Raw genomic sequence first — 57,671 nt, 5'->3', positions numbered from 1 at the left:
AGGTCGCAGCACCTGCGGCGACCAGCGACGGCGGCACGGCGGGGCTTGTTACCGACGGCGCGGAGAAGATTATCCTGCAGCACTTCGTCGACGTTCCGGACGAAGATGCCCTGGACATCGACACGGACTGGGAGTCCCTGCTGCGCACGTTGACCGGCAATCCCATCGACGGCCAGGCACTCGGCGACCCGCTGGCGGAGGCCATCCTCGGTGCCGACCGCGTCTGCCGCAAGCCGCTGTCCGCAGTCATCCGCGCCGATCGCGTCGGCGACGTGCACCAGACGCTGGCAAGCATCGATCTTGCCGCCCGCATCACGGACAATGGTTCGCTTATCGACGAAGCCACTGCGACACAGCGGTACCGCGAACTCGTGGCCTTCTACGAGGAGACTAAGGCAGCGCGTAGCGCCGTGCTCGTGGCCATCTCCTAAGAACTAGCAGCGCAACTGCTAAGCCGATAACTCCGGCGATGAGGCCGCCGATAACATCGGTGAGCCAGTGCGCCCCGACCCACACGCGCGACAGTGCCACAGCGCCGATAAGCGCGATGATGGCCAGGTCGAGCAGCTTGCGGGCTGTGCGGCGCAATACGGGGATGGCAAGCTGCATCGCGGCCATGCCACTGGAGGTAACCGCTGCCACATGTGCAGAAGGAAACGCCGCATCGTGCAGGTTGACCAGTGAGAACTCCTCTCCCGGTCGGTCGCGGTCCAAAAACCACTTCATGGCATAAGTCACCGCAATTGACGAACCGAATGACGCCGGCAATAGCAACGCCCACGCACGGAAGCGGAACCACAGGAGTGCCGCAGCAACAAGCGTGACCGGCGCGACGTAAATCGGCCGGATAATCTCGCTCAAAGCCAGCATCACACTATCGACGCGGCCATCCCGCGCCCCATGCAGGTCACTGACCCAACCCGCAAACGACTGATCCATACTCCCCGCCAGCTGCGTCTGAGTGAACCACGCCAGCGCCCCAAGGACAGCTAGCCAACCAATGACGTGCCGAGGTCGCGCAATTCGAACACGTGCCACTAGCAGTTCTCCTCGGTTACTTCCCCAATGACTCCCTGGATTATTTCCCGGTCACGGGCGCTGAGGTCGACGTCGGCAAGCAAATCGGGACGACGTTCGGCCGTGCGGATGAGCGATTGGTCGCGCCGCCAACGGTCCACCAGCGCGTGATTGCCGCTAAGGAGAACGTCCGGCACTGTCAGTCCACGCCACTCGCGCGGCTTGGTGTAGGACGGCCCTTCGAGCAGACCGTCAGAGAAAGAGTCCTCCTCGTGGCTTTTGCGATTGCCCAACACACCCGGGATCAACCGCACGACGGACTCCGCAATCACCAGCACCGCCACTTCCCCGCCGATCAGCACATAGTCCCCAATAGAGACCTCACGCACGCGGTAACGATTAGCGGCATCATCAATAACTCGCTGGTCAATGCCCTCGTAGCGCCCGCACGCGAACACAATGTGCTCCTCGTGTGAGAACTCCTGCGCCATCTGCTGCGTAAACGGCTCGCCCGCCGGGGTCGGGACGATCAGCAGGGGCTTCGCTGAATCTTCTTCGCTTAACGACGGCACTTCCGCTGCAGCATAGGAAGATTCCTCGGCCAAACCCAATTTCTGATCATGGCGGACATTGTCCAAATGTGGCACCGCGGACGTGAGCGACTGCTCCGCTTTCAGCGCCGCTACCTCGTCGAGGGCGGGACCCCAGACATCCGGCTTCATAACCATGCCGGGGCCACCGCCGTAGGGCGAGTCATCCACGGCCTGGTGTACACCTGGCGCCCAGTCGCGCAGGTTGTGTACGCCGACACTCAAAATGCCCTGCTCAATTGCCTTGCCCAGCAACGCATGACGCAGTGGCTCGAGGTACTCCGGGAAGATTGTGACTACATCGAGACGTAAGCTCACAGCTCCAACAGTCCTTCCGGCGGGGTGATGGTGACAGTAGAATTCTTAAGGTCAACTTCCGGAACGATTTCCTCTACCAGAGGGATGAGTACCTCCCGGGCCCCGTCGTCAAGCGTGACTTCAAGGAGACGATGAGCGGGCGCGCGGACGATAGAAGTGACCTCGCCTATATCGGTGCCGTTATGGACTACGCGCAGGCCTTCAAGTTCAAAGTCATAAAAGTCCTCGTCTTCGAAGACGGGCTCGGCATAAAACTTCATACCCCGATGACGCTCGGCCTCATTGCGGCCCGGAATCTCCTCGAAGCGAATCAGCAAACGCCCCTGGTGCGGGCGTGCCGTTTTCACAGTCAGCTGTTCCTCACGGCCGGCCTGTACACCCAACAGCGTGGCCCCGACTGCGAAACGCCCTTCCGGGTCATCCGTTGTCGCATCGACGACGACTTCCCCGCGCACACCGTGGGGCTTGATCACTCGGCCAATAAGCACCATGTCAGCTACCGACACGCGCACACTCCCTCTCTTATAAAGGCTCTGTAAAACACCCCGCGTAAAGCAAAAAGGCGCCACCCAACACTTCGTCTTGAAGTATAAGGTAGCGCCCGGATTAGCTAAGCGGCGTACTCAGCGTCCTTATTACTCGGCGTCCTCGGAAGCCTCGGACTCAGCAGCCTCAGCCTCGGCAGCCTTTGCGGCCTCCTCAGCTTCCTTAGCAGCCTTAGCTGCTTCCTTGGCCTCGCGGCGCTTAGCGGTGATGGCCTCAGCGGACGGGCCATTGTTGGCCTCTTCCAGAGCCTTGTTGAACAGCTCGAGCTTGGTCGGCTTCGGCTCAGCAACCTTCAGAGTGCCCTCTGCACCCTCGAGGCCCTTGAACTTCTGCCAGTCGCCGGTGACCTTCAGCAGAGCCAGAACCGGCTCGGTCGGCTGTGCACCGACACCCAGCCAGTACTGAACGCGCTCGGAGTCAATCTTGATGATCGACGGCTCTTCCTTCGGCTGGTAGATGCCCAGGTTCTCAATGACCGCACCGTTGCGACGGGTACGAGCATCAGCAACGACAACGCGGTACTGAGCGGTACGAATCTTACCCAGGCGCTGCAGCTTAATCTTGACTGCCATGAGGAGTTCCTCTTTCTTCTATGTCACTGGACAATACTTATGCATCCGAGCTCACGAGTAATTACTAACGAAGTGCTTCGGACCGGTTTTGCCCTTGGGATATTTACACTGCGCGTGACCACCGGGCGGCCGTGGCCGGATCCGATGAATTCGCAGTCGTGCCTCAGCTGAGGATTCTCATTGAGACAACTCGAGGTATGTTACCAGCAGTTTTTGGAAATTAACAAAACTGCGCACTCGAAACGCTGCATACCCACTAAGGCTGAACGTCGTTGACAGTGCGGTAACGTAACATTCTATGCAAACCACCGGCACCCAATATAGGTATGACTTGGACGGACTACGGGGCATTTCGATTGCCCTCGTAGTCCTTTTCCACGTTTACGTCGGCCGCGTTTCCGGTGGTGTGGACGTATTCCTCTTGCTCTCCGGGTTTTTCTTCTTCGGCGCGCAGTACCGCAATGCCATCAACCCCAGGCAGTCAATCAATCCATGGTGGAGTATCTGGCGCACGCTGCGTCGCCTAATCCCGACACTGGTGCTGGTCCTCTTCGCGACAACCCTGTTTGTCATTTACTTCATTCCATCGCTTCGCACCATCGACATTGCCCAGCAACTCCGCGCCAGCCTGCTCTACTACCAAAATTATGAACTGGCACTCCAGGGCTCGGACTACGCTGCCGCAGAGAGCGAAACTTCCCCACTGCAGCACCTGTGGTCAATGTCGGTGCAGGGCCAGTTTTATCTCGGCTCCATTTTGCTCATCTCCCTACTCGCCTGGATGACGCGCTCACCCCAGATTGTCGGCGCGGTCACCTCACCGGTGGAGGCGAAGCGCACCGACGCTACTGGCGGTAAGCTCCGCCGAATCCTCACCCCTTTGCTGGCAGTTATCACTCTCGGCTCGCTTGTCTATGCCTTCTATATGCACTCCGAAAACCAGGGGTGGAACTACTACTCCACTGTCGGCCGCCTCTGGGAGCTCTGCCTCGGCGCACTACTCGGACTGATTCTTGGCCGGGGCTCCGTCCCCATGCCCAAGCCTCTTCGAGTGCTGTTAGCCAGCATCGGCCTCGCACTGGTAGTCTCCACCGGTTTCATCTTCGATGGCGCCGCGCAGTTCCCAGGCCCTTGGACCCTATGGCCCCTCGGTGGTGCTGCGCTGATTATTATCGCCGGCCCTGAGGCGGGCTGGATCTCCAAGTTCCTGGCCAGCCGCCCAATGCGCGAAGTAGGCCAGAGCGCCTACGCGCTCTACCTGTGGCACTGGCCTCTTCTCATCCTGGCCATAAACTACCTCAACCGCGATACTCCGGGGCTGAAGCTTGGCACCGCAGTGATCGTCGTTTCCTTTATTTTGGCCAAAGTCACCAACAAGTATGTCGAGCTGCCGCTGGCTCAATCGACTCGCCGACCGACCCGGACTCAGCCCGTCGTCGGCGATGCAATCCACGCAATGAAGCATCGTCGCCCGGCTCGTCGTCTAGCGGTAGTCGGCACTATTGTCGTCATTGCGTTGGTCGGCATGTCCAGCCTTGTCAACGTGCAACAGGTGCGCGTCAATCGCGCCTCCGCCACCAGCCTAGATCCAGAGGTCTATCCAGGTGCACTCGCGCTTACCGACGGGTACGAGGTCCCCAAGGCAGCCACAAAGCCGAATACCGATTTCATCACGGACCTTTGGCCGGAACCTGCCCTCGATGGCTGCCTTGCGACAGGCGGTGAGGACGTCGGATACTTCCCGCCGAATCGCCGTTGGCGCGATGAGACCCAGCCGTGTGTCTACGGTGATCCAGATGCTAGTGAATCGATTGTCATCGTCGGCGGCTCGCACATGGAACATTGGTTTGCCCCGATTGATGCCTACGGCAAAAACAACGGGTACCGAGTGGTGGTTCTTCTCCGACAAGGCTGTCCAGCGACCTTAGAACCGATCCACGGAGTCGGCGATATCTGCGTGGCCTGGACTTTCGAGGCTCTGCACAAAATTGACGAGATTCAGCCAGAGATGGTTTTCACCACTTCGACCAGACCCTTGTTCCAGGCGGACCCACCGCAGCCGGGCGACTACACACCGGATGGCTATGTCTCGTTTTTCGCTGCTCTACAAGAACGCGGAATTGATTTCTTCGCTATCCGCGATAACCCATGGGCGCTACGGGAGGACTTGGACCAATTCTCCCCCAGCGTATGCGAAGAAGCGGAAGAAGACTGCGCTATCCACCGCAAAACTGCCCTAAATGCAGAAAATCCCGCTGAGGAGATTCTTGCGAACTTCCCCAACGGGCACAGTCTAGATTTCTCCGACATCTTCTGCGGTCCGACCACCTGCCGTAAAGTTATTGGCAATATCTACGTCTACCGCGACAGCAATCACATCACCGATGAACTAGCGGCCACTTTCAGTCCTGAAATGGACCGCCAGATTCAGAAGGCTCTGCGGGACTAGCTACTTCTAGTCCCCGCTACTTCTTGCCCTGTCCGAAGTCGAGATTGTTGAGGTCAAAGTCCTCCATACCTTCTGGCAGCTGATTACCCATCTGCTTCTGCAGCTTCTGCAGTTCAGCCATGCTAGGCATACCCGGCATGCCCTGCATACCTGGCATTCCAGGCATACCGGGCATTCCACCACCGCGCATTGCCTTCGGTGGCGTTGGACCACGGTTAGCGCCCTTGCGCTTATTCTTGCCCTTGCCCTTTCGACCACGCTTCGCCTTGCGGTTCGATGGGCGACCACCGCCCATACCAAATCGGCCGGCCATCTGCGCCATCATCTTCCGCGCCTCATTGAAACGCTCGATGAGCTGGTTAACCTCTGAAACGGACACACCGGAACCGTTGGCGATACGACGACGTCGTGAAGCATTCAGAATCTTCGGATTCTCGCGCTCTTCCGGAGTCATACCGCGGATAATCGCCTCGATGCGGTCAAGCTGCTTTTCGTCGACCATTTCCGCGGCCTTGGACATTTCCGCGCCGCCGGGGAGCATCTTGAGGATGTTGCCGATTGGGCCCATCTTGCGGACCATCATCATCTGCTCGAGGAAGTCCTCGAGAGTCAGCTCGCCGGAACCAATCTTCTGGGCGGACTTGGCAGCCTGCTCATGATCGATTTCCTTGGAAGCGACCTCAACCAACGTCTTCAGGTCACCCATGCCCAGGATGCGGCTGGCCATACGGTCTGGGTGGAAGACGTCAAAGTCCTCCAACTTCTCGCCCGTGGAGGCGAACAGAATCGGCTTACCGGTGACCTCACGGATAGACAGTGCAGCGCCACCGCGCGCGTCGCCATCGAGCTTGGTCAGTACAACGCCGGTGAAGTCAACGCCGTCTCGGAAGGCCTTGGCGGTCTCTACCGCATCCTGACCAATCATGGAGTCGATGACAAACAGAACTTCATGCGGGTTGATGGCATCGCGAATGTCGCGAGCCTGCTTCATCAGAACCTCATCGATACCCAGGCGACCTGCGGTATCGATAATCACCACATCGTGGCGATGCTGGCGAGCATAAGCGAGGCCACGGAACGCGGCGTCAACTGGGTTGTCCTCGCTGGTGCCCATTTCATGGGTGGAATCGAGGCTGGTGCCCGGGAACGGTGCGAAGCACGGCACGCCTGCACGCTCAGCGACAATTTCCAGCTGCTGCACCGCACCTGGACGCTGCAGGTCACAGGCGACGAGGACCGGGGTGTGCCCCTGATCCGTGAGGTACCTGGCCAATTTACCGGCCAAGGTGGTCTTACCAGCGCCCTGCAGACCGGCCAGCATGATAACTGTTGGTGGCTGCTTCGACATATTCAGCCGTCGAGTCTCGCCACCGAGGATGTTAATCAGTTCCTCATTGACGACCTCAATAATCTGGTTTGCCGGGTTGACAGTCTGGCTGCCAATAATTTCGTTAGCGCGTTCCTTGATGCGCTTGATGAAGGTACGGACAACCTCGAGGGAGACATCGGCTTCCAGAAGAGCCAGCCGAATCTCGCGGGCGGTGGCGTTAATATCCGCCTCAGTCAGGCGGCCCTTCCCGCCCAGCCCCCGCAGGGCACCCGTCAAACGATCGGAAAGAGACTCAAACAAGTTTCCAGCTCCCCTTTTGCCTTGTTTTTTCTTAACTGTTCTACCGTACCCGCTGGATACTCCATTTGGCACATATCTACAGCTTCGCCTATCGACAACGATTGCAGCCCACCCACCCTAAATGCCCCGATTCGGGTGTAACCAATAGGAAGTAAAAAATAGCAATAGGACGAAGCTCTTTTATTCTCAAGGACGTTAGATTACTGTTCGTTATTTTAACGTGACAATTAAACGAGCCTCCAGATATGAATGCCCTACTGCATAAAGAACGTTTATCCAACCCAGTTACCACCAGCTAGGTAACAGAAAGATAACGCCAGTGGCTAGCTTTTGCTAAGGCCACCCTTAGTAAGAACCTCCCCCGGAATGGTGTAAGCCAAATAGCAAACCGGCGGCATTGCAGCAGGTCAAAGCACGCCACTGCGCACCTGATGTTATTCCTATAACTACCTCCAATACCATTCATATATCAACCAGTTTATGGTTAATCATGAACCTAGTTAACCGCAGTTGGCCTGGTTTTATTTTCCGCCGTGCACGATGAGGGATGAACGGCGAAATCATATTCATTGGTCTCTGACCGTTTGACTCCTTGAGAGGTTTTCATGAAGAAGTTCACCACGGCTATCGCCGCCGCTGCCTTCTCCGCCAGCATGATTGCAAGCGCAGGCACCGCTACTGCACAGATTCCGGACTCAATGCCGACCGAGTGCCCCGCCGGCCAGCACTTTGAGAACGTCGGAGGCACCTTCCAGTGCGTCGCAGACCAGCCTGAGCAGGATTCCACTGACGGAATTCCGGCCCCAATGCCGGACAAGTGCCCAGACGGCCAGCACTTTGAGAACGTCGGCGGAACCTTCCAGTGCGTCGCGGACCAGGAAGCTCCTAAGCCCGAAACACCGGGCGACAATGAGTCCCAGCCGGGCGACCTGGGAAACCCAGGCATTTCTGATAAGCAGTGCCCGGAGGGCGAGCACTTCGACATGAGCAAGCCAGTCCCAGGCAACCCGAACGTCTTCGGTGTCTGCGTCAAGGACGAGGCGAAGCCGGACACTGACAAACCAGGCACGGACAAGCCGGACGCTGACAAGCCAGGCAAGGACGACGAGAAGCCGGGTAAGCCGGGTAAGGACGGCAAGGACGGTAAGCCAGGTAAGGACGGCAAGGACGGTAAGCCAGGCAAGGACGGCAAGGATGTCAAGGTAAACGTTGGCATCAAGATCTCTGCTGAGTGCAAGAACGAAAACAAGTGCACGAAGGAAGAGAAGAAGGCCAAGGAAAAGGCTGAGAAGAAGGCTTCCGAGTCCAAGAAGACGACCTCTTCCGAGAATGTAAAGAAGGTTTCGGACTCCAAGAAGTCTGAACACAATACCTCGGAGTCCAAGAAGGCTTCTTCGACTCAGAGCACTGGCCTGGCAGCCACTGGCGTTGACGCCACCACCCTGGGTGGAGCCGCTCTGGTTCTCCTGGTCGGCGGTGTCGCCGCTACCCGCATCGCCCGCAAGAACCGCTAAGAAGCTTAGGGTTCTACCCCGCTAACGAAACATAAAATGCTCCTGATGCCAATTCAGCATCGGGAGCATTTTTGTGCGTCACACCTCCGAAAAGTCATAACGTCTAGAGCTCGAAGCATAAAACCCACAGGTACCGATTTTTTACCAAACCTCTACGCTCCCACCCGCCTCTCGCCACCCCGACACGATCAGATGCCAAGCTTCGCTAGCGAAGACAGAAAAGCCTCCCCGCCGAGTGAACAGTGACGAGTTCTAAAGATGCTCCAACCACAACGGGTGTACACACTCAGCGTTGTAAATATAAGTTCCCGCTTTCCCTTACTGGGACTTGGACGAGTCAACAATTTCGATTTACCCCCTCCCCAAGCTCACGTCACCAAAGACTGTAATTAGTTATTAGCATCAAAAGCGTGAACAGTGTTCCCCCACTTAAGCCCGTTGATTACAGGGCTTTCCTATAGACATTGTGAGGTTTCCAAATGAAGAAGCTCTCTTCGACCATGGTGGCCGCTGCCGCTTCAGCCGGCATGCTCATCGGCGTTGGCGCTGCCACCGCACAGATTCCTGACCCCGCCCCGTCGGAATGCCCCGCCGGTCAACATTTTGAAAATGTTGGCGGTACTTTCCAGTGTGTAGATGACGCTGCAAACCCGGATCCAGGAGGTTCATCTAACGATGGCATCCCACCGGGCGTTGAGGACACCCAGACCTGTCCCGACGGTTCCCCGCGTGACATGAGCAAGATTGACCCGGCAACCGGGGCTTACGGTGCTTGTGGCACTTCAGATGATTCCGGCCCAACTCCGGAGCCTGATGAAGATGCCCCAGAAAATGACGGAATTCCGCCGGGAGTCGATGACACCGCAACGTGCCCCGACGGTTCCCCGCGTGATATGAGCAAGATCGACCCGGCAACCGGAGTCTACGGCTACTGTCCGACCTCCGATGACGAAACTCCGGGCGACGATGAGAACCCAGGCGATGACGCTCCGGGCGACGATGAAAACCCAGGTGACGAACAGCCCGGGGAGGACGAGAATCCTGGGGAGGAAAATCCAGGCGACAAGCCCGACACCCCTAAGAATGACGGTAAGCAAACCGGGACCAAGAACACTGGGCTAGCAGTCACTGGTGTTCAGGCGACTGCCCTCGGCGGTGCCGCTCTTGCACTCTTGGTCGGTGGCGTGGCAGCTACCCGCCTCGCACGCAAGAATTCTAAGGATTCCTAGCACAACTCTCCGCTAGATTCCTAGCACCTCAACATTAAAGGCCCCGGAGCCCCGCGTATCCTCTACAGAAATCTACGCGGTGGCTCCGAGGCCTTTATTTTTGCCGGGGGCAACGGGCGACGCTGTACTCACCAATCGATGGAAAATTCACTCATCGATGTTAGTTACTATTTGCGGCCGCCGAGCAGTGCGTCTACGAAGCTCTCCGGCTCAAACGGCGCCAGGTGGTCAGCACCTTCACCAAGGCCAACCAACTTCACCGGCACACCGAGCTCGTTTTGCACCTGGAATACAATGCCGCCCTTCGCGGTACCGTCCAGCTTGGTCAGGGCAACGCCGGTGATGTCTACTACATCCCGGAACGTACGAGCTTGCAGTAGACCATTTTGGCCAACCGTCGCGTCCAAAACCAGGATGACTTCGTCAACCTGAGCCTTCTTCTCCACCACGCGCTTAATCTTGTCCAGTTGGTCCATCAGACCGACCTTGGTGTGCAGGCGGCCGGCGGTGTCGATGAGCACCACATCAGCGCCGGACTCGATACCGTGAGCAACTGCCTCAAATGCAATAGAAGCAGGATCGGCGCCTTCAGCGCCGCGAACGGTCTCCGCGCCAACGCGTCGCCCCCAGGTCTCCAGCTGGTCGGCTGCAGCAGCACGGAAGGTATCCGCTGCGCCGAGAACAACACGGTGGCCACCGGCGACCAGTACACGAGCCAGCTTGCCCGTCGTCGTGGTCTTACCTGTGCCGTTGACACCGACTACCAGAATCACTGCGGGCTTGCCCTCGTGCGGAAGTGCGCGGATGGAGCGGTCCATCTCAGGCTTGCACTCCTCAATCAACACCTCACGCAGCAGGGCGCGCACTTGCTCTTCCGTGCTCACCTTCTGGCTGGCAATACGCTCGCGCAGCTTATCGACGACACGCTGCGTCGCAGCCGCACCGAGGTCAGCCATAACCAGGATGTCTTCAACCTCTTCCCACGCGTCCTCATCAAGGTCACCCGCGCCCAAGATGCCGAGCACAGACTGGCCAATTGCATTCTGCGACCGTGACAGACGACCGCGCAGGCGGCCCAGACGTCCCTCAGCCGGGTCGATGGAGTCAATCTGCTGTTCTGCTTCTGGCTCTGGCGTCGGCTCCGGCGCAGCTTCCGGCTCCGGTTCGGGAGTCGGCTCCGGCTCCAGCTCCGGTTCAGGAGCAGGAACTACCTCTACCTCAGGCTCTGCTTCGGGCTCTGGTTGTGGTTCCGGCTCGAGCTCTGATTCCTCTTCCCCGGCCGTTGGCAAATCGATTGGGATTTCCCGCATTACGCGGTCATAATCCCCCTCCATTTCGGTGGGGTTATCCGGAATAACCAGTCGACCTTCTGGTTTCAGCAGTGAACCGTCCGGCTGATCGGCAGGTATATCAGCCTGCTTTTCCTCTGGCTCCGGGGCCTGCTTTTCAATCGGCTTTTCCGCCGGTTTCGGCATCGGTTTTTCAACCGGCTGCTTCTCGCGGGTATCAGTCCCACCACCGGCCGGAGCGAAGTTAAAACCACTAGTGGCCTGGTAATTTCCAGACTTCTCCTGCTGGGTGAGTTCCTTAGTATCTTCCTTCGCAAAGGAAATGCGCTGGTTCTTCCTGCGGACATAGCCCACAACAAAGAGCAGCGCGATAATAACGACAATCGCGACGACAAGGAGTATCCACTGAGTTGGAGTCATAACTCTCATTATGCAGTATCAACGACTCTTCCTCACTTACTCCGCGCTTACTCCGCTCCTGTCGACGGAGTTGCGGATGCCGGTGACATTCGCTGCGAGATTACTCGAGTCACACCATCGCCCCGCATGGTCACGCCGTAGAGCACATTCGCAACGTCCATTGTTGGCTTCTGGTGCGTAATGACAATCAGCTGACTGGTCGCGCGGAGTTCCTCGAGCAGCGCAATAAGGCGACGCAGGTTAACGTCGTCAAGCGCGGCTTCCACCTCGTCGAGTACGTAAAAGGGACTCGGGCGCGCACGGAAAATAGCGACGAGCATTGCCAGCGCCGTCAGCGACTTCTCGCCGCCGGAGAGCAACGACAGCCGCTTAACCTTTTTGCCCGGCGGGCGGGCTTCAACCTCGATACCTGTCGTGAGCAGGTTGTCCGGCTCGGTGAGAACCAGTCGTCCGTCGCCGCCCGGGAAAAGCGTTTGAAAGACCGCGGGGAATTCTGCCTCGACATCGTTCCACGCGTCTGTGAAGAGCTGCAGGATCGTGGCATCGACTTCCTCGACAACATCGGTGAGGTCCTGGCGGGCCTTGAGGACATCATCGAGCTGCGTGGATAGGAAAGAGTAGCGCTCCTCCATCGCCTTATACTCCTCCAGCGCCAACGGGTTGACGCGGCCGAGCACACGCAGATCCTTCTCCGCCTGTTTGAGCTGCTTCGTCACGGCTGCGCGGTCGAAGTTCTCATCAGGAGCAAAGTCCGCGAGCAGGTCATCGACAGACAGCCCCAACTGGTCGACGATGCGCTCTGCAGCCTCGGTCACGCGGACCTGCGCCTGCGCACGGGCGATGTCGCCCTGGTGCGCGGAATCCGTTAGCTGTGCCAGCTCACGTTGCGCCGTATTCGCCTCCGTCCGGGCCGCTGATAGTGCCTGCGACACCGTCTTCTTCTGCGCCTCGGCATCGTCGCGATCGGCCTCTGCCCTCGCCAACGACACGTTGACCTTCGCGTGCAAGTCCTCAGCCAGCTCCGCGACAACTTCTGCCAATTCGCGCTGGGCAACTTTCGCCATCTGCGCCTGCTCATGGCGAGCCTTCGCTACGCGCTCCGATGCAGCCTGGCGACGGAGCCGCTCGGCCTTGCCTCGTACACTCGACAGTCGCTCCTCTGCCGTACGCAGCGACAGACGCGCCTCTGTTTCCATGGCGCGCACAGCCGTCAGCGCCTCCGAGGCACGGTCACGTTCGCTTGTCGACGGTTCCCCCTCCTCGGGGTCACGGTCAACGCGAGCTAAGCGGTCTGCGACCTCCGCCAACTCCTTCTGGAGCTTAGTTACTCGGTCCGCGGCTTCGGCTCCGCGCTGCTCAGCGCGTTCGGCATCATGCACCACGCCGGACAGCTGCGCTGTGGCCCGAGTTCGGGCATCCGTGAGGACCTTCATACGACTCTGATGCTCACGCAACGCAGCACGGGCGGCCGCCGCGTCCGTGCGGCGGTCCTCTTCTTCGGCCTGTGCACCGGAGAGCACACCACCGAGGTCACTCAACCGCGCCTGTGCTTCCGCCAGTTCCTCGCGAGCCTTGGCAATATCCGCAGCGATTTCCACACCTGAGGCAGTGCCGCCAGCACCGCCAGCTACCCAACCCGAACCACGCAACACACCATCGCGGTCAACAACGCGCAGTCGAGTATCCTGGGTCACCAGCTCACGGGCGACGTGTTCGTCCTCGCAGGCCACGACGTCAACGAGCAGAGAGGTCAACGAACCTGAAAGCTCCGCGGGCACTGTCACATGATCGAGCAGCCAGGATGCCTGTGCGGGCAGAGTGATGTCCAAGCGCCAAGAGTCGGATGCATCCGCAGAATTGATAACAACGGCACTGCCCTTGCCCGTGGCCACCAGCTCGTCGATAAGCGAATCTCCACTGCCCTCGCTGACCAGTGCTTCGGCGGCCGCGCCGAGGGCGGCAGTGAGCGCTTTTTCCCAGCCAGCGTCGACATCGATGACTTCAGAGAGAACGCCGAGCTCGTGCTTTTCACGTAGCCACGCGGTGCCGTCGTTGGCAGCGGCGGTGCGGGCGGTCTCCAGAGCTTCGATGCGGGCGGAAAGACCTGAGACGCTGCGCTCGAGGTCGCGCTCGTCAGCGCGGAGTTCTTTCAACCGTGTAGAGGCCAGCTCTGCTTCCCGGTTGGCCTGTTCATAAGCACTCTGCAGCTCGGGACCTTCGAATTCTGCCTCGGCTAGCTCCTGCGCGGCGTTTTCCACAGCTTCGGTGGCATCGGCACGGCGTTCGTCGGCCTCATTGGTTTGCTCGGCAAGGCGTGCAGCTTCGGCCTCGGCGGCTTCCAAGCGGGTGCGCAGAGATTCTTCTGCGGAAATGAGACGAACCACGCCTTCGCGACGGTCGGCGATTGCGCGAACGGCCGCGAGGTGCTCCGCTTCGGCTTCGCGGAAAGTCTCCTCGGCATCGAAGAGCGTTTCGCGGATTTCCTCCAGTTTTTCGCGGGCCTCTGCCTCAGCCTCAGCGAGCGTGGCTTCTTCGGTGGCGGCGTCGTCGGCACGCTGCTCCAGGAAGTCCGGGTCTGGGCCTACCCACGGAGCGACGGAGTGGTCGGCCGCGCGATCGGCGGCGATGCGGGCCGTCGCTTGAATACGCTCACCGAGTGCGGAGAGACGGAACCAAAGGTCACGGGCAGCATCGGCAGCTGGAGTGATGTCCTCCAGTTCGGCTTCGAGTTCTGCAGTGCGCTCAGCGGCAATCTCGGCTCGCTCCGTGGCGGCCTCCACCTTTTCCTCAATGAGCTTGGCTTGACCAGCAATGTCATTGAGGCTGTCCTGCAAATCCACGAAGTCCGCGGCAGCCAAACGCAACTTGGCGTCGCGCAGGTCTGCCTGCACAGTCTGGGCGCGAGAGGCGGCCTCAGCCTGACGCTTCAGCGGTTTGAGCTGACGGGAAAGCTCACCTGTCAGATCCTGCAGACGGTCGAGGTTAGCCTGCATCGACTGGAGTTTGCGCTGCGCTTTCTCCTTGCGGCGGCGGTGTTTGAGCACGCCTGCAGCTTCTTCGATAAACGCACGACGCTCCTCTGGCCGTGACTCCAGAATCTGCGAAAGCCGGCCCTGGCCTACGATGATGTGCATCTCGCGGCCAATGCCGGTGTCGCTGAGGAGTTCTTGCACGTCCATTAGACGGACGCGAGAACCGTTGATTTCGTACTCACTTGCGCCGTCGCGGTACATGCGACGCGTGACAGAGACTTCCTTATATTGAATGGGAAGTGCCCCATCGGAATTGTCGATGGTAAGAGTTACCTCTGCGCGCCCCAAGGGCTTTCGCCCGGAAGTTCCCGCGAAGATGACATCTTCCATTTTGCCGCCACGGAGGGTCTTGGCGGAGTGCTCGCCCATAACCCACGCGAGGGCATCGACGACATTCGACTTACCAGATCCATTCGGGCCGACAACTGCGCAGATGCCGGGCTCGAATTTCATCGTCGTCGCCGAAGCGAAGGATTTAAAGCCCTTCAGAGTCAGCGATTTCAAATACATGGGGCAATATCTTACCCGTAGTTACGGTTTGGAGCTGAATTACCCCAAGCACGCCCCCTGTTACACAAGATCGTTTACACAGCCTTGTTTACACAGCCGCCTGCTTGGCTGACGTGTAGGCCGACTCACCATGCTGAGCGACGTCGATACCAGAATGTTCCTGCTCGCCGTGGATACGCCAACCGACGGTTGCCTTCAGGACTCGGGCAATGATGTACGTCAGCACGCCCGAGAACACAGCTGCGACGACAGCAATAATGACCTGGATGGCAAACAACTTCAGGCCGTCGATGCCACCGCCGGTAAGCAGTCCTCGGTCGTTGGCCAGCAGACCGACACCAATCGTTCCCCACATAGCTGCAACCAGGTGCAGACCAACCACATCCAGGGTGTCATCGAAGTTGAACCTGTACTTTAAGCCAATGCCCCAGCAAGCCAGCGCACCGCCGATATAGCCCAGAATGATTGACGTCACTGGGTTCATATCTCCTGCGGCCGGAGTAATAGTCACAAGCCCTGCGATGACACCCGAAGCGGCGCCCAGCGAGGTGGGATGTCCATCACGAATACGCTCGAGTGAAATCCAGCCGAGCATCCCCACGCACGCTGCCACCGTCGTATTCAGCCATGCCAGACCAGCGACACCGTCGGCAGCAAATGCCGAACCGCCGTTGAAGCCAAACCAGCCGAACCACAGCAGTGCAGCACCCAGCATGACGAGTGGCAGGTTGTGCGGGCGATGCTGGCTGCCATCGATAGACTTGCGCTTGCCGACGATAATCGCCAGCACCAAAGCGGCAGTACCAGCAGCAATGTGCACAACCGTACCGCCAGCAAAGTCAATCGGAGCGATCAATGCTTCACCGTCAGCGGTACCGAACAGCTTCGCCGACAGCCCCTCTGCCGAGTGGCTCAGCAGGCCGCCGCCCCAAACCATGAAGGCCATTGGGAAGTACACCAACGTCGTCCAGAAACCGACGAAGATTAACCAGGTGGAGAACTTCACGCGTTCGGCCAGCGCTCCAGAGATCAGTGCCACGGAGATAGAGCAGAACGTGAGCTGGAATCCAATATCAATGATGTTCGGGTAACCATTTGCACCCGCGATGTAGTTGCCGTCGCCATCCGTAATCGAGTTGCGCAGACCGAAGAACTCGAACGGGTTGGCAAACACACCGCCAATCGACTGCGATCCGTAGGACATCGACCAGCCCCACAACACGTAAATGGCACCGACAACGCCGACCGCACCAAAGCTCATCATCATCATGTTGAGCACCGACTTTTGTCGCGACATGCCGCCGTAGAACAGCGCGAGCGCCGGTGTCATGAGCAAGACCAACGAAGCCGAGATTAGCATCCACGCTGAGTTTCCCGACTGTGCAATTACTTCTTCAGGCGCCATTTGTGCCTCCCCTGTCTGTCAGTAGGTAGTTATTAACTTAAATCACTTTTCCTCCGTATTTGCGTATTCTTTTTCTCACTTGCGTAGTTGTTCAGCGCTCTAAGACCTCTTCAGCGTCCCAATCGACTACCTCAAGACACGAAAAAATCCCCCGCTAACTGCGTAAAAACAATGACGCAGAGCGAGGGATAGAATGTTTTCGAATTTTTCGGTTTCCTACACCGACATGGGGGGGGAGGAAGGCAGTTGGCACACGCTTAACGACGGTCAAACGTGCTCAATGCACCCTTCGGTTCCTGCCATAACGGCACCACTGCCGTCACATCGCCCGGAGTATTCGGCCCCTCAAGCCAAGCGAGCAAACTCTCACAGTCTGCCCGTGGCCCTTCAGCAACAACTAACACCCGACCATCCGGATAGTTCTGGGCATAACCAACCAACCCCAACTCCAGAGCCGTCGCGCGGGTGTACCAGCGAAAACCGACACCTTGAACACGACCGTGTACCCACGCGGTGAGGCGGACGTCGTTAAGCGACATCGGACTCACGCACTGTCATCGGGTCGGAACCGTCCCAGCACTCGATCTTGTCGTGGCCGCGGAGGTTTGGCAGATCATCGCGGTGGAATACCGGATTGAGCCCCTTGGACTTCTGCTCGGAGTAGTTCTTCAGCAGGGCGACAGCGACGCCACCCAGCGGGAGAATGGCAATGATGTTAATGGTGGCCATGAGGGCGGAGAAAGTATCTGCAAGCGACCAGACGAGCGGCACGGAACCGACAGCTCCGCCAATAACGCACAGGATGACCAGGACGCGCACGGTATTCAGGACAGCCTTGCTCTTAGACAGGAACGGGATATTTGCTTCGGCGTAGTAGTAGTTGCCCACCAGCGAGGAGAACGCAAGGAAGAAAATGATAACCGTAACCGCGTGGATAGCCCACGTACCCACCTGCGCTGACAGCGCGGTCTGAGTCAGCGCGGTGCCCTCTACATCGCCGCCGAAAGTCGGGTCGGACAGCAGGATGATAACCGCGGTGATGGTACAGACGACCCAGGTATCGAAGTAGACGCCCATGGTCTGAATGAGGCCCTGCTTGACCGGGTGCGACACCGATGCCGTCGCCGCCGCATTCGGAGTGGAACCCATACCGGCTTCATTGGAGAACAGACCGCGGCGAATACCCTGCATCATGGCAGTACCGACGGCAGCACCAGCAATCTCACGGATACCGAAGGCGTGCTCAAAAATCAGCTTGATCATGCCCGGCACCTCGGTGATGTTGAGAGCCAAGACAATCAGGCCGAGGATAATGTAGGCCACGGCCATAATCGGCACGACAATCTGCGTCACCGCCGAAATACGCTGCACACCACCGAAGATGATGACACCAGCCAAGATTGCCAGCACGATACCGACACAGAACTTAAAGATCGGTGTCTCCTGCCCGGTCGACTGAGCCACAGCCGCCGTAATCGAGTTGGACTGCACCGCGTTGAACACGAAACCGTAGGTCACCGTGATAGCGATGACGAACAGCGAGGCCATCCAGCGCCAGTTCTCCCCTAGCCCCTTGGTGATGTAGTAGGCCGGGCCGCCTCGGTAAGAGTCCTTATCCCGCACCTTGTACAGCTGTGCCAGCGTAGACTCCACGAAGCTGGTTGCGCCACCAATCGCGGCGAGCAGCCACATCCAAAACACCGCGCCAGGGCCACCGGTGGTGATCGCCACCGCCACACCTGCGACGTTTCCGGTACCCACGCGTGAGGCTGCCGAAATTGTAAAGGCCTTAAAGGCCGAGATGCCCTTGACGCCCTCAGAAATATCAGAGGGCTTTTCAGTGATGGCCCTGAACATCTCCGGGATGTACCGAATCTGCACCATGATGGTCCGCCAACAGAAGTACAAACCTGTACCAATCAGCAGAACAATCATGAGCAGCCAGTACTTGTCATTCCAAGCATTTACCCAGTCGGTTGCTTGCTCCATGAAACTCATAAGGAAATTCTAGCGCTGACAGGTGGGACACAGATAACTCGATCTATTCCCAAATGGCAGACGGACAATTGCGCGCCCACACCTCGGGCACGGCTCCCCCGCTTGTCCATAGGCGTTCAAGCTCCGCTCAAAATAGCCGCTTTCGCCGTTGACATGCACATATAACGCATCGAAGCTGGTGCCGCCGGCCGCTAGCGCCCGCTCGAGTACCGATTGCCCCTCGCGCAAAAGTTTCGCTAAACGACGGACCGAAAGGTCACACGCCGGCACGCGACCATCGACCTTCGCCGCCCACAGCATTTCGTCGGCATAGATGTTGCCGATACCCGACACAATGTTCTGGTTGAGCAATACGGCCTTGATCGGTGAACGCGACTTCATCATGCGGCGTGCAAGGGCAACCACATCGACGGTGGGCTCCAATAGATCGGGCGCGATCTTGGCTGCGGGTTCCGGAACTAAGCATCCATGGGATTCGACCAGTTCACAGGCCCAGACCCAACCAAAGGTGCGCTGATCGTTGAAGTTGATTAGGTGCCGAGCGCCGTCCGGAAGGGCGATGTCGAAAGCGGCTCGGGTGTGACGGCCAAGCAGCGTATCGGGAGTGTACGGAGCTTCCACGCGCAATTGGCCGCTCATGCCCAGGTGGATGGCAACCGCGGAGTCGTCGTCAAGCGTGAGCCACATGAACTTACCGCGGCGATCCGTAGCGACAACCGTGCGCCCGCGCGTACGACCGATAAACTCCGCGGCGCCACCGGGTTGGCGCCGCACGGCACGAGCGTTGTAGACGAAGGAATCGTCGATGCGGCCACCGACGACGTAAGTGTCGAGACCGCGGCGTACGGACTCGACTTCAGGAAGCTCGGGCATTAGGCCAGTGCGGTATGCGCCTGATGCGCGGCGTGCATTTCGGCTTCCTTCTTCGTGGCGCCGGTACCGCTGCCCTTAACCACGCCGTCAACCAGCACGTCGACGTAGAAAGTTAGGTCATGGTCGGGGCCGGTGGTGCGCACGGTGTACTCAGCAGCCGGTAGTTGCTTGGCCGCCAGGCGTTCCTGCAGCAGCGTCTTCCAGTCTCGGCCGCGGGACTCAGTCGGGGCATCGTCAATCATCTGGTTGAACAGGCGAAGCACGGTCTCGCGGGCAACCTCGAAGCCATGCTGCAGGTAAATAGCACCCAGCAGCGCCTCGGTGGTGTCAGCGAGAATCGAGTGCTTATCCGCGCCACCGGTGGCCTTCTCACCGCGGCCGAGGAGAATGTGCTCTCCCAACCCGATACTGCGGGCCAGGTCAGCCAGCGCGTACATGTTCACGACACCTGCGCGCATCTTGGAAATATCCTGCTCAGCGCGGTCCGGGAAGCGACGGTAGAGTTCTTCAGCAACGCACATGCCCAGCACGGCGTCGCCCAGGAACTCTAGACGCTCGTTATTGGTCAGCATGCCATTTTCATTCGCGAAACTGCGGTGGGTCAAAGCGAGCTTCAGGGACTCCTCTGGTAGCTCAACACCGAGTTTTTCCAGCAGCGGGGCGTGATCGACGGCCTCGAAGGCCGCCTTCCTAGCCGCCTCACCGGTTAGCCGACGCTTGCGGCTCATCCGTTATATCTCCTTTAAATTCTTCGTCTAAGTCGTCGTCGATTACTTATCGTCGCCGAGCGAGCCAAACTTTTCCGCCAGGCCAGCCCAACGCGGATCAATACGCTCCTCTTCACCCGAGATGCCGTCTGGTTCGGGCACTTCCGAGTCCGACTCAGCACAGCTGGAATCGAAATCCAGACAGGTCGGATTGAAGGGCAGGTTCAAGCCCGCCTCATCGATGACGGCTTGAGTGATATCCACCGTATTGTCGACGATCTGGCCAACTTCGTCTTCGAGGTCTTCTTCCTCGGCATCGTCGCCTGTGATGAAGTCCTCGTTGTTGGAAAACACAGCCGAAATGTGGAAGCTGAGCTCCGGATTCAGCGGGGCTAGGCAGCGCACGCACTCGCCGGTGGCCTTGGCAGTCACAGTCGCGTCAACCATGACACCGCTGCCGAGGTTCGTGACAATGCCGTCAACGACAACCTCCTCGCCAGCGGCGATGCCAATCATCTCGACACCAACGCGGACAGGGCTATCGCCTACCTTGCGGAACTGCTCGGGCATGCCGCCCTGCAGACATGTCGAAACGTCCAGAACAAATGGGGATGAGTCAGTCATGATAGACCTCAGTCTACCCCGAAGATGCGCTAACGCTCGTACCGGCGGCGTTCCTGCCCCTCGGAGAAGGAAGACGGCGCGCTCTGTGCCCCTGCACCACCGCCGACGGCACCGGCCCCCGAACGCAGTACCGAGCGATTGCGACCGACATTACGCAGGGTCTCCTGGAGAGTCTGTTCAAACTCGGCGAGCTTGGAATCGACGTAGCGGTCACACTCTTCACGGAGGCGAGAGGAATCCGCGTGTGCGTCGGAAAGCAGACGATTCGCCTCGTCATTGGCTTCGCGGACGACCGTCGACTCAGCGACCAGGCGAGCCTGCTCCTCGCGGCCTTCCGCAACGGAACGCTCGTAGGATTCGTTACCAGCGTGAATCAGGCGATCGGACTCGGCAGACGCACGATCCACAATGCTGTCGTACTCGTGCTGAGCATCCTCGCGGAGACGACGGGCGTCGTCCTCAGCGGCCGCGACGGTGCCAGCTGCGTGGGCATTGGCATCCTCGACGGTGTGGTTAGCGCGGGCCTCGGCCTCGTCGACAATGCGATGGGCTTCTTCATCCGCAGTCGAAATGGTGTTGTTCGCCCGGGCTTCAGCATCGTTGATAATCTCATCCCGCTGGTCCAAGACGTCCTGCGCGTCATCGAGCTCAGCCGGGAAAGCATCCCTTAGCTCATCGAGCAACTCGAGAACACGCTGACGTGGAACCATACAATTGGCCGACAGTGGCACGCCGTGTGCCTCTTCTAGGATCTGGACCAGTTCATCAAGAGATTCGAAGACACGAAACATGACTTACATGCTACTTCAGTCGGCGCTGCAGGGCGTGCAAGACAGGCTCAGGAACTAGCCCTTCCACCGAACCGCCGTAGCGAACAACTTCCTTCATCAGTGTCGACGACACATGACCGTACTTCGGATCAGCTTCCACAAAGAGAGTCTCAATGCCCGTCATGCGCCGATTCATCTGCGCCATGGGAGCCTCGTACTCGTAGTCTGCTGCCGAGCGCAGCCCCTTGACCAGGCAGGTGATGCCCTGCGCGGAGGTGTAGTCAACCAACAGCTTCGACCAGGAGTCCACCTGCACATTGTCCAAGTGCTGCGTGCACTGCCGAATGAGGTCCATGCGCTCTTCGACATTGAACATGCCCTGCTTATTCGGGTTGTGGGTAACCAGCACGGTCACCTGATCGAATTGGCGCGCGGCACGCTCAATCACATCGAGGTGACCAGAGGTCATGGGGTCGTAGGAACCGGGGCAGCATGCGTGAGTCATAGAGGTCAAACCACCTTTGGCCGTCGTAAAGCGTAAAGAAGAACGTTAAGCGTTGTAGATAGCGGTGTCGAAGCGCGCCAAACCGTGAATGCGACGCTTCAGCTTCTGCTGGAGCTGCTCGTAGCCCTCGGGCCACTGCGTCTCCTCGTCATCGCGGTGACGCTCCACAGTCACGACCGCGCCCGGCGCGAGGAAGCTGCGCAGCGCCTCGAGCATCTCTGTAACGGCCTCCCCCGCCAGCTCATAGGGAGGATCCGCAATGACGCGGTCAAAAGGCTCGCCCGGCGCGCCCGCAAGGTACGACGACACTTTCATCGGAGACACGGCCACATCGGGATGCCCCACGGTGCGAATGTTCTTTTCAATAGCGGCAATGGCGTTCGGATCGTTTTCCACCAACACGACGGAACGCGCGCCGCGCGAAGCCGCTTCCAAACCGAGCGCACCCGAGCCAGCGAACAGGTCGAGAACGCGAGTTCCCTCTAGCCCAAAGCGTGTGGACCAGGAAGAAAAGATGGCTTCCTTCGCGCGGTCGCTAGTTGGCCGCGTGGTCTCTCCCTTGGGCGCGACTAGCCTACGGCCGCGTGCCTCACCTGCAATAATGCGGGTCATCTACTTCCCTTCGTGCGATGTGTTCTCGTTGCCGTTGTGCTGTGCCGTGGTGCTGTGAGTTGCTGGCGTGATTCGTGCCAGCAGCTGACCACCTTCGACATCCACAAATTGATCTGCCGCCACCTCCGCGACCGTGCCCGGGCAGGGCGCTAAAACCGGCGCTTCTAGCTTGACGGCCTCCACGACCGCAATGACCTGACCGGTCGTCACCGAGTCTTTCTCGGCGACCTCCCAGCGGACTACTCCTGCAAAAGGTGCACAGACATCTACCATGCCCAACAGTCTACTTTGGTCTTACTAGGAGCGGTCCAAGTAGTTCGACTGCTCTTCATCGATATCGGAGATGAGCTCTCCCACAAGCCTCTCATCAACATCGAGGAGAACCATGGCATCGTGTCGGGTGCGCTCGATGATCTCGCCGTCGGTGGTGAGGTCCACCAGGCCGAGGCCAGTCGCCAGCCCCGATTGGTCATCGCCGAGCAGATCGCCGAAACTACGCGTGGCCAGATCCAACTCCGCCAGTTGAATGCCGTCGGTGGTGGCGGCAATGCGTTCCAGCCGGGTGCGCTCGGGTGTCTGCGAATGCGTGTGTGTACACAGGAAGCACAGGCCACCACGGTCACCACGGCCGACACGACCGCGCAGCTGGTGAATCTGCGAGATGCCGTAGCTCTCGGCGCGGCGAATCATCATAATCGTGGCCTCTGGTACATCCACGCCGACTTCGATAACTGTGGTGGACACCAGCACATCCAGCTGTCCTGTGGCAAAGGCCTGCATCACGCGGTCTTTGTCCTCCGGTGTCATGTTGCCGTGCAACTGACTGATACGTACACCGGGAAGTTTCTTCCTCGCTCGGTCGAACACCGCCTCCACGGACTCGTCGAGGAACTGTTCCTCGTCGCGGGTAATGCGGGGACAGACAATGAAGGCGCGGTTGCCCTTGGCCACTTCTTCCCCAATCCGCTCCCAGGTTCGTGCCTCCCAGCGCGGCTTTTCCAGCGTCGGTACGACAAAAGATTGGATCTCCTGACGTCCCCGTGGCAATTCCGTCAACTGCGAAACTGCGAGGTCGCCAAAAATGGTCATCGCTACCGTGCGCGGAATGGGGGTTGCCGACATCACCAACAGATGCGGTGTCATTCCACCCCGTCCCCTGCTGCGCAGCTGATCGCGCTGGCGCACACCAAAGCGGTGCTGCTCATCGACGACCACCAGCCCGAGATCGAAGAACTCCACGCCCTCACTGAGCAGGGCATGCGTGCCGACGACAATGTCAGCCTCCCCGTTGACTGCCTCCAACAGGGTTGCCCGGCGCTCCTTCGTCGACATCGATCCCGTCAACAGTCGTACAGTCACTGCTACTCCGGCTTGCTCCAGCATCGCTGTCAGCGATCGGTAGTGCTGTTGGGCCAGGACTTCCGTCGGCGCCAGCATCGCGCACTGCCTGCTGGAATCGACTGCTTGCAGCATTCCCAGTAGGGCCACCACGGTCTTACCCGAGCCGACTTCACCTGCTAGCAGGCGGTTCATTGGGCTGGGCTGCGACATATCGTCCGCAATATCGGCTGCGACCGCGACCTGACCGTCGGTAAGCGAAAACGGCAACCCTCGGCGTAGCTCGTCGCGAAGTCCCCCGGCGACTTCCGTGCAGGCCGGAGCGGTGAGACTCGCTTGAGTACGCTTGCGTGCACCAACGGCGAGCTGGAGCTCAAGCGCTTCGTCGTACTTCAGTCGGGCAAGCGCGATGTCGGGGCCCGCGATGGAGGGAAAGTGTGCGCCACGCAGTGCGGAGTCGAAATCGGTAAGTCCCTCCGGCGTGGCGGGCAATGGGTCTGGCTGCAGCGGTAACCATTCGAGGATGCGCTGCATGTACAGAGCCAGGTGAATACCCGCTACTCCTTTGCGGCCACGGTAAATGGGCAGATAGGGGCGCGTGAGCAGCCGCTGCATCTCCGCAATCCCCTTGGCTGTCTTCGTCAGTGTGGCCAGCTTGCCAGTGGCTGCGCCTACCGAACCATCGGCTTTAAGCACCATGCAATCAACATTTTTCAGCTGTAGCTCATTGCGGAACTCGCTGAGCGTGCCAACAATGAGCAGACGCACACCGGGGTGCAGCATATTGCGCAGCCATTCGGCACCGAAAATCGCGGCCGGAAGAATGCGCACTCCGTCGCTGACATAGATTTTCAGTGGCTTGCGTCGGTCGGCGAAGGCGGGCGCTGGCGAAATGCTGTGCACCTCCACGACTGTGGTGATGGTGTCGCCAATGTCGGAAAATGACACATCTAAGCTCTTACCCTGCGCCACGTAGCGCTTCGGGAAATTCGTCAGCGCATCCGAGACGGTCTCCATACCAAAAGCCGTATGCAGCTTCTTTGCAATCTTTGGCCCCACCACGATATTCAGGGGCGTGCGCGCATAATCCGAGCCGAGCCATCCGAGCATCGCGCTACTCGATTCCTACCTGCACCAGCTCATCGATGCCGGTCGCATCATAGGCTACGACCTCCACAGGCTTGTCCAGCCGCGCCCGCACTTGCGCTATGTCCACGCCCTCAGCCCCGTGCCCGAGTAGCAGAGTCACTAGTTCCCCGCCGCCAGCCAACAGGTCTGAGATGGTCTCTGTGAGCGCGTCAGCCAGGGGCTTATCGACGTCCGCAGCGACTACAGCCGTTCGCGTGCCATTGGCAGCCTCTCCCATCGCATACGCAGCAACCGCCAGTGGCAGCTCAGCCGAATGCACGGCCAAGGCAGCAAGGCCAGCCGGAATGGAGTCTGTGGACACTACCGCGAGCGTCGGATTAGCCGCGGCAGCAGCGAATTCGATATCCGCCAATTCCTGGTCGCTAACCAGCCCATTTGGCAGCAGGATTACCTCATCCGCACCCCGCATGGCAGTCAGCGCCTTGGTGACCACATTGTCAGCGAACTCCTGGTCGGCGATGGCTGCGCGATCTGTGGGAGTGGATGTGGGAGTCGGAGCGGGGGTCGGGCTGATAGCAATCGCCCCAGAGGAGGTGATGAGATCATTCAGCGGACCGTCCGGCACTACCGCAATGAGGATGCGAGTGGACTCAGGTGTTGTCTCCGGCTCATCGAGCACCTCGATACGGATGCGTTCCGGACGACCGAAGTCGAGTGCCGCCTCAATAACTGCGCCCGGCTCCACTGTGTGGATATGCACCATGTACTGCGCGGTCTCCGCATTACCAGCATCACCTGCGATGATGAGCGAATTGCCCAGCGGGTTCAACCGCTCTCGCAGCGCTTCCACCGCCTGGGTATCCGCCAAGGAAATCAGGTACATGACCTCCATCTCAACGGTGGCTACGTGTGGCGCGTCGACATGCAAATCGACCGGTGCGGCTGCGCGGCCGCTGACTTCGTCGGCAAGCGCGTCGAGCAGAATGACCAACCCCGCGCCGCCGGCGTCGACCACGCCCGCCTGCTGCAGTGCCGGGAGCTGGCTGGGGGTTTTCGCCAGCGCATCGCGAGCGGCATCCGCGATCGTGTCGGCGAGCTCCTCAATCGAGTCGCCCTCAAATTCCTCCGCGGCAATCGCGGCGTGCCGCAGGACTGTCAGAATCGTGCCCTCCACCGGATTGGCAATCGCTTGGGAAACATGTTGCACAGCTAGCTTTAGCGAGTGTTGTACCGACTCAACGCCAATGCCACTACCGGAGGCAGCCTCAGCCACCGCGCGAAAAACCTGCGAGAGCACAGTGCCCGAATTACCGCGGGCACCGCGCACTGCACCGGCAGCTAGGGCCGCGGTGACTGCGCGAACATCGGAAGCGTCAGCCTTTTGCGCTTCCTCATAGGCCGAACTCAACGTCGCGAGCATATTCGACCCGGTATCGGAATCCGGTACTGGGAAGACATTGAGACTGTTGATCTCATCGCGGCGGGATTGAAGCGCGTCAATCCCCCGGGCAACCCAGCCGACGATGGCGGCAGAACCAATCTGCAAAGACATGAATTCCTATTCTAGCGTCCAGTCGATAGGGGTAGCTCCCTGACGAATCAGCGACTCATTGGCCCGGCTGAACGGACGCGACCCGAAGAACCCACGGGATGCCGACAGCGGTGACGGGTGCGGCGAACAGATACAGTCCACGCCCGGGAGCCAACGCTGCAAACTCTGCGCGTCGCGTCCCCACAGAATGGCCACGAGAGGCTGATCACGGGCGACCAATGCTTTGATGGCATGCTCCGTGATTGCCTCCCAGCCCTTACCGCGGTGCGAGGCAGTAGCACCCGGACGTACGGTCAACACACGGTTGAACAGAGCTACGCCCTGCCTACTCCACGGAGTGAGGTCACCGTTGGAGGGAGTCGGGAGCCCCAGGTCGGAGGAATACTCCTTAAAAATATTCGCCAACGACCGCGGTACCGGCTTCACATCCGGCTGGACCGAGAAGCTAAGCCCCATCGCATGCCCCGGGGTCGGGTACGGGTCCTGACCGATAATAAGCACCTTGACCTCATCGAATGGATAAGTAAAGGCGCGCAGCACATCGGTGCCCGCGGGCAGGTAACCGTAGCCGGCCGCGTTCTCCTCGCGCAGGAACTGCCCCATCCGGTGGATGTCATCGGCCACTGGCTCCAGCGCCTTCTGCCACCCTTCTTCGACCGGCAACGGATCCATGTCATGCAGCCTTTCTTCTCAAAACCTCTTCGAACTCTTAAAAGGAAACCCAACCGGCATCGCGGGCAGGAGGTTTGCCGTCGATAAGCACCGAATCGAACTTTTCCTTCGACACCGTGCCGATAGCGCGGAACCCCGTCGGAGGCTCCCCCGGCGTCGAACCGATCAGTGTGTGGTCCTCCCCGCCGGTGAGCACCCACTCCCACGGGTCGATGCCCAGGTATTCACCAGCGGCAATCTGCAACTCATCGGGCGCAATGGCACTGCTGTCAACTTCCAAAGTAACCCTGGAGGCCTGCGCAATAGCGCGGAGATCCACGACCAGTCCATCGGAATTGTCCGTCAGTGAACGCACACCTGTGGCTCGCGCCGTAGCACCCCTGCGATATTCAAATTCGGGCGTACAGTGTGCGGCCACCAGCTGCGCAAACTCGCTTGGAACCTTTGCCGGGCTTCCGCAGTGCTGAAGCAGCGCAAGGCCCGCAGCAGAGTAGCCGATGCGTCCCGACGCAATCACCGTATCCCCCGCGCGTGCCGCTGAGCGCAGCAGCGGCCGCCCAAGCCCACCAAGTTCGCCCATCGCACTGATGGAAATCACCAGAGAATCTCCGCTGACCATGTCACCACCGACGAGCTCCGCCGGACATTGCTTGCCTTCCTGCCACAACCCCTCGGCGATACCGGTGACCACACTCACCGGAGTATGCAACGGTGCTGAGATGGCGAAAAGCATGGCCGTTGGACGCGCACCCATCGATTCGATATCGGCGAAATTCTGTACTGCGGCCTTAGCTCCAACTTGCTGAGGTGTCGACCAGTCCAGGCGGAAATGGCGCCCTTCCACCAACATGTCGGTGGAAGTGACAAAACGGGCGTTGGGGGTTGTCTGCGTCAAGACGGCGGCATCGTCGCCATTGCGTGCCGACGGGGCGATAGCCCGGATGGCCTCAATGACCCCAAACTCGCCAATATCGCCAATGGTCAATTCAGTCACAGTGTCGAGTCACATTCCTAATAGTCGATGGTTAACCGTTAATAGCGGAACCCGTCTCGGTATTGCCCCCAACCAATTGGAGTTGGTACCGGACAACGTAGAATCAGGCCCATGGTAGACGCACCCCCATCGGGAGAAACAGTTCAGTCCAAGGGTAGCCGGACACGCGCGGGCATCGCACTCGCTATCGCCATTATCTCTATCCTCGGCATTATTTTTGCCGCAAAGATTTACCAGGATAATCAGGCGACAAAGCCAGTCGCGATTTCCAACCCGGAGCTCCCCGCTAATGACTCGCCCGAGTGTGCGGAACTGCTCGACCGACTGCCAGATCGCGCCGCAGGTCTGGTTCGCGCCGACATTGCAGAGCCAGCTCCAGAAGGTGCCGCTGTGTACCGAAACTTGGAACAAGACCGCATCACGCTGCGCTGTGGCGCGAACGTACCTAGCCAGTACAACGAGCTGGCTAAGACCGAAGAGGTCAAGGGCATTTCGTGGCTGCGTGTTGTCGACAGTACCGACGAGTCTTTGGCGACTTGGTTCACCGTCGGGCGCGAACCGGTTGTTGCGATTACCGCCGAAGGAAATGCAGAGGCGGAGGATGCCCTGAGTGACCTCGCCGAGGCGCTGCGCCCGGACTCCGAGTACAAGAACAAGCCGGAGCGCGGCGGCGTCCCACTGGTAGAACTGGCAGCTCCGGAAGCTGATAAGCGCTGCAGCGGCTTGGAGGCTGCCCTCCCCCGCGAGCTTGGCAACCGTCACCGTCTGAGCGCAGAGGAAATGCCGGCTGACATGCCGAAGGACATGGTCATTTGGGGCGGCACCCCAGCCGATCCGGTGGTGCTGCGCTGTGGTGTCGACGAGCCGGCTGGCTATAGCACCACCACGCAGCAGCTGACGCAGGTTGGCGACATTGTCTGGTTCAACGAACCAACGCTTTCCTCTGGTACCTCCGCCACCTGGTACGCCATGGGCCGGGAGCGCTTCGTCGCCGTTGAAATGCCGATGTCGGAGGCCAGCTCACTGATGCCGGTGCTCTCCTCGGTCATCGCGGACAACCTGGAGAACATCTCGCCGAGCGAAGAAAAGTAAGAACCAACTTCTATCGACGAGCTACCAGCGCCCGCTCAATCAGGGCGCTGAGCAGCTCCTCGTAGGCAACACCGGAAGCCGCAAACATCTGCGGGTACATCGAAATCGGGGTAAAGCCCGGCATGGTGTTGACCTCATTGATAATCGGGCCATTATCCGTGACAAAGAAGTCCACGCGAGTCAGCCCATCAGAGCCCAGTGCCCTGAACGCCCGACGAGCATCCTTGTCCAGTGCCTTCAAAACATCCTCCGGCAGCTCAGCCGGGATCTGCGCCGAGACGACATCATCCAAGTACTTGGTCTCAAAACCGTAGAAGCCCTCGTCAGAGTCCTCCGTGCCACGCAGCAACGACGGAACTGATACCTGCAGGCTGCCGTCAGCGCGCTGCAGCACACCAATCTCCACTTCGGCGCCGTCTACACCGGCCTCTACAATGACCTTCCAGTCGTGCTCTCGGGCCAGCTCTACCGCCGCATCCAGATTCGCCCAATCATCGACGCGGGAGATACCAATCGACGATCCACCACGGGCAGGTTTAACGAACACCGGCAGGCCAAGGGTCTCCTTGTCCTCGTCGGAAAGCGACTCGCCGACGTGCAAAACAACCTGCTTGCCAATAGGAAGCCCCGCTGCCTGCAAGAGATTCTTCGTGCGTTCCTTATCCATTCCCGCAGCGGAAGCGAGCACGCCCGGGCCGACATAAGCAATGCCGGAAAGCTCAAAGAGCCCCTGAATCGTGCCGTCCTCGCCGTGCGGACCGTGGAGGACCGGGAAGATAACGTCGACGGTGTCGAAAACCTCGCCGGCGCGATCACCGGTGACGAAGCGGAATTCACCGCGGCGTGACGGCGAGGTGCTCAGCGCAACTTCCTCGCCCGGGATGACCTCCGGCATCGTACGCCCCTGCGTGCGCAGCGTATCCGTCTCACGCGTACCGACGGTCCAGACACCATCCTTGGTAATACCAATGGGAACCACTCGGAAGCGGTCCTCATCCAGGTGATCCATAATTGCGCCGGCCGAGACACAGGAGACGCTGTGCTCAGGGCTTGCACCACCGTAGATGACGGCGACGGAAATGCGATCTGCAGACGAGCTATTCGACGAAGTCATGGTGACTTAGTTTAGCCCCGACCTCGTTGAAGTGGTTACTCCGACTTGCGGCTTCGCCCCATCAGCTTGCGAATTGTCTCATCGACCTTCGCGCCTTCGTGGCAGACGGCGTAAACGGCCTCAGTAATTGGCATTTCCACGCCATTGCGACGAGCGAGGTCACGGACCGAGATTGAAGAAATCACACCCTCAGCCACCTGACCGCGCGTGGCGTGCTGCGCCTGCTCCATCGTGTCACCGCGACCGAGACGGTCACCGAAGGTGCGGTTACGCGACAGCGGCGAGGAACAAGTGGCCACCAAGTCACCGAGGCCCGCCAATCCCGCGAAAGTCTTATCTTCTGCACCAACCGCGTCGCCCAGACGCGTGATTTCCGCCAGGCCACGGGTGATGATGGTTGCCAGCGTGTTCTCACCCAATCCTTGACCAGCGGCCATACCGCAGGCCAACGCAATGACGTTCTTGCAGGCACCGCCGATTTCGCAGCCGATCACATCGGTGTTGGTGTACGGGCGGAAGTAATTAGTGGCAACTGCCGCCTGAATCATCTTGGCATTGTTCTCATCAGCGCAAGCAATGACCGTTGCCGCTGGCTGCTCCATCGCAACCTCGCGGGCGAGGTTCGGGCCGGACAGCACCGCAATACGCTCTGCTGGCAGGTCTGTGACCTCCGCAATGACCTCACTCATGCGCAGATGTGTCTCGCGCTCCACACCCTTGGCCAGGCTGAGCAGAATCGTCTCCGTCCCGATGAAGTCCTTCCAGACCTTGAGGTTGTCACGCAGAGTCTGCGAGGGCACACCCAGCACCACCACATCCGCGCCCTTCAGCGCGGCCTCTGCATCCGAGGTGGCTTCGATGTTGCGCGGCAGCCCCAGGCCAGGCAGGTAGTCGTGGTTTTCGCGGCTGATCTGAATACGCTGTGCCTGCTCCGCACGTCGCGACCAGAGCCGTACAGGATTGCCCGCATCAGCAAAAACCTTGGCGAGCGTCGTGCCCCACGAGCCCGCACCCATCACTGAAACCTGCACCATCGCCGCGACCTTCCTCCGTTAGTCTCTAATCTCCAACAAGTCTAGCGAGACGTTCTCACACTGCGATACTAAACTAGGTCGGCGACAAAGGATTGAAAGGGAATTCACGATGATGCACGAAGAGGACAAGGACCTCAAGGGCGATACCTCCGTGACCGGTCGCCTGCGCCAGATTCCAACGAAGCCAGGTCAGGATGTCACCAAGCCGACCTTCGCGGCCGGCGCGGTTCTATGGCGCGGCGATGTCCACAACCCTGAAATCTGCGTGATTCACCGTCCCTCCTACGACGACTGGTCGCTGCCGAAAGGCAAGCTCGACGCCGGCGAGAACCTCATTGCCACCGCCGTCCGCGAAATCTGGGAAGAGACCGGCTACCGCGTCCGTCTGGGCAAGCTCGTCGGCAACGTCTCTTACCCTGTCGCCGGACGCACGAAGCTGGTCTGGTACTGGACCGCTGAGGTTCTAGACGGCGAATTCGAACAGAACTCCGAGGTCAACGAGCTTCGTTGGGTCGCCTGGGACGAAGCCGAGGAGCTGCTGTCCTACGACCTCGACCGCGACGTGCTGGTCAAGGCCCGCAAGCGCATGAACAAGGAACCGGACACCCGTCTCATTCTGGTTCGCCATGGGCGTGCGCACCGTCGCACCAACTGGAACGGCAATGATGCACTGCGGCCACTGGATAAGAAGGGACGTCGTCAAGCGGAACTGCTCGTCTCTGCCCTGGAAGGCTTCCGCCCCGAGCGGATCTACTCCGCCGAGCCCGTGCGTTGCCAGGACACCGTCGCGCCACTCGCCGCAGAGCTGGGCATGCAGGTCACAGTCGACGAACGGCTTGGCGACGAGCACTGGATTGCCAACCAGGTTGAGTCCAAGAAGGCATTCGAAGACATTGTCGCGCTAGGCGGAGTCAGCGTCATCTGCTCTCAGGGCATCACCATCCCAGACCTGCTTGCCGCCTGGTCCGCTGAGGGCACCCTGCCCTTCGACGAGGAAATCCTGTGCAAGAAGGGCTCTGCCTGGGTGCTGGGATTCAACGACGGTGTAATGACCACGGCTGATTACTACGCCTCGGCGCTGCCGGTGAAGTAGGTCCTACAACCTCGGATCCATCGGCTCTGACTCCAGCGCCAACACGCCGAAGACAGGGACGTGGATTCGATGCAGAGGCTCGCCCGCCGCTAGACGCTCCAGCGACTCAATGCCGAGGGCATACTCGCGCAGCGCTGAGGACTGCTTGTGCTGCAGATTTCGCCGCTTCAACTGCTCTTGACGCTGCGGGTGCAGGTAGTCACGCCCATAAATCATGCGCAGATACTCCCGCCCCCGCACCTTCATACCGGGCTGCACCTGGCGGTCCACTGCCGCGTTTTCCATTGGCTTGACGACGGCCCCCTCCCCGCCCGACTCTGTCAGTTGCAACCACCACTGCGATGCGGCCTTCACCTGTTCCGGGTCACTGGGGTCGAGGACGAAGCAGCGCGTCTGCCGGTAGATCTCACTGTCAGCTGCTACCAGCTGGTTCGCGATATCCAAGTGCCATGAGTGCGGCTTGTAGTGCCAGGTGGCATCCTCACTTGCCAGCACTTGGAAGGGTGCGAACTGAATCTTGTTGTCGCTGTCGACATAGCGGTTGTAAGCAGCGCGGAACTTCTCGAGCTCGTCCAGAGTCTGTTCTGGAGCGGGACCGCCGACCTCTATTCTCCTGCCGGTAGCTGCCTGCAGAGCGGCCGCGAGCTGTCTGGCAGCACCAATACCGGCGGCAGCAGTGGGTGCATAGATGTCGTCGATAAGCCCTTGCGCCTTGAGATTCCAAGGCAATACTTCGCCGTCGAGCAGGACCCAGTCGCCGAATTGGTCGAAAAGCCCGGCGCGCTCTGCGGCCTTGGTCATTTCGTCGAGTGCTGGATTCTTACCGTCGAAGAAGGCACGCCCCGTCCGGGTATATGCGTAGGTGCTAGCACCGAAACGGGTCTTTGCTCCTGGCCGAATCAGGCAGAGCACAGCTCGGGAACCCATGTGCTTTTCCTGACAAATGACCTGGTCAGTGTGTTCAGCGTAGTAGCGGAATGCCTCCTCCGGGTGTTCCAGGAAGCCTTCCCGCTGTGAGGTCGGCGCCGGTGACATGGTCGGTGGCAGGTAAGGAATTCTCTCCGGCGCGAGCGTGAAACGGCTGATGGTTTCCAGCGCTGCAGCCGCGCGGTCACTATCAATGCGGATGCGTCCATGGCGCCCAGTCTGGATACCATCGACGTCTAACACGTCAGTGATACGCAGCTCGGACTCCGGTCGGTTGGTGGTCTTGCGGGATGGGGCCTCCCACCACGTCTGCTTTGCATCGACCTGCACGTTTTCTAGTTCGGGATAGCGCAGTGCAGAGAGCTTACCGCCGAATACGCAACCGGTGTCGATGCACATGGTGTTATTGACCCAGCGCAAACGGTCCGCTTCCATGTGGCCATAGACAACACGGGCGGCACCGCGGTAGTCCGCCGCCCAATCCAGACGTTCTGGCAGGCCATTTTCATCGAGCTTGCCAGTAGTCGCACCGTAGAGCGCGAACTCGCGGACTTTTCCAGAGGCCCTGCCATGGAGGTGCTCAGGCAGTCCCGCGTGGGCTACGACCAGGGCTCCGTCATCAAGCACGTAGTGCACAGGCAGGTGGTCGATGAAGTCGCGGACGTCTTTCCGGAACTCCTCACTTTCGCCTGCGAGCTGAGTGAGCGTTTCGGCCAGCCCGTGGCCCGTGGTGACGTTGTGGCCGTCGAGGGCGCGCACCAACTTAGAGTCGTGGTTTCCGGGCACGCAGAGAGCATTGCCGTCCGAGACCATCCCCATGACCAGCTTCAAGACGGCTGGGCTATTGGGGCCGCGGTCAACGAGGTCACCAACGAAAATGGTCTTGCGGCCATCTGGGTGATGAGCATTGCTGCCATCCGCCGAGAGCTCGTAGCCGAGCTTCTCCAGCAGTGCGGTCAGCTCGTCGAAGCAACCGTGGACATCGCCGATGATGTCGAAAGGGCCGTGGAGATCGCTGCGATCGACCTTCAGCGGCACACGTTCAATGGTGACGTTGTCGATTTCCTCCGCGGAATTCAAGATGAAAACGTTGTGAATCTTCTCGCGCTTCAGGTGCTTGAGCCCTCGGCGCAGGTCACGGTGCTGGCGCTCCAACACCTCTACTCTGAAGTTGCGGTCAGTGCGCTGCCTGTGCCGCTCCTTCACCTCCGCCAACGGAAGATTCAAAACGATAGCAGCACTGAGCGCATGGTGTCTGCGCGCCAGCTTCACGAGCCGGGCGCGGTCCTGCGGTTTCACATTCGTCGCATCGACCACGGTGAGTAAGCCTGCTTCCAGCCGCTTGCCGACGATCGTCTCCAGCAGCTCAAAAGCAGGCGCCGTCGCCGCCTGGTTATTCGGATCGTTGGAAACAATGCCGCGACAAGTATCCGAGGATACGACTTCAAACGGGCCGAAGTGTCGTGCCGCAAAGGTCGACTTTCCAGCACCGGAGACACCGACCAGCATGACCAAGCTGAGGTTAGGAAGTGAGATGGTACTCATAGTTAGCTCTCCTCTGCTGCGGTGAAGTCGTAGGAAAAGACCGCCATTTGTGTTGGTTGGCCGTAATTTTCGTGCACGTCCCCAATACCGTCGAAGTCCACCAGATAACCGAACTTCTCGGCCACGCCCCTGGCCCACTGACGAAATTCCGCGCGGCTGAACTCGAAACGGTGATCGAGGTGCCGGAACTGTCCAGGCTCTAGGTTTGGGTAGCAAGCGTTGTAGTCACTATTTGGGGTGGTGACGATGACATACTGCGGGCGTGCGAGCCCAAAGACGTTGTTCTCCAACGCGGGCAGCCGGTCGGCATCAATGTGCTCGATGACCTCCATCAGGATTGCCACGTCCATGTTCGCAATGCGCTCATCGGCATAGGTGACCGAGGATTGGAAAAGCTCAACCCGCGCGGCTTGGCGCTCCGGCATGCGATCTAGGTTCAGCGCCTTGTGCGCCTTACGAAGCTCCCCCACAGAAACATCGGTACCAACGATCTGCGCGATTCGCGGATTCTCCAGCATCGGCCCCAGTAGCACGCCGGAACCGCAGCCGATGTCGACTACACTGCGCGGGCGCAGGCTAAGTACTTCACGCAGTACTCGCTCTTGGCGCTGTCGATTAAGTGGCTTGGCTGGCTGGTCACCGCGGGGCAGTTCGATTGCAGCGGCTTCCCCAGCAAGCTTCACGACGGCTTCGTTGACCAGGCCTTTTTGATCCGCAAGGTAGCGCCCCAGGATTTTCTCCCGCTCCGGGTGCTCCGGTAGCCAGTCCTGCGCACGGGCGGCGAGCTTGTCGATTTCCCGGTCATCGACCCAATAGTGTTTCCCACCGTCGAGGACGGGCAGCAGAATATACAGGTGATTGAGCAAATCGCGGACGGTTGCTCTACCCGAAAGCGTTATCGTCGGTGAGAACTTCTGGCCGGCAATATTGTTCGAAAAATCGCAGGCGACGTTCCACCCCAGCGGTTCGAACAGAGCCCGGATTTCTTCCTCGGTGCCGGGTACCGCGGCGACTGTCGCGGTGAGGTCGCTCGGGGTTTCGTCGTAAGGCGAGGGCTTTTCCATGACCATCGCCGTGGAGAAGACGGACTTCAGCGCCACTGTCATAAGCGATGACGCGGCCCATTGCCGGTCATTGATGTAGCCGGTCAGATTGAACGTATCAGCGCGGTACTGCTTGAGTTTCAGCAGCTCATCGCGGTCAATATCAACCCAAAGGGCTGCCGTGCATTCGGCATCGGTAGCCGTGGGGAAAAAGACTCTGGCAACACCGAACTTTAACTCGGACTCATGCACGCGATCGGGATGCTTTCGCAAAATAAATCCCAAATCGCGTGCCGATTCAGCAGGCGAAGATTCACCGAGCCGAGAGTGTTTAGTGATTGCCAGATACATACGGCAAGTCTAACGCCTACCGCGGATTGGACTAGAGCATTTTTTGACCTACAGCGTCTTCGGCTTGTGGGCCGGACGACTCTTCTCGTAGGCCACAATGTCCGCTTCGTTGCGCAGGGTCAGGGAGACGTCGTCAAGCCCTTCCATCAGACGCCAGCGGGTGTAGTCGTCGACCTCGAACGGGAAGACCTGCTCACCGGCCTCGACGGTGCGGGTCTCCAGGTTGACGGTGAGCTCCATGCCAGGGTTAGCCTCCAGCAGCTTCCACAGCAGCTCGACATCGGACTGCTGCATCTGTGCGGCGAGCAGCCCCGCCTTGCCGGCATTGCCACGGAAGATATCGGCGAAGCGGGAGGAGATGACGACGCGGAAACCGTAGTCCATCAGGGCCCACACGGCGTGCTCGCGGGAAGAACCGGTACCGAAGTCCGGCCCTGCTACGAGGACGGAGCCCTTTGCGTATTCCGGGCGGTTGAGCACGAAGTCGGATTCGTTATTGCGCCAGTTGCTGAACAGGCCATCCTCGAATCCGGTGCGGGTGACGCGCTTTAGGTAGACGGCCGGGATGATCTGGTCAGTGTCGACGTTGGATCGCTGCAGGGGAACGCCGACGCCGGTGTGAGTATCAAACTTTTCCATGGTGAAAGATCCTTAGAAGTTCTGCTTGGGTCTGTCGTACAAAGATCGGCAGTGAGAGTCAGTTAGAGATCAGCCGGTGCTGCGAAGTGACCGGCGACGGCGGTAGCTGCGGCGACGGCAGGGCTAACCAGGTGGGTACGACCACCCTTGCCCTGACGGCCCTCGAAGTTGCGGTTGGAGGTCGAAGCGCAACGCTGGCCCGGGGTCAGCTGATCCGGGTTCATGCCCAGGCACATGGAGCAGCCCGGCATGCGCCATTCAGCGCCTGCCTCTTCGAAGATCTTGCCCAGCCCCTCTTCTTCAGCCTGTGCGCGGACCTTTGCGGAGCCCGGCACGATGAGCATCTGGACGCCGTCGGCAACCTTGCGGTCCTTCAGCACGTCGGCGACGGCGCGCATGTCCTCGATGCGGCCGTTGGTGCAGGAACCGACGAAGACAACGTCGACCTTAACGTCGCGCATCGGGGTGCCCGGCTTCAGATCCATGTACTCCAGTGCACGTTCGGCGGCGATGCGGTCGGAGTCCTCAGCGATGAACTCCGGGTCCGGCACGGTCTCACCCAGCGGCACGCCCTGGCCCGGGTTGGTACCCCAGGTAACGAATGGGGTCAGCGCGGAACCGTCGATTTCGACGACCTTGTCGAACTTCGCGTCCTCGTCAGTAACCAGGGACTTCCAGTATGCGACAGCCTCGTCCCACTGCTCGCCCTGCGGCGCGTGCGGGCGCCCCTTCAGGTATTCGAAGGTGGTCTCGTCCGGAGCAATCATGCCGGCGCGGGCACCGGCTTCGATGGACATGTTGCAGATGGTCATGCGAGCTTCCATCGACAGCTTCTCGATGGCCTCGCCGCGGTACTCAATAACGTGGCCCTGACCACCGCCGGTGCCAATCTTGGCGATAATCGCCAGAATCAAATCCTTGGCGGTAACACCATCCTGCAGTTCGCCGGTGACGTTGACCGCCATGGTCTTGAAAGGCTTCAGCGGCAGGGTCTGGGTAGCCAGAACGTGCTCAACCTCGGAGGTACCGATACCGAAGGCCATAGCACCGAAAGCCCCGTGGGTGGCGGTATGCGAGTCACCACAGACGACGGTGGTGCCCGGCTGAGTCAGGCCCAGCTGTGGGCCGACGACGTGCACGATACCCTGCTCGCGGTCGCCCATCGGATGCAGGCGGATACCGAACTCCTCAGCGTTCTTGCGCAGTGTGGCAATCTGGGTACGAGAGGTCGGTTCCTCAATCAGATTGATTTTGCCGCCGGCGACAGTAGTCGGAACGTTGTGGTCCTCGGTTGCGATGGTCAAATCCGGGCGGCGCACCTTGCGCCCTGCCAGACGGAGGCCATCAAAAGCCTGTGGCGAGGTAACCTCGTGGACGAGGTGCAGATCGATATAAATCAAATCTGGTTCGCCGTTGTCGCCTTGCTTGACTACGTGGTCACGCCAGACTTTCTCGGCCAGAGTCTTCGGGCTGGTGTCCGTGGTGCGCATAGTGGGTGAGCCGCCTTCCGGATATATCTCTTTTATCTCAAGGAATGAGATGTTAATATCATGGCATGGGACAGATTAGCACATCCGAGACGCCAGCTCTAAGTGGTATTAAAGTTCTCGACCGTTCGGTACTCATTCTCAAGTCTGTTGCAGAAACTCCACGCACCCTCGCCGAGCTCTGCGACGACACCGGCCTGCCCCGCGCCACCGCCCATCGGCTGGCCACGGCGTTGGAAGTGCACCGCCTTGTCACCCGCACTCCGGACGGCCGCTGGACGACGGGCCCCGGGCTCACCGAGATCACGCCCGTCACAACTGACCTGCTTGCCGACGCCGCAGCGCACATCCTGCCGAAGCTGGTAGAGGTCACCGGAGAGTCCGTGCAGCTCTACCGTCTCACCGGCGACACCCGCACCTGCATTGCCTCCATGGAGCCCGCCACCGGCCTGCGTAACACCGTGCCAGTTGGCTCTCGCATGCCACTGACCGCCGGTTCCGCCGCACGCGTTCTCCTGGCTTTTGGCCCGGCCAATCTCGCTGAGCGCATGCTGCCCGATGCCGACTTCAACGAACAGGACCTCGACGACTGCCGACGTCTCGGCTGGTCCGAATCCATGGGCGAGCGCGACCCCGCACTCGCTTCTGTCTCCGCCCCGGTTTTCGACGGCAACCACCGCATGATTGCAGTCCTGTCCGTCTCCGGCCCCGTGGAGCGCATGACTCCGTCGCCCTATGAATGCTGGGGCGCAAAGGTTCTCGCCGCCGCTGAGGAGATGAGCTCCCGACTGTAATGCCCGCTTACCGTCACCTTGTCCTACTTCTGTCCATGTTCGCGGCGGTCGGTTCGTCCGTCGTTCACATGGGTGTGCCTTTTCTCATCCCATCCCTGCAGGAAAACGGTTTAAGCCTCTCCGCCGCCGGTCTCGTCGCAGCAATGCCGGCGGCCGGTATTGTTTTCACACTCATCGCCTGGGGCTGGTTTGTCGACCGCTACGGCGAACGCGCAGCTCTGTTCGCAGGCTTGACTTCTACCGCCTTGACGACGGGGCTTGCGGCGCTGGCTTCGTCGTCAAGCCCGGCCCTGCTCGGGGCTGCGCTCTTCCTCGCTGGATGTGCGGCGGCGAGCGTGAATTCTGCATCCGGCCGCGTGGTGTCGGGCTGGTATCCGCCGCATCAACGCGGTACTGCGATGGGCATTCGCCAAATGGCTCAGCCCCTTGGCGCTGCACTATCAGCGGTAACCCTGCACCCTCTCGCGCAGAACTACAGCATCGGTGTCGCACTCGCGATGCCCGCAATTCTGTGTGCTGTGCTGGCGTTGCTTGTGCTGGTTGGAGTAAAGAATCCCCCGCGCCCTGATGCCTCGAACCCCACCGTCACGGCCAGCCCTTACCGCGACGGCAAATACCTTGTGCGCATCCATATCGCCTCGGCGCTGCTGTCCTGGCCGCAGTCGATGATGGGCGCCTACATTCTGGTGTGGCTGTTGTCCGTGGGTTATGCCGATAGCACGGCGGGCACGGTTGTGATGGTCGCACAGCTGCTCGGTGCCGGATCGCGAGCACTGATGGGTGTGGTCTCCGACCGCGTTCGGTCCCGCATCCGCCCCTACCGCTGGGTCTCGGGTGCGACTTTTATCCTGGCTGTCGCAATGATGATTGCCAGCTGGGCTGATTGGCGCACACTTGGCACTGTGCTGGTCTGCGCACTGGCCGTTGCCGTGGTCAGCCCGAATGGTCTTGCCTTCACCGCAGTTGCTGAATACGCAGGCCCCTTCTGGTCCGGACGCGCTATGGGTACGCAGAACACGTTCCAGAACATTATCTACGCTGCAACGCCTCCGGTTTCGGGTGCGATTGTGGCCGCTGCGGGTTTCCCCGCACTGTTTGCCGTCACGGCTCTGTTCCCCGCCGCCGCGCTGGGTATTGCGCCACGAGAAGACCAGAACCGCCACGGGCGGGTAGAGCTGGGCTAATCAGCCTGCCGCTTGCCGACGAATCGGTCGGTAGCAATGGTTGCGGCAACACCGAGGCTGGCTAGTCCAATCATTGGCCCCCACGCTAACCACGGCGCCCGCTCGAGATATTGCGTGGATTCGTTGAGGATTACGCCCCAATCTGGACTGCCAACACCTGCGCCTACGCCGAGGAAGCCGAGAGCTGCAAGGGCGATAGCATTATGGGCAATCCTGGTTACGGCATGGCGGGCTACTGCTGGAATGGTCATGGGAAGAACATGCAGCTTCAAAAGGTGCCAACGGCTGGCCCCCATGGTTTGCGCAAATCGGTAGTGCCCGGATGCAGCGGCTTCGTTAGCGACTTCGACGCAATGTGCAGCCAGTGGAATCCACCCGACCAAAAACACCGCTATCGCAGCTGTCAGCATCGATCGGCCCAAGACTCCAGCCAGAATAAGTCCCAGCAATATTGCGGGTACCGCATTCATGGCATCTCCGAAGAACTGCACTGATGCCCCTAGATGCCCAATCACAAGGGCGATGAGTGCGCACACTACGGTCACCAGGATTGCAGTTCCGATAGTGGCACCGATACCGTCGGCAAGCCGCGCCCAAATGTCACGACCAAGCTGATCGGTACCCAGTGGGTGTTGCCAGGACGGTGAAATGAAGCGTTTCGCAGAGTCGATGTCCGCGCTGCGGGGAATTCCCAGCGCAATTAGCACGATAGGAATAATCGACAGGATGAGACTCCAGAAACGTCCACCCCCTGTAGGCCGGCCAACAGTGGCGATGCTTCCTCGCAGCTTCCGCGCATACTGCCCCCGTATTGCCTGAGCCACGAGTCCACAGATTATGCCAATCCCCAACACCACAGTCACCGCAGCTTGCAGAACGGGAATATCGCCCGCAGTAGCAGCCGCAACCACGTTCCGCCCAAAACCCGGCAAATGAAAGGTGACCTCAATTGCTGCGGTGGCCGATAACGTGCCCGCAAAGAACAGCGTCAACTGTGACAGTGTCGGCAGCAGGCTACGCCAAGTGACAAATCGAACAATTGTTGATTTTGGAACGCCATTGGTGCGCCATGACTCTACCCAGGGTTCTGACAACGCAGTATCAGCTGAAATCAGCAACACACGCCCATAGAGCCCCGCGGCGGGCAGGCCAATTGCCAGCACTGGCAGCACCATATGCGCAGGTGATGCCCAACCGCCTACCGGAAACATGCGCAGTTCAACAGCCAACCACCACAGCAGTAAAACCGCCACCACAAAGTTTGGCAGTGCGGCGAGAACCGCTAGCACGCTCGGTATCCATTTTCCGGCTCGCAATCCTGCAATCCGTGGAAGTACGAGCGCCAGCGCAACGACGACGCACAACGCCATGGAAGCCGCAGTCAATGCGAACGTAATACCGAAGCCGTTCACGGCCTGAGCGAAAGCATCTTGTCCGGTTACCCACGAGGTACCAAAGTCACCGTGAAGAATATTTGTCGTCCACTGCTGGAGCGACTCCCACGGCGTTGTCGGCAGGCCATATTCTCTGCGAACAGCTTCAATAAGATCCGGTGTTATCTCCCGTTCCCGCTCACGTGCACGCAGAACGGCGTATGCGGGTTCCCGTCCTGTCAACCACGGCAACAGGGCCGTGAGGACGAGAAGTCCCACAACTGAGGCAACTACCGCGAAAGCTTTCCGAATCACTTAGCCGTCTTCTCTGTAATCAGGTGGCGCTCCATCGGATCGAGTGCGATACCACGAACATTCTTCGCACCGATTAGCGATTTTTCATGAGACAGCGGAACTACTGCACCATCTGCAACAATTTCCGCGCCGATTCGAGCTGCTGCCGACAGGCGCTCCTCATCGTCGCCAAGCTCAGCGGCCTTCTCAATATCAACATCTATGGTCTGGTTACACAGCTGCGAGAGGTTATAAGAGCTCTCACAGGTGAAGTCGGATTGTAGGAAGCTGATCGGGTCAGCCGCACCGAGCATGTAATTGCGGGAACCGACGATGACATCAAAGTTCCCCTCGAGCATGTCTGCTTCCAAAGAGTTGTAGTCGGCTACCGTGATGTCGACTGTGAATCCCATCTTGCGCAGCTGATCCGCAACAAGATTGGCAACTTCGGGCAGCTCCGCACGGGAATCCCACGTAGCCAAGCGGATTTCCTTCCCCTTGCCATTCGGCCCCGGCTTCACAGTGGTCTCAGGAGTTGCTGCCGCCCAAGAGGCTGAACGATTAAAAATCGACCCCTTCGGATTCACCGCTTGAGCTTCAAAAATGTCCCTAACCACCGGTTCAGGATCGATTGCAGCGGCTACTTCCTTACGCAGTTCGGCATCGGCAAACACGCCTTTTGCGGTATTAAAATGCAGGAGATTGACACGAGGTAAATCCACCTTAGATACGTCCACGTCATCGAGGCCTCCCAGCGATGAGATTGGCAACCCCTTGACCAGGTCTTGCTCATCTGCGCGCAGTGCATTCGTACGAGCTGTGGAATCCCCAATGAAAGACAATGTCAGAGTCTCAGTTTCCGGCTTACCGTTTCGGTAGTCGGCGAATGCACGTGCGGATACGGTACCGTCTGGGTTCTTCGTCTCGAGTTCAAACGGACCTGTACCATGCCCAAAGGGGTCAGGTGCGTCCCTTTCAAATGCTGCGGGTGAGAGAATCATAGTTCCCGGATCGGCAAAGCGCTTCACCAAAATTGGATCATCTTTATCCGAAGTGACAGTAACCTCTCGGTCTCCTGTGGCCGTAGCCTGAAGTTGGTTCTTGCCGAGCCCCTTTGGCCTCGTCGGCGCATCAATGGCATGCGTGAGTGAGTTGGCAACAGCCTGTGCATCGACTGGCGTTCCATCGTGGAAAGTCAGTCCATCCGGCAGAGTAAATACGACGGTGCGGGCATCCTTCACTTCCCACTTTTCTGCCAGTTCGGGCTTAACGGTGCCCTCGTCATCAATCGCCACAAGCATTTCCGTGGCACCTGCGCGGGTCGACAGTACTGCGTCATCGGAGTATGGCGAGAACTCTGCGACCGGTTCGAATTGCAGGGCTACCCGCAGCGCATCCGCATCACCGCTCCCCTGCGCAAAGCAGGAGGCCAATCCGAACGGCAGTGCCGCAGTGGCCAGAATTAGTCCAATTTTTCGATTCATAGAGTTACTTCTCTTTCGTAAGTGTCGAGTTTTTTGGGGAGGGATCTAGTTGGCTGACGCTCTCTAGTGCATTTGATGTTGGCTAGTGCTGCTGTCTCAGTTTGGTTAGCCCCACAGCCGATATCAGCAATAAAACGGTCATGATTGCCCACGGTGCTGCTGCCAACAACTGTGGGGTCTCGGCCCAATCCAAGGTGGCGCCAACCACAATCGACCCCACTAAAACGGCGAGTCCACCGAAGCTGTTGAGAAAACCGTATGCAGAACCGAGGTCCTTGTTTCCGGTTAGTTTTCCGACGAGGTCTTTGGCTATCGGAACTGCAATCATCATTCCGAGATGCATCACTAGCAGCATTGTCACTGCCGGGGCTAAGGCCCACCATCCCTCCATGTGGATAGGCGCGCAGACCGCAATGATGGCGAAGGCAAAGGCCATCAGGCCAAAACCGCCACCAATGGCAACCCCTAAAGACAGTTTTTCTGCCCATTTAGTCACGGTGGTTTGCAGCCCGATAACGAATACCGCTGAGATGACAAAAAACCAGCTCAGATACTCATCGCTACCTGTGGCACGACGCAGTTCTACAGGAAGAGCCAAATACTGCTGGTTATAGGCGAGCAAATAGGTCGAGTAGAACACCGCAAACACAATGAACGCTCGATTGCGAAGGATTCGCCCCCACGCGGCAGTCATACTGCCACCAGCTGAATGCACGCCTTCCCATCTCCGCGCTAACAGCAGATGCATCACAAAGATGCCGCTAAAGATGGCTGCACCGGCAAAGGAAACAGCTGAAAAACCGATTGGGATCAACAGCGCACCAATCACAGGGCCAGTGAGCGAGCCCAAACGGGAATAGCTTTCGTCAAGAGCAAAGAGTCGTGCCCGTGTACACACTCCTTGTTTCTCGAGTTCGGCACCCCCACCGGCCAGCAAGGATTCAACTGCAGGCGAGAACAGTGCGGCCGCAAAGCCAATAAGGACAACGCCAACAAACATCATTGGCACGGAGGTTGCCAGTCCAGTTACCAGGAAACCTACAACGCGAAGCGCAACTCCAACGAGCAACACTTTGATTGCCCCGAAACTATCGGCAAGTCCGCCGCCGAGGAAGAACATTCCCTGTTGGCTAAAGGTTCGTACACCAAGTACCAGCCCCACCACGGCACCGCTGGCCCCTAAGTTGTTCGAGAGCTCCACGGCAATGAACGGGACAACGAGGTAAAAGCCGATGTTGAAAAGAAGCTGCGTAATCAACAGTGCTTGAATCTTTTTGGGCAACTGCTTCACGACGCTAGCTCCTCTGCAGCCGACAGGAGCTCAACAACTTCAGGAATATCGGTTTTATCTAGCTCTCCAACCGGGCCGCTATAGACCGCTTCCCCTGCTGACATGACGATTATGTGATTACACAGTCGCAACAAGCTGTTTATGTCATGAGACACCAGCAGTACCGTCGCTTCAGTACCGAGGAGGACCTCCTCCAACATGGAAGCGGTATCCCGGTCCAGAGCGGAAAACGCCTCATCGGCAATGATCAGTTCCGGTTTGCCAATGAGCGCACGTGCAATTGCCATTCGCTGGCGCTGACCGCCAGAGAGCTCGTGGGGTCGTCGATATGCAAATTCCGGGTCGAGCCCCAGAGATTCCAGCATCGCTCGAACATCCCCAGTTGCGAACTCACAAATGCTGTCGATTACCGGCCGATGTGGCAATAGCGTGGCGTCTGGGTTCTGCGGAATATAGCCAATTGTCCCCTGTGCCATCGTGACTGTGCCGCTGTCAGGGCACAACTGGCCTGTCAGGAGACTGATTAGGCTACTCTTGCCCGCTCCCGATCTCCCCATGATGCCAACCACTCTTCCCTGCGGAATCGTGAGAGTGACATCGAGGAGCCTGCCTTTGCAAGTAACTCCATCGATACTGATCATGCGCAGACTCGCTCTTCCACAGTGCCACTTTCCAAATAGAGGATTCGTGTAGCAATCTTTCGTGCTACTCCCTCGTCGTGGGTGGCAATAACAATGGCTGTTTGCGTGCGCTCATGTAGCTTCCGCAGAGCGTCTACTACCTCAAGAGTCGCAATCGGGTCCAGCGAGGAAGTAGGTTCGTCGGCAAGCAGCAGCGAAGGCGACGGTTTTGTCGCCAGCGCCGCCGCAATTGCGACACGCTGACGCTGACCTCCGGAGAGCTCCATGGGATAGCGATGAGCCTGTTCTCGGGAGATACCGCAGGCCTCGAGCGCATCGAAACCACTGTCGTGCGCGAGAATTCGCACTTGCCGATCGCAGCGCACAAGAGGATTAAGGCACGCCAAAGTGTCTTGCATAATAAAGCTGGTCCGCAGACCTTGTTGACTTAATGTGCGAAGAAACGACGTCTTTCCCGATCCTGACTGCCCCATCACCGCGACAATGTCCTTCGGGAAAATATCAAGTTTGTCGATGTGGAGTACGTTCTGTTCGCCAGCTGATACATCGACATCACGCAAGCGCACTATCGCGGAATCGCCCATTCTCCCCTTCTTGCCAATCAGTTTCATTAAGGGGAGTTTAACACGTTGAACTCTAAACCTGTGCAGCCTGCTCTCGCATCCACCAACCAAATCGAGCCACGCACGCTACCCAGTGCACAGCCAATAAACACAGCAGTCCGGCACTAACGGCGTACAGCCACTGCGCGCCGATAGTGTCACCCAGGTTGTGCGTACCAAGACTCAGAGTGCCCACGGGGAAGGTTGCACCCCACCAACCAGGGCTGTATCCCGCCCAACGGATTACGGCGCGGGTGAATCGTCGTAAAGCAATTGCGGCGAGGAAGACACCGACAATGAGCACGGTGGTACCGTAAGCGACAGCGAAGGTTCGGTTGAAAAGCAGCTGGGCAGCGGCCGTGGACTGACCGACCAATCCGAGCGGAATCCAGGCAGTACCGGCGATGGAATCGGGGATACGCATGGTGCCGGAGAACAGCGCGACGTAGCAGCGTACGAAAATCGGCAGAACGGTAATCAACGCCATCCAAAAGAATATTTGTGCGCAGACGTGATAGAACGTGCCGTAGTCAACGCTCAGCTGCGCGCCGCTTGTCGCCGCCACCATCGGGGCGACCAGTGCAAGGCCCCACTGAAAAGTCGGCTCGCCTTCGAATCCTCGCAGTTGACGAAGACTGACGTAGATTGCCAGCGGCGCGCCAATCCACCAGGACGCCAGCTGCCACACAGAATCGTTAAACAACGAGCTTGCGGCACTACCGAGAGACATAATGCCCATCGCGAACATGCCCCACGGCGCCTGCAACTTCGAGTGAAAAGCCGGGTTTCGAAATCGCAACCAACCGACCACTATGAAACCGAGAATGCCACCTGCCACGACGAGAAGCAGTTCCGGAACCACCGGCACATCATGAATGTGCGTAAGCGTGGCGAAGATGGAGGTGCCCATCAGCGATCCTGCCCACGCAGGCCCGGCGGGCGCAAGCACATCACTGCGAGGAGAGTTGGTCATGCCCATACCGTATTTGTTCTTGCTGCAGTCACCGCTATCACGAAACTCTGTGAGGGGTACCATTGACGCATGTACCCCTCCGCTGTGGCCGAACTCGAAGCACTTTTCACCGTCGCCCGTGCGGGGTCGATCTCGAAGGCCGCGCGTGAGCTCGGCACCAACCAGCAGACCATGTCCGCACGCATCGCACGGGCGGAAAGAACGCTGGGAATCACCGTCTTCGAACGCTCCCCTTACGGCGTCTCACCTACAGAAAAAGGGCAAGTGCTTATCGACGCCCTCCCAGATCTCCTCGCCGCCTGCCACAGATTTTCGGGCATTGCCGCCAGCTTGCGTTCCGACAATGTTCCCCGCCACCTCACCCTTGCGGTGTCCAACACTGTCGCTGAGCTCTACTACCCCGGCTGGGCCGCAGAGTTCCACCGGCAACATCCCGCAGTCAAACTTTCGATGGTGCAGGCAAACTCCCGTGAGGTGCGGCAACTAGTAGCCGACAGTGCGGTGGACTTCGGGCTGGTAGAGGGCGAGGCTGGTCGGCACGACCTCGAAGAACGAATCATCGGCACCGACGAATTGGTCCTCGCCGTGCCGACTGGCTATCCGTGGGCTGAGCGGGCCGAGATATCCGTCGAAGAACTGCGCGCGACGCCACTCGTTATTCGCGAACCGGGTTCCGGTAGCCGACAGGTGGTGGAAGATGCACTGGGCACTCTCACCGAACCCGCCGGAGAATTTGGCTCCCTTTCGGCACAGCGCGCTGGCATGATTGCGCTGGCAGCGCCAACAATCATCGCCCGCGGCGCAATTCGCGATCAGGTAACGCTCGGGCGCATCGTCATCGTCCCCACCGACACCGTTTTTACTCGCAACCTCAGCGTGGTTATGCGTCGTGGCAGTGAAGCTAGTGGAGACATTTCGGAATTTATCCGCATTGCTAGTCCTATACTTAGCAAGCATGAGCAATCCCAATGATGACCTCTTTTCCTCCGACCGCTACGATGCCGGTATCCAAATCCGCCGCGAGGTAATGGGCGACGAATTCGTCGATGCCGCCCTCTCTCGCAACGCCGGCTCCGACGGAGAGACCCTGCAGAAGCACATCACCGCCACAGTCTGGGGTTCTGTCTGGAGCCGCGAAGGACTGGCCAAGCGTGATCGATCCCTGCTCAACATTGGAATGCTCGTGGCCCTGCGAGCCACCGAGGAACTGCGCGGCCACATCAAGGGCGCTCTCGCCAACGGTCTGACCCGCACCGAAATCACCGAAGCCATTGTCCACGCTTCCGGTTACTGCGGCGCACCAGCTGCACTGTCCGCAATGAAGGTCGCGCAGGAAGTGCTCGTTGCCGAGCTCGGCCCGCTTGACGACGACGATCAGTAGGCAGCCCACGGGCTCTCAGGCCCTGGCCTCCGCGTTAGTACATCAGTGATGCGGCGCAGCAGCCACGACAATGGCAGGGCGATGGCAGTGGTGACAATTGCCACTGCCAACATCGAGCCCTGGAAGGTCTGATAACCCATCAAGCTCATTACCCAGTCCATGACCAACACGTGGACGAGGAAGAACTCGTAGGAGACCTCCCCCAACCACATCAAGGCTGGATGACGAAGCCACCTTACTTCCGTACCCAGCGCAATCGGGGCCACGAATGCGCCTGCGGACAAGCCATACAGCGTAGTCTTCCACAAAGCCTGGTCAACATCATCTGGCACCAAGGTAGCCGACCCCACATGCGTAGTAGTGGATAGAACGAACAGCACCAGAGCTATCAACCAGCTGGCGGCCAGATTAACGCGCCATCCGACCTTTCGACCGTAGGCCAGCAGCATACCGATGGCGAACCAGTCGAAATACGCCATCGGCCACAGCCGTGCCACCACCGGCAGCAGGTTTTCCTGGTGCGATAGCACAGTCCAGACCGGCCCAATGAGGCCAAAACCAATAATAATGGCCAACGTTGGACCAGGCCGTAGCCGCCCCTTTGTGATCGTCCAGATGCCAAGCCCCACCAGCGGCAATACCAAGTAGAAGCCGACTTCCACCACCATCGACCACATCTGCGGCAAGCCCGGGTGAATCCAGCCGAATTGGAGCGTCTGGGTAAACGACATCGTGCGCAACCAGCCCTGTAGCCCTCCACCAGATGGTGGTGGGTCGTCTGCGGTGTGAATGAGAAAGGCCGCAGTGACCACAATCCAGTAGGCCGGCAGGACTCTCTTCGCACGGCTGGTGAAATACTTCCGCAAGTCCGGTCGGTTCGCGGGGACGTCGTCAGGCGAACCGAGCCAACGTCCTGTAAGCAGAAACGCGCTGAGCACGAAGAAGATGGTGACGCCAATTTCGAATCGACCGTTGAGGCGCCCCCACCAATCGCCGGTGTAATTGCCCGTCCAAAACGCGGCATGCGTGAGCAGGACGCCGAACGCGCCGATGGCTCGGATGCTGGTCAGCTCCGGAACGTAGGTGGACTTGGCCGAATTCATGCCAATATTTTAGGAGCGCAAAGTACTTCCCCGTGTTATTTCGGCAAAAGTGGAATCTACATAATTTCTTCTACATGTTCTCGACGGTGCTCAAGATGTACTGAGCAGATTCACGCAGTCGCTCCAGCTCCCAACTGTTTAGCTGTGGCGGCATACGACGAATGATTCCACCTCGGCCGATCACCGCTGGCATCGACAGCGAGACATCCGTCAACCCGTATTCACCATCCAAGCGTGTACACACCGGGTGGACGCTGTTTTGATCCAGCATCACCGCGCGGGCAATTTCCAAAGCGGAGCGTGCAACACCAGCATTAGTCCAGCCCTTGGCATTGAGAACATCGTAAGCTGCCCCGACTACGGCATCTTGAATTTCTTGCGGTGAAGGCAGCTGCGTGCCATGCCATTTTTCCAGTTCTGTCCACCTCACACCTTGCACGTTCAGCGTGGACAAAATCGGTACGGCAGTAAGCCCATGCTCACCCATCATGTAGCCAGTCACTGACTTTGGGTCAATTCCCAGCTGCTTGGCAACTACCCACCGCAGTCGGGCCGAATCTAGCATCGTGCCGGTGCCAAAGAGCTTTTCCGCGGGGTAATCGAACTCGGTATGTGCCAAGTGCACCACCGCATCGAGCGGATTAGTAATAAAGAGGACAATCGCATCGTGCGTATGCTTCACGATTCCCGGCATGACATCGCGAACCACTTCCCCGCTGAGCTTGGCTAATCCGGCACGGTCCGGACGGGAATCCGGGTCGTCCGGATCAGGGAGAATGGACGCACCAGCAGCGACGATAATCATATCCGCGTCGGCGCAATCGCTGTAGTCGCCAGCATGCACATTGACATAGTCCGTGCCGGGAACACCAGTGGACTGGGATTGGTCCAGAGCCTCGCCATGCGCGACGCCTGGTGCCGTGTCAATCGTGGCGATCTCAGCGAACAGCCCGGATTCCATGGCATATGTCAGGACATACGAACCGACGTGACCGAGACCAATACAAACGAGTTTTGAATGTTTCATAGTTTCGATACTAGGACTGTGGAAATCCAGTGCCGCGGTGGAGGGGTGAGCAGCAAGACAAAAGCCTCCACTCGATTACGAGTGAAGGCTCTTGTCTCTATATATCTTTGTACCCCGTACGGGATTTGAACCCGTGTTACCGCCGTGAGAGGGCGGCGTCCTAGGCCGCTAGACGAACGGGGCTTAGAACTTTCATCCGCGCGCTGCGGACTTGTTAAACAATACACTAGACGTGGATAATAACTGCAAATCGCCCGGTCAAGGCGCTAAATTCCAAGTGCTTCCACATTTTTTGCCAGTACGTTTTTAAGCTCTGCTTCATCCATTCTTCGCAGCGCCGCAACTTCGGCGACAGTGTCCCGCAAGGCCGCGACGACCTCTGCAGAAACCACCTCCGCCGCGTAGCCGCTTCCAGGCTCGTGCGGAAGGTCAGTTTCCAGCAAAAGCCTATCGACGGGCACCTGCGACACATAGGCCCGTCCGCGTTTGGTCCGCAACATGAGCGGATTGACGGAGATGTAACCACCGGCTCGGATAAGCCTGGTCAGCTCATCGCTGGTGCCACCGAAACGGTGAAAGATGGGCACGAGATTCTGACCGAGCCCTACCCCTTTGTCGGAGTCCAAGCGCGGTTCCAGCAGATCAAGCACTGTATCGGCGCTGCGGACTGTGTGAATGGACAGGATATGCGGCTGGCTCGAGGCTCGGACAGCATCGAGAATGCTTGTGAAGACGTGGATTTGGGTCTCGGCGGGAACGTCGCCAAGCCTGCGGGGCGCGAAGTCCAAGCCAATCTCACCGACGAAACGGGTGCGTGGAAGGGCCTCGCGAAATATCTCAAGCTCGCGCTCGTAGTTGCCGTCGATATACCACGGGTGATAGCCGACTGCGGCCATGGGGAGATTTTCGCGCTCTATCTCGACAAATCCGGAGGGGCGGACTGTCTGCGCGATGATCTCCACGCCTTCCTGCACAATATCGGCTTTGAAGCACTCGCGCGAAGCCGGTGGCAGGAAATCGTAGTGAAAGTGCGTATCGATGAGCCGCATCATTTTTCCGTTGGTGGCTGGTTTTCGTCGGCCGGACCGCCGATGCGCGGGGCCAGCGGGGTTTCCTCGAACCCGAGCAGACGGCGAATGACCTTTCCGGCCAGCATCTGCCCCATGATTGGCGGTATGTAGCTCATGGTACCGAGGGTTTCCGCTTTGGTGCCGCTGCCTTTATCTGTAATTCGCACTGGTTCTTCAGAGGAGTACAGCACCTCAAGACCGCGAATGCGTCGGCGGATACACACCTGACGGACGACCTTCGCCAGCGGACAGACCTTTGTCTTATTGATTTTCGAGAAGGTCAGCCGAGCTGGGTCGAGCTTATTTCCGCCGCCCATAGCGGAAATGAGGTGGACACGATTTTCCGCGCACCACTGCGCGATCTCAATCTTGCCGGTGACATCGTCGATAGCGTCGATGATGTAATCCGGACGCGGGAACTGCTCGAAGGTCTCCGCCAGGTTTTCGCGTGTGAGAAAAATCTGGCGGGCATAGGTCGTACAATTCGGGTTGATATCGGCAACCATCGCCTCCATGACCTCAGCTTTGACCCGGCCAATCGTGGAGACAAAAGCCAGCGCTTGACGGTTGAGATTGCTCGGCTCTACGACATCGCCGTCGATCAAGATGAGGTTGCCCACGCCGCCTCGGGCGAGAGCTTCGGCACAACTCGACCCCACGCCTCCGAGTCCAACAACCATGACGGTAGATTCAGCCAACGTTTCTAGCCCCTCCTCCCCTAGGAGAAGCTTCAGTCGTGCGAAACGTTCACTGGTCATAGTCGCCCCTGGTCATAGTCGCCTCGATGCTTAAAAAACAAAAACTCCCCAGCCGACTGACTGGGGAGTAACTTTGTACCCCGTACGGGATTTGAACCCGTGTTACCGCCGTGAGAGGGCGGCGTCCTAGGCCGCTAGACGAACGGGGCTTAGAACTGAATCCAACTCAACTGAGCGAGCGAATTCCGCTGGCCTACCAGGACTCGAACCTAGAATGACGGTACCAGAAACCGTAGTGTTGCCAATTACACCATAGGCCAATAAAGACTGGCGCTTTCACGCTGTCTTTGTACCCCGTACGGGATTTGAACCCGTGTTACCGCCGTGAGAGGGCGGCGTCCTAGGCCGCTAGACGAACGGGGCTTAGAACTTTGCAGTTAGTGAATACATTCAACAATGAACTTCTTCACTGCTGGCCTACCAGGACTCGAACCTAGAATGACGGTACCAGAAACCGTAGTGTTGCCAATTACACCATAGGCCATCGCTGCTGAACGCAACGAGGAATAATATAGCCAATTCGCGCCAACAAGAGCAAATCACCTGGTCAAAGGCTCGTTTAAATTCGCGAGTTCCCCACAGCCCACCTCAGCAGTGCGCATAACTAATGCGTAACTAATGCAGTGCATATAACTAACGCAGTCCCAGATCGAAAGCCCATTCGATCGCAGCTCAAAGCTGATCCGCCCTTCAGGAGACACTTCGTGGTGAAGCGGCTGGTAAACAGCCGACACACACCAAAAAACCAGACCTGAAAGGCAGGCATCATGACTTCCCCAACAACGACGGCAACAACCGCCCCCATCACGCTCGAGCTGGAGTTCTCCGACATCACGGAGCAAATGAACGGCACCATCGGTCGCGTCATCGGCACTGTCACTATCCGTCAGTTCGCAAAAATCATCTCGGCCCTCAACCTCGACGCCAACCCACGCGTGTCCCGCACCGGCCGCATCACCGATGCCATCATGGAAACCATCGACACCACGCCGGAGCTCTTCGCCTACAAGTCCAAGGGTGTGCTCCTGGCCTCCACTCAGTTCACCAGTGAAGACAATCTCTACCGCTTCACCTTCAGCAACCGTCGCATCGAAGGCATCCTCGACGGCGGTCACAACTCGCTGGCTATCGCACTGTTCGTTCTGGGCAAGCTCACTCCACCACCTAGCCGCAAAATCAAGACGTGGTCCGAAATGAAGGAGGTCTGGTCGGAGCGTACGGAAGAAATTGAGGAATTGCTTGCCGACGAAAGCCTCACCGAGCTCGATGCCCGTGTTCCGGTAGAGGTACTCGTGCCAGGTGCTCGGGACGAGGACACTGTGCAGGAATTCTCCGATGCACTGCTCGATATCTGTGCCGCCCGCAACAACAATGCGGAGCTCAAGGCGGAAGCAAAGCTCAATCGCGCCGGCTACTTTGACGATCTGAAGCATGCCCTGCCTCAGGGAATTAGCGACAACGTGCAGTGGCGCACCAACGATACTGGTCGACTAAAGGTGGGCGATGTCATCGCTATGGCGTGGATTCCACTGTCTTGTATTGACCTGCCGAAGGATGCCGACGGGAAGCAGATTGAAGCACCGACCCCCACCAGCCTCTACTCCGGCAAGGCCAAGCTGCTTGACCGCTTCGAGGATGTCATGAGCTCACCGGAGGTCACTAAGCCCAGCACTGAAAGCATCAATGAGCGCACCGAAGAGGTCGTTCTCTACAACGAGAAGGTCCGCAGCGCATTGAACCTCACGCGTGACTTCATCGATATTTTCGAGCGCATCAACGCAGAGCTACCCGATCTCTACAACAAGAGCGGCGGTAAATTCGGCGGCATTGATGCTGTTGACAAGGCCAATAAGAAGAATCCGCGGACCGGCAAGACTCCACAGAAGTACTCGAAGTTCTACCGCCAGCCCATCGGCTACGCGATTCCAGACGGGTTCATCTACCCGCTCGTGTACGCCTTTGCCGCACTACTCAAGCGAAACGAGGACGGCACGGTCCACTGGGGAACCGACTGGCACGAGTTCTTCAACAACCACATGGGGTCGCTGGTCAAGGACTACCGCGAAACCTCCATGAATATGCTGAACCGCGACCCGCAGAAGGTGGGCAAGGAAGCGGGCTCTTACACGAACCTGCTTCGCTCAGCCCAGCTCGCGCTCTTTACTGAGCAGCAGTAACAGGAGTGACCTCGAGCGCCTTGCGCAGTCGGCCCAGGCTGCGGCTGCGACCAAGCAGCTCCATGGACTCGAACAGCGGCGGCGATACCTGAGCGCCAGTCACGGCCACGCGCACCGGGCCAAAAGCCTTGCGTGGCTTCAGCTCCAGGTCCTCGATGAGGGCCTTCTGAAGTGCAGCTTCAAGCTTCTCGGTGACGAAGTCCTCTTCGCTGAGCGGCTCCACAGCTGCAATGGTGGCCTCCAGGACAGCGACGGCGTCTTCCTTGAAGTTACGGCGTGCCGAGCGCTCATCGAAGGTGAACTCGTCCTCTTCCACAACTAGGAACTTCGAGAGGTCCCAGGCGTCGGAAAGCGTCTTCACACGGGTCTGCAGCAGCGTTGCCAGGAAAGCGAACTTATCCGCCGGGTAGTCGGCCGGGAAGTCAAAGTGGCTTTCCAGGTACGTGCGCAGACGCTGCTCGAAGTCCTTCGGATCGAGCATGCGGATGTGGTCCGCGTTGATAGCGTCGGCCTTCTTCTGATCGAAGCGAGCCGGGTTGGACAGCACATCGTGGATATCGAAGGCCTTGACCATCTCGTCCATCGTGAAGATGTCCTGGTCGCCGTCCATAGACCACCCCAGCAGTGCCAGGTAGTTCAGCAGACCCTCGCGGATGAAACCGTTATCGCGGTGGATGAAGAGATTGGACTGCGGGTCACGCTTGGACAGCTTCTTATTACCCTCGCCCATAACGAACGGCAGGTGACCGAACTCCGGGGTGAACTTGGCGACACCGATGCGCTTCAGCGACTCGTAGAGAGCGATCTGGCGCGGCGTCGATGGCAGCAGGTCCTCACCACGCAGGACGTGAGTGATCTCCATCAGAGCGTCATCGACCGGGTTAACCAGGGTGTAGAGCGGTTCACCGTTGGAGCGGGCGATGACAAAGTCCGGAACCAGGCCGGCCTTGAACTCAATGCGACCGCGAACGAGGTCCTCGAAGACAATGTCCTCGTCCGGCATGCGCAGGCGGATCACCGGCTTGCGACCCTCTGCACGGAAGGCTTCCTTCTGCTCCTCGGTCAGGTTGCGGTCGTAGTTGTCGTAGCCCAGCTTCGGGTCACGGCCGGCGGCCTTGTGGCGCTCCTCAACCTCTTCAGCGGTGGAAAAGGCCTCGTAAGCTTCACCAGCGTCAATGAGGCGCTGCAACACATCGGCGTAGATGTCCTTGCGCTGCGACTGGCGGTACGGGCCGTGCGGACCGCCGACATCGATGCCCTCGTCCCAGTCAATACCGAGCCAATTCAGGGCCTCGATGATTGCCTGATAAGACTCTTCGGAGTCGCGAGCGGCATCGGTATCTTCGATGCGGAAGACCAGCTTGCCACCAGTGTGACGGGCATATGCCCAGTTGAACAGGGCGGTGCGGATGAGGCCAACGTGCGGGGTACCGGTTGGCGACGGGCAAAAGCGTACGCGAACATCTGACATGCTTTCCCACGATACCCGCCCTCCCACCTGCAGGCATGCATAGGGTTTGCATAGGGTTACAGAGCCCACTCCCCAGCCACTTCGCCGGCGTATCCGGCGGCTCGCAGCCGCTCAACCCAGCTGCGCAGTGGTGCCTCACCGGTGCCCGGCGCGCCGCGGCCTGGGAAATCGGCAATCTGGACGTGCGCCGGCAGGCTCACTCTTCCAGTCTCCACATCAGTGAGCCAAGCATCCACGTCGACGCCATTAGCTGCAAAATGGTAAAAGTCCGCGAGCACACCAGCACCAGTCTGTTGCGCTAACTCCTCGGCTTGCCAGGGATCTGTAATGGGGTAATCGCTCATCCCGGACAGTGGCTCAATCAATGCGCGAACTCCACTGAGCTCCAGCTGGGCAGTAATCTCAGTCAGTCTTTGCACCTGCAAGTCCGTTAGCTCCCCCGAGCGCCCCAGCAGCACGTTCGAGTATTTCAGCCCCGTGGCCCGCGCAATCTGGCTCACTGCCTCCAGGTGCCCCGTGGGCAACCCGTCTGTATTGAGCACTCCCCGCTGTCCCGCTGCCATGTCCCCTCCCCACAGGTTCATGGCATAAAGACCAAGGCTGTCGTCAAAGAGGTCACAAAAAGCGGAAACCTCATCGGGCGCGGGCACTGCGAGGTCAAATGGCCACCAGAATTCCACGGCCGCGTAGCCGTCGTCACGCGCGGCGTTGACGGCGTCGTGCGGGGACATGTGTGCGTAGACCGTAGAACAGTTAATAATAGTGCTCATGACCAAAACGGTAGTAGTAACTGGTGGCGGCGCGGGCATTGGTCGCGAAATTGCTCTGGCTTTCGCCTCCGATGGCTGGCACGTGCATATCTGCGGCAGGCGTATCGACGCGCTCGAGGCCGTTGCCGCCGAAGCGGACAACATCACCTTCTCCAGGTGTGACATCACCGACCCCGAGCAGGTCCGTGCGATGTTTGAGGACGCGCAGGTAGCTACGGGAACCATTGATGTTGCGGTGCTCAATGCGGGGCTGCCCGGCACGCCCGCAGAGTTCGGAGAGACCGACATTGAGGACTTCCGCGCGGTCATCGATACGAAAGTGGTCGGCTCGTACCTATGCGCACGCGAGGCGTTCGCGCGAATGAAGGCGGGGCGCGAGGGGAAGACGGATCAAGCAGGCGGCCGAATCCTGGTCAACTGCTCTATCGCGGCGCAGGTGCCGAGAGCCCATACGGCGGCGTACGCGACGTCGAAAAGCGCGCTTGCCGGAATGACCCATGTGCTTGCCCTGGACGGACGCGAGTATGGCATTACGGCAACGCGCATTGACATTGGCAATGCGCAGACTGACCTGTTGGGGACGTTCACAGGCAGCGAGCCAATGTTCGATGCCAAGCAGGCTGCGGAGACCTTCCTCTACGCCGCGAATCTGCCGGCGAGTGCAGTCATTGATCAGCTGACGATTACCGCTGCGGGTA

At 59.1% G+C, this 57,671-nt stretch carries 51 protein-coding genes and 5 tRNA genes (2 of these 56 only partly in view); 12 read left to right on the top strand and 44 right to left on the bottom strand.

Annotated elements, in window-relative coordinates:
• Positions 1-431: the 3' portion of a DUF1877 family protein gene (locus tag CRD20_RS09895; protein ID WP_049171521.1), read on the top strand. It extends 64 nt beyond the left edge of the window; only the last 431 of its 495 coding nucleotides appear in the window; its start codon lies off the left edge, out of view; the stop codon is at positions 429-431.
• On the opposite strand, the gene CRD20_RS09890 is transcribed toward CRD20_RS09895, so the two are convergent.
• The 4 genes from CRD20_RS09890 to rpsP all read right to left on the bottom strand — a co-directional run bounded on the left by CRD20_RS09890 (position 391) and on the right by rpsP (position 3,043).
• Positions 391-1,038, bottom strand: coding sequence for a phosphatase PAP2 family protein (locus CRD20_RS09890; RefSeq protein ID WP_070439622.1), 648 nt, complete (start codon positions 1,036-1,038; stop codon positions 391-393). The two genes, CRD20_RS09895 and CRD20_RS09890, sit on opposite strands and share 41 nt — an antisense overlap.
• The gene (gene trmD, locus CRD20_RS09885; RefSeq protein WP_187405330.1) at positions 1,038-1,925 is read right to left on the bottom strand and encodes a tRNA (guanosine(37)-N1)-methyltransferase TrmD; all 888 of its coding nucleotides are present in this window, start codon (positions 1,923-1,925) and stop codon (positions 1,038-1,040) included. The genes CRD20_RS09890 and trmD overlap by 1 nt, the downstream gene beginning before the upstream one ends.
• Positions 1,922-2,416 (bottom strand): ribosome maturation factor RimM, encoded by a 495-nt coding sequence (rimM, locus tag CRD20_RS09880; RefSeq protein WP_187405374.1) that lies wholly within the window; start codon positions 2,414-2,416, stop codon positions 1,922-1,924. The genes trmD and rimM overlap by 4 nt, the downstream gene beginning before the upstream one ends.
• A 144-nt stretch (positions 2,417-2,560) precedes the next feature.
• On the bottom strand, positions 2,561-3,043 hold the full coding sequence (gene rpsP / locus CRD20_RS09875; RefSeq protein ID WP_038628648.1) for a 30S ribosomal protein S16: 483 nt from the start codon (positions 3,041-3,043) through the stop codon (positions 2,561-2,563).
• 298 nt (positions 3,044-3,341) lie between these two features.
• Between rpsP and CRD20_RS09870 the strand changes: the two genes are divergently transcribed.
• Entirely contained in the window at positions 3,342-5,492 is a 2,151-nt protein-coding gene (locus CRD20_RS09870) for an acyltransferase family protein (RefSeq protein ID WP_187405329.1), read from the top strand.
• Between the two features lie 16 nt (positions 5,493-5,508).
• On the opposite strand, the gene ffh is transcribed toward CRD20_RS09870, so the two are convergent.
• Positions 5,509-7,122 (bottom strand): signal recognition particle protein, encoded by a 1,614-nt coding sequence (gene ffh, locus CRD20_RS09865; protein ID WP_048735500.1) that lies wholly within the window; start codon positions 7,120-7,122, stop codon positions 5,509-5,511.
• A gap of 605 nt (positions 7,123-7,727) precedes the next feature.
• On the opposite strand from ffh, the gene CRD20_RS09860 reads away from it, so the two are divergent.
• Positions 7,728-8,636 (top strand): hypothetical protein, encoded by a 909-nt coding sequence (locus CRD20_RS09860; RefSeq protein WP_187405328.1) that lies wholly within the window; start codon positions 7,728-7,730, stop codon positions 8,634-8,636.
• A gap of 479 nt (positions 8,637-9,115) precedes the next feature.
• Complete coding sequence (locus tag CRD20_RS09855) at positions 9,116-9,865, top strand: hypothetical protein (RefSeq protein WP_048735495.1); 750 nt, start codon at positions 9,116-9,118, stop codon at positions 9,863-9,865.
• A 167-nt stretch (positions 9,866-10,032) separates the two neighbouring features.
• Here the strand turns inward: CRD20_RS09855 and ftsY are convergent, their stop codons facing one another.
• From ftsY to CRD20_RS09775, 16 genes are all read right to left on the bottom strand, one after another.
• Entirely contained in the window at positions 10,033-11,574 is a 1,542-nt protein-coding gene (ftsY, locus tag CRD20_RS09850; protein WP_070643977.1) for a signal recognition particle-docking protein FtsY, read from the bottom strand.
• 47 nt (positions 11,575-11,621) lie between these two features.
• Positions 11,622-15,116 carry a chromosome segregation protein SMC gene (smc, locus tag CRD20_RS09845; protein WP_070643974.1) on the bottom strand — a complete coding sequence of 1,165 codons (3,495 nt, stop codon included), beginning with the start codon at positions 15,114-15,116 and terminating at the stop codon, positions 11,622-11,624.
• An 88-nt stretch (positions 15,117-15,204) separates the two neighbouring features.
• Positions 15,205-16,521: an ammonium transporter gene (locus tag CRD20_RS09840; protein WP_187405327.1), complete on the bottom strand. Its 1,317-nt coding sequence runs from the start codon at positions 16,519-16,521 to the stop codon at positions 15,205-15,207.
• 257 nt (positions 16,522-16,778) lie between these two features.
• The gene (locus CRD20_RS09835) at positions 16,779-17,060 is read right to left on the bottom strand and encodes an acylphosphatase (protein ID WP_069358780.1); all 282 of its coding nucleotides are present in this window, start codon (positions 17,058-17,060) and stop codon (positions 16,779-16,781) included.
• A complete protein-coding gene (locus tag CRD20_RS09830; RefSeq protein WP_070827420.1) occupies positions 17,050-18,510 on the bottom strand; it encodes a sodium:alanine symporter family protein in 1,461 nt (486 codons plus the stop codon). The genes CRD20_RS09835 and CRD20_RS09830 overlap by 11 nt, the downstream gene beginning before the upstream one ends.
• A gap of 18 nt (positions 18,511-18,528) precedes the next feature.
• Entirely contained in the window at positions 18,529-19,392 is an 864-nt protein-coding gene (gene mutM / locus CRD20_RS09825; RefSeq protein ID WP_187405326.1) for a bifunctional DNA-formamidopyrimidine glycosylase/DNA-(apurinic or apyrimidinic site) lyase, read from the bottom strand.
• A complete protein-coding gene (gene rnc / locus CRD20_RS09820) occupies positions 19,392-20,120 on the bottom strand; it encodes a ribonuclease III (RefSeq protein WP_038628630.1) in 729 nt (242 codons plus the stop codon). The genes mutM and rnc overlap by 1 nt, the downstream gene beginning before the upstream one ends.
• 42 nt (positions 20,121-20,162) lie before the next feature.
• The gene (locus CRD20_RS09815; protein ID WP_070595147.1) at positions 20,163-20,723 is read right to left on the bottom strand and encodes a DUF177 domain-containing protein; all 561 of its coding nucleotides are present in this window, start codon (positions 20,721-20,723) and stop codon (positions 20,163-20,165) included.
• A gap of 29 nt (positions 20,724-20,752) precedes the next feature.
• On the bottom strand, positions 20,753-21,514 hold the full coding sequence (locus tag CRD20_RS09810) for a DivIVA domain-containing protein (RefSeq protein ID WP_049171555.1): 762 nt from the start codon (positions 21,512-21,514) through the stop codon (positions 20,753-20,755).
• Between the two features lie 10 nt (positions 21,515-21,524).
• The gene (gene coaD / locus CRD20_RS09805; RefSeq protein ID WP_016422540.1) at positions 21,525-21,998 is read right to left on the bottom strand and encodes a pantetheine-phosphate adenylyltransferase; all 474 of its coding nucleotides are present in this window, start codon (positions 21,996-21,998) and stop codon (positions 21,525-21,527) included.
• A gap of 45 nt (positions 21,999-22,043) precedes the next feature.
• Positions 22,044-22,610 (bottom strand): 16S rRNA (guanine(966)-N(2))-methyltransferase RsmD, encoded by a 567-nt coding sequence (rsmD, locus tag CRD20_RS09800; protein WP_048735471.1) that lies wholly within the window; start codon positions 22,608-22,610, stop codon positions 22,044-22,046.
• Complete coding sequence (locus tag CRD20_RS09795; RefSeq protein ID WP_187405325.1) at positions 22,611-22,883, bottom strand: acetyl-CoA carboxylase biotin carboxyl carrier protein subunit; 273 nt, start codon at positions 22,881-22,883, stop codon at positions 22,611-22,613.
• 24 nt (positions 22,884-22,907) lie between these two features.
• The gene (locus CRD20_RS09790; protein WP_187405324.1) at positions 22,908-25,058 is read right to left on the bottom strand and encodes an ATP-dependent DNA helicase RecG; all 2,151 of its coding nucleotides are present in this window, start codon (positions 25,056-25,058) and stop codon (positions 22,908-22,910) included.
• 4 nt (positions 25,059-25,062) lie between these two features.
• Positions 25,063-26,589, bottom strand: coding sequence for a DAK2 domain-containing protein (locus tag CRD20_RS09785; protein ID WP_069358784.1), 1,527 nt, complete (start codon positions 26,587-26,589; stop codon positions 25,063-25,065).
• 6 nt (positions 26,590-26,595) lie between these two features.
• Positions 26,596-27,261, bottom strand: coding sequence for a uracil-DNA glycosylase (locus CRD20_RS09780; RefSeq protein WP_069358785.1), 666 nt, complete (start codon positions 27,259-27,261; stop codon positions 26,596-26,598).
• Positions 27,262-27,298: 37 nt separating this feature from the next.
• Entirely contained in the window at positions 27,299-28,255 is a 957-nt protein-coding gene (locus CRD20_RS09775) for a thiamine-phosphate kinase (RefSeq protein WP_049171566.1), read from the bottom strand.
• Positions 28,256-28,366: 111 nt separating this feature from the next.
• On the opposite strand from CRD20_RS09775, the gene CRD20_RS09770 reads away from it, so the two are divergent.
• Complete coding sequence (locus CRD20_RS09770; RefSeq protein WP_069358786.1) at positions 28,367-29,347, top strand: DUF3515 domain-containing protein; 981 nt, start codon at positions 28,367-28,369, stop codon at positions 29,345-29,347.
• 10 nt (positions 29,348-29,357) lie between these two features.
• On the opposite strand, the gene CRD20_RS09765 is transcribed toward CRD20_RS09770, so the two are convergent.
• Positions 29,358-30,461, bottom strand: a complete 1,104-nt coding sequence (locus CRD20_RS09765) for a D-alanine--D-alanine ligase family protein (RefSeq protein ID WP_069358787.1) — start codon at positions 30,459-30,461, stop codon at positions 29,358-29,360.
• Positions 30,462-30,496: 35 nt separating this feature from the next.
• The gene (locus CRD20_RS09760) at positions 30,497-31,495 is read right to left on the bottom strand and encodes an NAD(P)H-dependent glycerol-3-phosphate dehydrogenase (protein ID WP_069358788.1); all 999 of its coding nucleotides are present in this window, start codon (positions 31,493-31,495) and stop codon (positions 30,497-30,499) included.
• A gap of 112 nt (positions 31,496-31,607) precedes the next feature.
• Here CRD20_RS09760 and CRD20_RS09755 point away from each other — a divergent pair, with 112 nt between their 5' ends.
• Entirely contained in the window at positions 31,608-32,588 is a 981-nt protein-coding gene (locus CRD20_RS09755; RefSeq protein WP_180802939.1) for an NUDIX hydrolase, read from the top strand.
• Between the two features lie 3 nt (positions 32,589-32,591).
• Here CRD20_RS09755 and CRD20_RS09750 read toward each other — a convergent pair whose 3' ends face one another.
• The 4 genes from CRD20_RS09750 to leuC all read right to left on the bottom strand — a co-directional run bounded on the left by CRD20_RS09750 (position 32,592) and on the right by leuC (position 38,583).
• On the bottom strand, positions 32,592-35,060 hold the full coding sequence (locus CRD20_RS09750) for a polynucleotide kinase-phosphatase (RefSeq protein ID WP_069358790.1): 2,469 nt from the start codon (positions 35,058-35,060) through the stop codon (positions 32,592-32,594).
• A 2-nt stretch (positions 35,061-35,062) separates the two neighbouring features.
• The gene (locus tag CRD20_RS09745; protein ID WP_187405323.1) at positions 35,063-36,454 is read right to left on the bottom strand and encodes a 3' terminal RNA ribose 2'-O-methyltransferase Hen1; all 1,392 of its coding nucleotides are present in this window, start codon (positions 36,452-36,454) and stop codon (positions 35,063-35,065) included.
• 48 nt (positions 36,455-36,502) lie between these two features.
• Complete coding sequence (gene leuD, locus CRD20_RS09740; protein ID WP_069358792.1) at positions 36,503-37,093, bottom strand: 3-isopropylmalate dehydratase small subunit; 591 nt, start codon at positions 37,091-37,093, stop codon at positions 36,503-36,505.
• 62 nt (positions 37,094-37,155) lie between these two features.
• Positions 37,156-38,583 carry a 3-isopropylmalate dehydratase large subunit gene (gene leuC, locus CRD20_RS09735; RefSeq protein WP_069358793.1) on the bottom strand — a complete coding sequence of 476 codons (1,428 nt, stop codon included), beginning with the start codon at positions 38,581-38,583 and terminating at the stop codon, positions 37,156-37,158.
• A gap of 65 nt (positions 38,584-38,648) precedes the next feature.
• On the opposite strand from leuC, the gene CRD20_RS09730 reads away from it, so the two are divergent.
• The gene (locus tag CRD20_RS09730; protein WP_016422526.1) at positions 38,649-39,374 is read left to right on the top strand and encodes an IclR family transcriptional regulator; all 726 of its coding nucleotides are present in this window, start codon (positions 38,649-38,651) and stop codon (positions 39,372-39,374) included.
• Positions 39,374-40,558 carry an MFS transporter gene (locus CRD20_RS09725; protein ID WP_147719077.1) on the top strand — a complete coding sequence of 395 codons (1,185 nt, stop codon included), beginning with the start codon at positions 39,374-39,376 and terminating at the stop codon, positions 40,556-40,558. The genes CRD20_RS09730 and CRD20_RS09725 overlap by 1 nt, the downstream gene beginning before the upstream one ends.
• On the opposite strand, the gene CRD20_RS09720 is transcribed toward CRD20_RS09725, so the two are convergent.
• The 6 genes from CRD20_RS09720 to CRD20_RS09695 form a co-directional block, all read right to left on the bottom strand.
• Positions 40,555-42,246 (bottom strand): ABC transporter permease subunit, encoded by a 1,692-nt coding sequence (locus tag CRD20_RS09720; protein ID WP_187405322.1) that lies wholly within the window; start codon positions 42,244-42,246, stop codon positions 40,555-40,557. The genes CRD20_RS09725 and CRD20_RS09720 overlap by 4 nt on opposite strands.
• Positions 42,243-43,709, bottom strand: coding sequence for an ABC transporter substrate-binding protein (locus CRD20_RS09715; RefSeq protein ID WP_187405321.1), 1,467 nt, complete (start codon positions 43,707-43,709; stop codon positions 42,243-42,245). Before CRD20_RS09715 ends, CRD20_RS09720 begins: the two co-directional genes overlap by 4 nt.
• An 82-nt stretch (positions 43,710-43,791) precedes the next feature.
• A complete protein-coding gene (locus tag CRD20_RS09710) occupies positions 43,792-45,000 on the bottom strand; it encodes an MFS transporter (protein ID WP_187405320.1) in 1,209 nt (402 codons plus the stop codon).
• On the bottom strand, positions 44,997-45,641 hold the full coding sequence (locus tag CRD20_RS09705) for an ABC transporter ATP-binding protein (protein WP_016422520.1): 645 nt from the start codon (positions 45,639-45,641) through the stop codon (positions 44,997-44,999). The genes CRD20_RS09710 and CRD20_RS09705 overlap by 4 nt, the downstream gene beginning before the upstream one ends.
• Complete coding sequence (locus tag CRD20_RS09700) at positions 45,638-46,225, bottom strand: ATP-binding cassette domain-containing protein (RefSeq protein WP_016422519.1); 588 nt, start codon at positions 46,223-46,225, stop codon at positions 45,638-45,640. The genes CRD20_RS09705 and CRD20_RS09700 overlap by 4 nt, the downstream gene beginning before the upstream one ends.
• A 52-nt stretch (positions 46,226-46,277) precedes the next feature.
• Positions 46,278-47,216: a TDT family transporter gene (locus CRD20_RS09695; RefSeq protein ID WP_255468817.1), complete on the bottom strand. Its 939-nt coding sequence runs from the start codon at positions 47,214-47,216 to the stop codon at positions 46,278-46,280.
• 69 nt (positions 47,217-47,285) lie between these two features.
• Here CRD20_RS09695 and CRD20_RS09690 point away from each other — a divergent pair, with 69 nt between their 5' ends.
• On the top strand, positions 47,286-48,188 hold the full coding sequence (locus CRD20_RS09690; protein WP_187405318.1) for a LysR family transcriptional regulator: 903 nt from the start codon (positions 47,286-47,288) through the stop codon (positions 48,186-48,188).
• Positions 48,172-48,597, top strand: coding sequence for a carboxymuconolactone decarboxylase family protein (locus tag CRD20_RS09685; RefSeq protein WP_016422516.1), 426 nt, complete (start codon positions 48,172-48,174; stop codon positions 48,595-48,597). Before CRD20_RS09690 ends, CRD20_RS09685 begins: the two co-directional genes overlap by 17 nt.
• Here CRD20_RS09685 and CRD20_RS09680 read toward each other — a convergent pair.
• The 9 genes from CRD20_RS09680 to CRD20_RS09640 all read right to left on the bottom strand — a co-directional run bounded on the left by CRD20_RS09680 (position 48,591) and on the right by CRD20_RS09640 (position 53,039).
• Positions 48,591-49,700: an acyltransferase gene (locus tag CRD20_RS09680; RefSeq protein WP_187405317.1), complete on the bottom strand. Its 1,110-nt coding sequence runs from the start codon at positions 49,698-49,700 to the stop codon at positions 48,591-48,593. The genes CRD20_RS09685 and CRD20_RS09680 overlap by 7 nt on opposite strands.
• A 70-nt stretch (positions 49,701-49,770) precedes the next feature.
• Complete coding sequence (locus CRD20_RS09675) at positions 49,771-50,727, bottom strand: L-lactate dehydrogenase (protein WP_070439677.1); 957 nt, start codon at positions 50,725-50,727, stop codon at positions 49,771-49,773.
• A gap of 110 nt (positions 50,728-50,837) precedes the next feature.
• Positions 50,838-50,910, bottom strand: a tRNA-Glu gene (locus tag CRD20_RS09670).
• A gap of 83 nt (positions 50,911-50,993) precedes the next feature.
• Positions 50,994-51,779 (bottom strand): TatD family hydrolase, encoded by a 786-nt coding sequence (locus CRD20_RS09665; protein WP_255468816.1) that lies wholly within the window; start codon positions 51,777-51,779, stop codon positions 50,994-50,996.
• The gene (locus CRD20_RS09660) at positions 51,776-52,555 is read right to left on the bottom strand and encodes a ThiF family adenylyltransferase (RefSeq protein ID WP_076772939.1); all 780 of its coding nucleotides are present in this window, start codon (positions 52,553-52,555) and stop codon (positions 51,776-51,778) included. The genes CRD20_RS09665 and CRD20_RS09660 overlap by 4 nt, the downstream gene beginning before the upstream one ends.
• 76 nt (positions 52,556-52,631) lie before the next feature.
• Positions 52,632-52,704: transfer RNA gene (locus CRD20_RS09655), tRNA-Glu, on the bottom strand.
• A 39-nt stretch (positions 52,705-52,743) separates the two neighbouring features.
• Positions 52,744-52,815 (bottom strand) — tRNA-Gln (locus CRD20_RS09650).
• A 30-nt stretch (positions 52,816-52,845) separates the two neighbouring features.
• A tRNA-Glu gene (locus CRD20_RS09645) sits at positions 52,846-52,918 on the bottom strand.
• Positions 52,919-52,967: 49 nt separating this feature from the next.
• A tRNA-Gln gene (locus CRD20_RS09640) sits at positions 52,968-53,039 on the bottom strand.
• Between the two features lie 283 nt (positions 53,040-53,322).
• Between CRD20_RS09640 and CRD20_RS09635 the strand changes: the two genes are divergently transcribed.
• Complete coding sequence (locus tag CRD20_RS09635) at positions 53,323-54,732, top strand: hypothetical protein (protein WP_255468815.1); 1,410 nt, start codon at positions 53,323-53,325, stop codon at positions 54,730-54,732.
• On the opposite strand, the gene gltX is transcribed toward CRD20_RS09635, so the two are convergent.
• Together gltX and CRD20_RS09625 are read right to left on the bottom strand one after the other, a co-directional pair.
• Positions 54,716-56,203, bottom strand: a complete 1,488-nt coding sequence (gltX, locus tag CRD20_RS09630) for a glutamate--tRNA ligase (RefSeq protein WP_187405316.1) — start codon at positions 56,201-56,203, stop codon at positions 54,716-54,718. The two genes, CRD20_RS09635 and gltX, sit on opposite strands and share 17 nt — an antisense overlap.
• 56 nt (positions 56,204-56,259) lie before the next feature.
• Complete coding sequence (locus CRD20_RS09625; RefSeq protein WP_255468814.1) at positions 56,260-56,973, bottom strand: TIM barrel protein; 714 nt, start codon at positions 56,971-56,973, stop codon at positions 56,260-56,262.
• Here CRD20_RS09625 and CRD20_RS09620 point away from each other — a divergent pair.
• A protein-coding gene (locus CRD20_RS09620; protein ID WP_187405315.1) for an SDR family oxidoreductase crosses the window boundary here: on the top strand, positions 56,972-57,671 show its 5' portion. The gene runs 23 nt beyond the window's last position; the window shows 700 of its 723 coding nt (coding positions 1-700); the start codon lies at positions 56,972-56,974; its stop codon lies beyond the right edge, outside the window. The two genes, CRD20_RS09625 and CRD20_RS09620, sit on opposite strands and share 2 nt — an antisense overlap.

The sequence above is a fragment of the Corynebacterium sp. LK33 genome, from assembly GCF_014334955.1.
Classification (GTDB): Bacteria; Actinomycetota; Actinomycetes; order Mycobacteriales; family Mycobacteriaceae; genus Corynebacterium; species Corynebacterium jeikeium_D.
The sequence above is the reverse complement of the archived record's forward strand: the minus strand, read 5'-3'. Positions and strand labels throughout refer to the sequence as shown.

Coding starts and splice junctions, on each gene's coding strand:
- rimM (WP_187405374.1), bottom strand. CDS start 2,416: ATGGTGCTTATTGGCCGAGTGATCAAGCCCCACGGTGTGCGCGGGGAA.
- rpsP (WP_038628648.1), bottom strand. CDS start 3,043: ATGGCAGTCAAGATTAAGCTGCAGCGCCTGGGTAAGATTCGTACCGCT.
- CRD20_RS09870 (WP_187405329.1), top strand. CDS start 3,342: ATGCAAACCACCGGCACCCAATATAGGTATGACTTGGACGGACTACGG.
- CRD20_RS09860 (WP_187405328.1), top strand. CDS start 7,728: ATGAAGAAGTTCACCACGGCTATCGCCGCCGCTGCCTTCTCCGCCAGC.
- CRD20_RS09855 (WP_048735495.1), top strand. CDS start 9,116: ATGAAGAAGCTCTCTTCGACCATGGTGGCCGCTGCCGCTTCAGCCGGC.
- ftsY (WP_070643977.1), bottom strand. CDS start 11,574: ATGACTCCAACTCAGTGGATACTCCTTGTCGTCGCGATTGTCGTTATT.
- smc (WP_070643974.1), bottom strand. CDS start 15,116: ATGTATTTGAAATCGCTGACTCTGAAGGGCTTTAAATCCTTCGCTTCG.
- CRD20_RS09840 (WP_187405327.1), bottom strand. CDS start 16,521: ATGGCGCCTGAAGAAGTAATTGCACAGTCGGGAAACTCAGCGTGGATG.
- CRD20_RS09835 (WP_069358780.1), bottom strand. CDS start 17,060: ATGTCGCTTAACGACGTCCGCCTCACCGCGTGGGTACACGGTCGTGTT.
- CRD20_RS09830 (WP_070827420.1), bottom strand. CDS start 18,510: ATGGAGCAAGCAACCGACTGGGTAAATGCTTGGAATGACAAGTACTGG.
- mutM (WP_187405326.1), bottom strand. CDS start 19,392: ATGCCCGAGCTTCCTGAAGTCGAGTCCGTACGCCGCGGTCTCGACACT.
- rnc (WP_038628630.1), bottom strand. CDS start 20,120: ATGAGCCGCAAGCGTCGGCTAACCGGTGAGGCGGCTAGGAAGGCGGCC.
- CRD20_RS09815 (WP_070595147.1), bottom strand. CDS start 20,723: ATGACTGACTCATCCCCATTTGTTCTGGACGTTTCGACATGTCTGCAG.
- CRD20_RS09810 (WP_049171555.1), bottom strand. CDS start 21,514: ATGTTTCGTGTCTTCGAATCTCTTGATGAACTGGTCCAGATCCTAGAA.
- coaD (WP_016422540.1), bottom strand. CDS start 21,998: ATGACTCACGCATGCTGCCCCGGTTCCTACGACCCCATGACCTCTGGT.
- rsmD (WP_048735471.1), bottom strand. CDS start 22,610: ATGACCCGCATTATTGCAGGTGAGGCACGCGGCCGTAGGCTAGTCGCG.
- CRD20_RS09795 (WP_187405325.1), bottom strand. CDS start 22,883: ATGGTAGATGTCTGTGCACCTTTTGCAGGAGTAGTCCGCTGGGAGGTC.
- CRD20_RS09790 (WP_187405324.1), bottom strand. CDS start 25,058: ATGCTCGGATGGCTCGGCTCGGATTATGCGCGCACGCCCCTGAATATC.
- CRD20_RS09785 (WP_069358784.1), bottom strand. CDS start 26,589: ATGTCTTTGCAGATTGGTTCTGCCGCCATCGTCGGCTGGGTTGCCCGG.
- CRD20_RS09780 (WP_069358785.1), bottom strand. CDS start 27,261: ATGGATCCGTTGCCGGTCGAAGAAGGGTGGCAGAAGGCGCTGGAGCCA.
- CRD20_RS09770 (WP_069358786.1), top strand. CDS start 28,367: ATGGTAGACGCACCCCCATCGGGAGAAACAGTTCAGTCCAAGGGTAGC.
- CRD20_RS09765 (WP_069358787.1), bottom strand. CDS start 30,461: ATGACTTCGTCGAATAGCTCGTCTGCAGATCGCATTTCCGTCGCCGTC.
- CRD20_RS09760 (WP_069358788.1), bottom strand. CDS start 31,495: ATGGTGCAGGTTTCAGTGATGGGTGCGGGCTCGTGGGGCACGACGCTC.
- CRD20_RS09755 (WP_180802939.1), top strand. CDS start 31,608: ATGCACGAAGAGGACAAGGACCTCAAGGGCGATACCTCCGTGACCGGT.
- CRD20_RS09750 (WP_069358790.1), bottom strand. CDS start 35,060: ATGAGTACCATCTCACTTCCTAACCTCAGCTTGGTCATGCTGGTCGGT.
- CRD20_RS09745 (WP_187405323.1), bottom strand. CDS start 36,454: ATGTATCTGGCAATCACTAAACACTCTCGGCTCGGTGAATCTTCGCCT.
- leuD (WP_069358792.1), bottom strand. CDS start 37,093: ATGGAAAAGTTTGATACTCACACCGGCGTCGGCGTTCCCCTGCAGCGA.
- leuC (WP_069358793.1), bottom strand. CDS start 38,583: ATGCGCACCACGGACACCAGCCCGAAGACTCTGGCCGAGAAAGTCTGG.
- CRD20_RS09730 (WP_016422526.1), top strand. CDS start 38,649: ATGGGACAGATTAGCACATCCGAGACGCCAGCTCTAAGTGGTATTAAA.
- CRD20_RS09725 (WP_147719077.1), top strand. CDS start 39,374: ATGCCCGCTTACCGTCACCTTGTCCTACTTCTGTCCATGTTCGCGGCG.
- CRD20_RS09715 (WP_187405321.1), bottom strand. CDS start 43,709: ATGAATCGAAAAATTGGACTAATTCTGGCCACTGCGGCACTGCCGTTC.
- CRD20_RS09705 (WP_016422520.1), bottom strand. CDS start 45,641: ATGATCAGTATCGATGGAGTTACTTGCAAAGGCAGGCTCCTCGATGTC.
- CRD20_RS09700 (WP_016422519.1), bottom strand. CDS start 46,225: ATGGGCGATTCCGCGATAGTGCGCTTGCGTGATGTCGATGTATCAGCT.
- CRD20_RS09695 (WP_255468817.1), bottom strand. CDS start 47,216: ATGACCAACTCTCCTCGCAGTGATGTGCTTGCGCCCGCCGGGCCTGCG.
- CRD20_RS09690 (WP_187405318.1), top strand. CDS start 47,286: ATGTACCCCTCCGCTGTGGCCGAACTCGAAGCACTTTTCACCGTCGCC.
- CRD20_RS09685 (WP_016422516.1), top strand. CDS start 48,172: ATGAGCAATCCCAATGATGACCTCTTTTCCTCCGACCGCTACGATGCC.
- CRD20_RS09680 (WP_187405317.1), bottom strand. CDS start 49,700: ATGAATTCGGCCAAGTCCACCTACGTTCCGGAGCTGACCAGCATCCGA.
- CRD20_RS09675 (WP_070439677.1), bottom strand. CDS start 50,727: ATGAAACATTCAAAACTCGTTTGTATTGGTCTCGGTCACGTCGGTTCG.
- CRD20_RS09665 (WP_255468816.1), bottom strand. CDS start 51,779: ATGATGCGGCTCATCGATACGCACTTTCACTACGATTTCCTGCCACCG.
- CRD20_RS09660 (WP_076772939.1), bottom strand. CDS start 52,555: ATGACCAGTGAACGTTTCGCACGACTGAAGCTTCTCCTAGGGGAGGAG.
- CRD20_RS09635 (WP_255468815.1), top strand. CDS start 53,323: ATGACTTCCCCAACAACGACGGCAACAACCGCCCCCATCACGCTCGAG.
- gltX (WP_187405316.1), bottom strand. CDS start 56,203: ATGTCAGATGTTCGCGTACGCTTTTGCCCGTCGCCAACCGGTACCCCG.
- CRD20_RS09625 (WP_255468814.1), bottom strand. CDS start 56,973: ATGAGCACTATTATTAACTGTTCTACGGTCTACGCACACATGTCCCCG.